Genomic DNA, 57671 nt, shown 5'->3' on the forward strand with positions numbered 1-57671 from the left:
TCTTCAGTGATTCATTCACTGCCATAGGTCTGGGTAAAACGCTGAACGTGTTATGTGCCTATCCATTCGAACTGGCACTGGATGACGATAGACCAGACTTTGGTTGCGGCGCAGTGACGTCAGGACGTGACAGCAGTTCTTGCGCTGCCCAAGGCGTGACCGATGCCGAGAGCTGGTTGACGCATTTTCATCAGCAGGATTTACAAACAGCAAAGCAGTGTTCATTGAGCAGCCTTGACCCGGCACAGTTCAGGGCCAGCCTGCTGGCACATCAGGGCATTGATAACGAATGGTCGGTTCGGTCGATGCAGGTGCAGTTGCGCAACTGGGATGTCAGCGCACCGAAACAACTACCGCTACAAGGCCTGTACTACGACATGACGCAACCCGCCGCGTTACTCGGCGCGCAGAGAGATCAGCGGGCTTACTTCATCGCGACCGGCGACTGGTTGCCCATCATGCGCATGGACCTGATGCAGGGGCCCGATGCCGTGTTCGGTTTCGATCTCAAGGAGCAGGTTTACAGCGGCTATGAAGTGGCGGCGCGACTGAATGCGCGTTACGCCGATACCGCCATGGCATGCCGGGGCAATACCGCCGCTTATAACTGCAACGGCGTGTTGATACGCACCACCGACGCCTCGCCGAACTTTCATGCGTGGAACCCCAGCCCCGGTTCGATTCAGCGCAATGGTGTGTCTTTTTCCTATCTGCGGGCGGATGTGCATTTGCCTGTTCTGGCTTGGGCCAAGAACGAGGGCTTGATCATGAAGGAGCTCGCGGCTCCGACAGGTTATCCACTGACCTTGCGTTGCTCTTTTCCGTTCGACGGTGCGACTTTTTATCGAAGCGACAGCTGCAATGGGCATTCCAATGCCCCCCAAGAAAGCCGGCCGTGTGATGAGCAAGGCATAAGTGATGTGGAGGAGGTGATCACTCATTTTTACGCACAGACCAGCCGATATCACGGTTGCAGTCTCAAAGGTGACCAAGCGCCGTTTGCGGTCAGCGTCGAAGCGCGTGCTCGACTCAACGTCGCTGATCAGCGCGTACACAACGAGGTCATCATCGCTAACTGGCCACAGGACATCCCTGCGCAGCTACCTCTGGAAGCGTTCTTTTACGTCGCGGCCTCGGGGCGTCTGAACGCTCAATTTTTTCAATGGGACTATTTCAACCAGACTGGGCACTTTCTGCCGATTGTACGGGTAGCCTCTAACGCATCGAGAAGTGCATATGTGTTCGATTACGATCCAGCGGATCAATGGTTGGGGGCGGATTCACCGAAATCGAGCAGTGGTAACGTTCAATGAACACAGCTCCTTTGCACTCGGCAACCTTAAACCAGTCATGGCAGCGCCGCTGGATATCCCGGCTAGCTGAATCCCTGCGCAAATCTCAAATACAGCACTGATCCCCTGTGGGAGCGGCGTGATCCCTGAGTTGTTGGGTGGTTTAAACATCGCTGTTTAAGCAACACCCACAGACACTCTTTCAGGCTACGCATCCTTGCGCCTTTGCCTACAGCTACGCCAGAATCCGCCGGCTTGTGCGCTTGTGGTCGGGTCTCTATCGTTTGGTGGTCGCTGAAAACTCAGCGATCGGGTTTAGCGACTCGGACCAAAAAAAGTGCATCAGCGCTCCATGCTTCGTTGCAGGCTATCGTCTGCACTTCGCTATGGCGGCTGTATGCGGGAGACCTTTGGGTCTACCGGGTTGCCTTTTTACCGGTTCGCTAACCTGCATACGGTCGCCACCCATCCTGTTTAGCGACAGGACGTGGTGATCCCGGCTCTAAAAAGGAGATTCACCATGTTCAAAGTCACACCCAACCCGCCCGACATCGACCCCACATCCCCCTACGAATCCATCGACTCCCGAAAACTCCACGAAGCCGCCGACCGCGCCCTCGACCATTACCTCCTTCCACCCGGCTCCACGCCGCCCCCACGCAGAACCCGTGGCATGTATGCCGTGACCGCCGACACCAAAAACAAAGACCTGCTGACCGATGCCAGCGAAACACTCGCCTCGGCCAAAACCATCGCCCAGGATGTCGCCCACCTGTTGCCCGCGCCGCAGCGTCGGGCGTTGTTGGGGATTGCGCAGTTGATCATGCTCGGCGAGCTGGCGGTGAACCGGGTGCTGGATAACCTGGAGTTACCGGGCTAACCCGGACCACTGATCGTTCCCACGCGGAACTTGGGGCGCTCAGAAACCCTGTGGGAGCTGGCTTGCCAGCGATGGCGTCAGCTCAGCCAACAGCGACGTCGCCTGACACTCCGCTATCGCTGGCAAGCCAGCTCCCACAGAGTTCTTCGGCGTTCCCGGCAACCTGGTTGATCGCAAGAACTGAGCACACCCATCCAATTTCCTCCCGACCATCATTGGCATGATTCCAGCCAATGACATTTCAAGGGTCGGGTCATGAATGCCTCAACAGATGAACAGGCACGCGACATCGGTTTGCTGTTCCTGCGGGTCAGTGGCGGGTTGTTTCTGCTGTGGGTCCACGGCTTGCCCAAGCTGCTCGACTTCACCGCGCAACTGCAACTGATCGAAGACCCGTTCCACCTCGGATCTCACCTCACTTTGATCCTGGCGATCTTCGCCGAAGTCCTCTGCCCACTACTGATCGTCGCCGGGTTACTGGCACGATTGGCCTGCGTGCCTATTCTCTTTGTGCTGCTGGTGGCGTTGCTGGTCGTGCATCCGCAATGGAGTGTGGCCGAGGGGCAGTTCGGCTGGTTGCTGCTGATCCTGTTTAGCACTGTGTTGATCGCCGGGCCGGGACGGCTGGCGATTTCTGTTCGTTTGCCCGGAGTGTTGCGTTATGCCTGAAGTCCTCAATCCACAGTCACCGGGGGCCGATGAGACGGTCACGTTGATCATCAAACACCGGGTCAAGGCCGGTTTCGAGTCAGCGTATGAGGCCTGGCTGCGCAATATCGTCCGCGTGGCGGGGCAGCGTGAGGGGCATTTGGGTGTGGACGTGGTGCGCGGCAAGCGCGGCCGCCTCGACTTCTACACCTGTGTGCTGCGTTTCAGCAGCACCGAAGCGATGCAAGGCTGGCTGGAATCGCCGCAGCGTCAGGCACTGGTCGCCGAAGCCGCGCCGATGCTGGCTGATGGCGATCAGACCGAAGTCGCACCGATCAATGAATTCTGGTTTACGCCACTGGCCGATGCCGCTTCGCCGCCGCCGCGCTGGAAGCAAGCGGTGGTCACGCTGCTGGTGATTCTGCCGCACACCTTGCTCGTGCCACTGATCTGGGGGCCGCTGCTGGCGCTGCATCCGCTTCTTTCCAACTATGTGGTCGCTACTTTCCTGATCACCCTGACCATCGTCCTGTCGGTGGTGTACGTGGTGATGCCGCCGGTCACCCGTTTGTTTTCGCCATGGCTCGAAGCCAGCCAGGCCCATGAACACCTCGATTCCCAAGACACCTCGCCGCGTTGAGCGCGCGAGGTTCGCTCCTTTTCACTTTGCTTGAGGAACTGCGATGAGCGCCGATCTGATTTTATTCAATGGCCAGTTTCATACCGTAGACCGCACCAAACCGCTGGCCAGTGCCGTGGCCATCACCGACGGCCGTTTCGTCGTCGTCGGCAACGACAACCAGGCCATGGCCCTGCGCGGGCCGAACACGCAAGTGGTCGATATGCATGGCCGCTGTGTCATCCCGGGTCTCAACGACTCGCACTTGCACCTGATCCGTGGCGGTTTGAACTACAACCTCGAACTGCGCTGGGAAGGCGTGCCGTCGCTGGCCGACGCGCTGCGCATGCTCAAGGATCAGGCTGACCGTACGCCGACCCCGCAATGGGTGCGCGTGGTCGGTGGCTGGAACGAATTCCAGTTCGCTGAAAAGCGCATGCCGACTCTGGAAGAAATCAATCAGGCCGCGCCGGACACCCCGGTGTTCATCCTGCACCTGTATGACCGTGCGCTGCTCAATCGCGCCGCACTGCGCGTCGCCGGCTACACCCGCGACACGCCGAACCCGCCGGGTGGCGAGATTGTCCGCGACAGCAACGGCAACCCGACCGGCATGCTCGTTGCGCGGCCTAACGCGATGATTCTCTACTCGACGCTGGCCAAGGGGCCGAAGCTGCCGCTGGAATATCAGGTCAACTCGACCCGCCAGTTCATGCGCGAACTCAATCGCCTCGGCCTGACCAGTGCGATCGATGCCGGCGGCGGTTTCCAGAACTACCCGGACGATTATCAGGTGATTGAGCAACTGGCCAAAGACGACCAGTTGACCGTGCGCATCGCCTACAACCTGTTCACCCAGAAACCGAAAGAAGAGCTGAGCGATTTCCAGAACTGGACCGGCAGCGTCAAGTTGCATCAGGGCGACGACTTCCTGCGTCACAACGGCGCCGGCGAGATGCTGGTGTTCTCGGCGGCGGACTTCGAGGACTTCCTCGAACCACGCCCGGACCTGCCGCAGACCATGGAAGAAGAGCTGGAGCCGGTGGTGCGCCACCTGGTCGAGCAGCGCTGGCCGTTCCGTTTGCACGCGACCTACAACGAATCGATCAGCCGTATGCTCGACGTGTTCGAGAAGGTTAACCGTGACATTCCGTTCAACGGCTTGCCGTGGTTCTTCGACCACGCCGAAACCATCACCCCGCAAAACATCGAGCGGGTGAAAGCGCTGGGCGGCGGCATCGCGATCCAGGATCGCATGGCGTTCCAGGGTGAGTACTTCGTCGACCGCTACGGCAAACAAGCCGCCGAGGCGACCCCGCCGATCAAACGCATGCTCGCCGAAGGTGTGCCGGTCGGTGCGGGCACCGATGCCACGCGCGTTTCCAGTTACAACCCGTGGACTTCGCTGTACTGGATGGTCAGCGGTCGCACGGTCGGCGGTCTGGCCTTGTACGAAGAAGGTCTGCCGCGCACCACCGCGCTGGAACTGTTCACCCACGGCAGCGCCTGGTTCTCCTCGGAGCAGGGCAAGAAAGGCCAGATCAAGGTCGGGCAACTGGCGGATCTGGCGGCGCTGAGTGCGGACTTCTTCCATGTCGAGGAAGAAGCGATCAAGTGGATCGAATCGGTCATGACCGTGGTCGGCGGCAAGATTGTTTACGCCGCCGGCGACTTCGAAGACCTCGGCCCGCGCTCGATTCCGGTGTTGCCGGACTGGTCGCCGGTGGTGAAAGTCCCGGGCCACTGGCGGCCGAATTCGCCGTTGCAGGCGCAGGTTCACCAGTGCAGCGGCCCGTGCGCGGTGCACACCCACAGCCATGAAAAGGCGCGGATGTCGAACGCACCGGTCAGCGACTTCGCCGGTTTCTGGGGCGCGTTCGGCTGCTCCTGCTTCGCTTTCTGATTTCCCCTGAAGCGCCGGTCATCCGGTCGGCGCTCAACGCTTCATCCATCCGTCCATCAGGAGTTTTCCCATGAGCGTTCCTTACACACGTCTGAACAAAGATGATGCGGTCGTACTGCTGGTCGATCACCAGACCGGTCTGATCTCGCTGGTCCAGGATTTCACCCCGAACGAATTCAAGAACAACGTGCTGGCGCTGGGCGACATCGCCAAGTTCTTCAAGCTGCCGACCATTCTGACCACCAGTTTCGACGCAGGTCCCAACGGCCCGATCGTCCCTGAGTTGCGCGAGCAGTTCCCGGATGCACCGTTCATTCAGCGCCCGGGCCAGATCAATGCCTGGGACAACGAAGATTTCGTCAAAGCGATCAAGGCAACCGGGCGCAAGCAACTGATCATTGCCGGTGTGGTGACGGATGTTTGCGTAGCGTTCCCGACCCTGTCGGCCATCGCTGAAGGGTACGAAGTGTTTGTGGTGACGGACTCGTCGGGCACCTTCAACACTACCGTGCAGCAAGCGGCGTGGGCGCGGATGTCGGCGGCGGGTGCCCACCTGCTGAACTGGTTCTCGGTGGCGTGCGAGCTGCAGGGCGACTGGCGCAATGATATGGAAGGTCTGGCACATTTGCTGTCGGAGCGTCTGCCTAACTATCGCAACCTGATCAACAGCTATACCAAGTTCACTGCCAAGTAATCGGCTGATCCTGAAAAGCCCCTCATCGGAACGCCGCCCGCCTAACCCTCTCCCGGAGTGAGAGGGGACTGACCGAGGGGTTCTTTCGAGGTACGCCGACCTGCGATACCGAGCCGAACTCAGGTTCTGAATTGCATGCGGTCTGCTCCCTTTCCCCCTCGCCCCCTTTGGGGGAGAGGGCTGGGGTGAGGGGGTAAGCTGTTGATCTTGATCTTGATCTTGATCTTGCCGCTCTAGCGTTTCTGCAGCCAACCGAGAAACCCACCTTTCCTCACCGCCACCGGCTTGGCCATCAACGCGAGGCGACTATTCTGCTGCCGCACCGCCTGCAACTTGTTCAACGCCCGGCCCACCTCCGTGCGCTGTTCCATGCACTCACGAGTGAGATTCTTGTCGAGCCGATAAATGATGCTCGACGTCAACGCCGTGAACGTCGCCTGCGACGGCGTATCCGCCAGAATGCTCTGTTCACCCATGACCTCACTCGGCCCCATTCGCCCGGCCTCGACCTTGCTGTCGCCATCCGCCACAGTCGCACTGACGACGCCGGTGGCAATCACGAACAGACTGTCCGGCACTTCATCCAGATCCAGCACCACCTGGCCTGCGGTGTATTGCTGCGCAACCATCGATTCCGCCAGGCGATCACGCTCCTCACTGCTCAGCGAGCGGAAGATTTTCACTTCATCGAGCAACGCGCGGGCGCGGGTCGACGGTTCGATCACGCCGTCCGGATGCCGCGAAATGCCGGCTGCTTCGAGATGCCGGTGGGCGAGGTCGAACAGTTGGTTGCGCACTTCGCTTTTCTTGCCGAGCTCGGCGATGAAGCCGCTGGCGACGTATTCCGACATGGTTTCACCGGCCTCTTTCAACACGGCTTTCGGCGCCGGGCTGAGGAGCAAACTGCTGCTGCCTTGCAAGGTGCGATCAAGCGCATCCAGAACACGACGCGGGCGGATGTGATTCGGTACCTGAATGCTGATCGACACGCCGTGCATGTTGTTCGGGCGGCTGAGGTTGACGATCTTCGCCTTGGCCGCGACCGAGTTCGGCACCACGGCCATGGTCCCGGCGCTGGTCAGCAGGTGGGTGGCGCGCCAGTCGATGTCGAAGACTTTGCCTTCAACGCCGTCGATCACCACGAAATCATCCACCTGATACGGCTTGGTGGTGTTGAGCACGATCCCGGAAAACACGTCAGCCAGGGTGCTTTGCAGCGCCAGACCGACAACGATGGCCACCACCCCCGAAGTCGCCAGCAAGCCTTTCACGGGCAGTTCCAGCACGTAACCGGCGGCCGCAACGATGGCCACCAGAAACACCAGTGCACCAATGACGTCCTGCAGCAAACGACCGCTGTGGCCGATACGGCGCATCAGCGCCAGCCCGATGACTTCGGTCAGCACCCGCGCCGCGTACAGCCACCAGAGAATCCCCAACGCCGTCGCACCCAACTGCGCCACGCGGTCATCGGCAAATTGTGCTGCTTGCAACGGACTGACGCCGGCGTTGATCACCAGCGCGGTGAACGCAAGAAACAGCACCAGCCGCACAGCGACTCTCGGGGCACGATGGCTGAAGGGCGAGAAGTGCCAGAGCACGGCGTCGAGCAACAGCAGGGCGGCGCTCCAGGACAGCAGGTGGGTGTAGAAAAATGTCATGACCTTGGCTCCGTGGTGTCTGCAAGTGAAAAGATCGCAGCCTGCGGCGGCTCCTACAGGAGAACGTATTCCAATGTAGGAGCTGCCGAAGGCTGCGATCTTCTGCCGTTAAGGCTGCAAGTGGGTTTTCAGCTCAGCTGCCGCCTGACGCACCGCCGCTTTCACCTCAGGAATCTGACTCAGCGGATTGAGCAAACCGAAGTCATGAATCATCCCGTTGTAGCGCACCGAGGTCACCGCTACACCGGCCGCATCAAGGTGCCGCGCATAACCTTCGCCTTCGTCACGCAGCACGTCGAATTCGGCGGTCTGCACCAGGGCGGCGGGCAAGCCTTTGAGCTGTTCGGCGCTGGCATTCAGCGGCGAGGCATGGATCTGCGCACGTTCGGCCGGGTTGGTGGTGTAGTTGTCCCAGAACCACTGCATCATGCCTTTGGTGAGGAAATGGCCCTCGGCGAATTGCTGGTACGAACCGTCGTCGAACTGCGCGTTGGTCACCGGCCACATCAGCAACTGGAAGCGCAGCGCCGGGGCTTTCTGTTCCTTGGCCATCAACGCCACGACCGCTGCCATGTTGCCGCCGACGCTGTTGCCCGCTACTGCCAGGCGCTTGCCGTCGACACCGATATCTTTGCCGTGCTCGGCCACCCATTTGGTTGCGGCGTAAGCCTGGTTGATCGCGGTCGGGTACTGCGCTTCCGGCGACGGCGTGTAATCGACGTACACCGCGACGGCGCCAGAGCCCACCACCAAGTCGCGAATCAGCCGTTGGTGGGTCGGGAAATCACCGAGCACCCAGCCGCCACCGTGGAAGAACATGAACACCGGCAACTCGCCCTTGACCTGGGCCGGACGCACCACTTTCAGGTTGATCGTCTGGCCATCGACCTTGATCGCCTTGTCGCTGACTTCAACGCCGGACAGGTCCACTTTTACCGAAGCCTGCGCACCGGTCAGCACCGCACGAGCGTCTTTCGGGCTCAGTTGCTCCAGCGGTTTGCCACCACCGGCGGCGAGGGCGTCGAGGAAGGCTTGGGTGTTGTGTTCGACACCGCTGTTTTCGGCGGCGAAGGCGTTACCGATGGACAGGGCGAGGAGGGACGCGGTGAGGGTTTTCTTGACGATGTTCATGGTAGAAATCCTTTTGAATGTTTTTGAATTTTTATGCCTGGGTTGCGGGCTGCTGTGGCGCTGGGCTTCAGGCCTCAGCAACACCGTGAGCACAGATTAATGAGCTGCTCGAAAGTGAAAAAGCGGCTATAAAGCGTTTAACTGTCCACCAGAGAGTGACAATGAACCCGTTCGAAGACATGCGTATTTTTTGCCAGGTCATGGACTCCGGCAGCTTCACCTCAGCGGCCGATCAATTGGGCCTGTCCAAGCAGTTCGTCAGTCGGCGCTTGATGCAACTGGAAGAGCGCCTCGGCGTGCGCTTGTTGAACCGCTCGACGCGGCGCCTCGACGTCACACCGCTGGGGCAGAGTTATTACGAATCGGCGTTGCGCCTGTTGGGCGAAGTCGAACAGGTCGAGCAGGGCATCGCCGGGCAAACCGCCGAGCCACGCGGGACAATTCGCCTGAGTGCGCCGCTGTCGTTTGCCGTGGCGCATCTGGGGTGTCTGCTGCCGATGTTTTTGCAGCGCTATCGCGAGGTCACGGTCGAGGTGGATTTGAGTGACCGCCCGGTGGATTTGCTCGGTGAGGGCTACGATCTGGCGCTGCGCATTGGCGTACTGGAAGACTCGACGCTAATTGCCCGGCGTATCGCGTCGATCGAGCGGGTGTACTGCGCCAGCCCGGCGTACCTCGCCGAGCGCGGCACGCCGCAGCAACCCGAAGACCTGCACAGCCATGACTGCCTGCCGTATGGGCATGGGCGTTCGGTGCAGTGGCGGTTCAATGCGGGGCAGGGCAAGCCTGTGTTGGTCAACGTCACCGGGCGTATGCGCGTGAACAACGGCGAGTTGCTCAGGGATGCGGCGGTGCAGGGGATGGGCATTACTTATCTGCCGACGTTCATTGTCGGCGCGGCGTTGAAGGATGGCCGGTTGGTGCCGGTGCTGGATGATTTGCGGCCGGAACCGCTGACACTTTCAGCCGTTTACCCACAGCATCGCCAGGCCTCGAGACCGGTGCAGGCGTTGGTCGAGTTTTTGCGTGAACGCCTGAACGAGAGCCACGTCGCCCTCTGAGCCGTACGCAAATCAAACTGTAGGAGTGAGCCTGCTCGCGATAGCATTCTGTCTGTCACAGCTTCAGTGTCAGAATGACCGCTATCGCGAGCAGGCTCACTCCGACATTGGGATTATGGTTGTCTGCGGAATATGTAAACGCCACAAAACCCTGTGGGAGCTGGCTTGCCAGCGATGGCGGTGTGTCAGGCAATACAATTTTGCCTGACCCGGCCTCATCGCTGGCAAGCCAGCTCCCACAGGGGGTGTGGTGTTTTCAGGATGGATCAGTTGGCGCGCTTGTCATCGCCCGGCTCGCCGCCGACATGTACGCCACGATCATCGCCGACTTCGCCTGCAGCATGCACGCCACGATCATCACCGACTTCGCCCGCGCGGTGGACCCCGTGGTCATCGCCGACTTCACCAGCGCGGTGGACGCCATGGTCATCTCCCGCTTCGGCGTGCGTGCCGCTGCGACCGGATGAGCCGCTGTCGCCCGAGTGTCCCGAGCCGTGGTCGCTGCCGCTGTGGCCACTGTTGCCACCGCCACTACCACTGTTGCCGCCCCCGCCGTGACTGCCTCCGCCGCCACTTCCGCCCCCACCATTTCCACCGCTGCCACCACCGCTGCCACCGTGACCGCCACTTCCTCCGCCTCCACTTCCGCCGCCGCCCCCTCCGCTACCGCCCCCACTGCCTCCACCACCACTCCCACCATCCTTGGCCTGAGCACTGGACACCCCGGACACACTGTCCGGAATGAGGACCGTAGACGCCGACAGAACTGCGCCGATGGCCATTGCGAGCACGAGCTTTTTAATGTGCATATCGTTCTCCGTCTTTGTGGTTTTGTTGGGAACGTAAAAGTGCGTTTTTGCAGGGATCGGACCCGTTCCCGGAGTCAGTGAATACTCGAAGCCAGTTCGAAAATCGGGATGTACATCAGGATCACGATGACCCCGATGAGCAGGCCGATGAAGGTCATCAGCAGCGGTTCGAACAACTTCACGAACCACTCCAGCCAGCGACTGATTTCCTCGTCGTAGAAATCGGCGCTGCGTTCCATCATTTGCCCGAGATTGCCGGACTGTTCACCGGCCCGGAGCAGTCGTAGCGAGACCGGCGTCACCAGGTGATTGAGCTCCAGCGCGGTAGACAGCGACTGTCCCTCGCGCACCCGCTCGCAGGCCTGATCCAGCCGCGTCCGCGAAGCGACGGTGAGCAAACCGCGCACCATGGCCATGGCGGTCACCAGCGGAATCCCGCCTTGCAGCAGAATCCCCAATGAGCGGTAAAACCGCGCCAGCTCATACATGAAAATCCGTTGATGCACGGCCGGCAGTTTTTCCACCAGTCGATCCAGCCCACGGCGAAACGTCGGTTGCTTTTGCAGCACGGCAAGGGCGATGACCAGCGCTGCCAATGCACCGAAAAATTCAGCCTGATGCGCATGCAGAAACATCCCGCTGCTCATCAACACCTGCGACAGCCACGGCAGGTTATTGCCCAGCCCTTCAAACACCAGACTGAAACGCGGCACCACATAACCCATCAAGAACAACACCACGCCACCACCGACGATCAGCAACAGCATCGGGTAAATCGAGGCGCTGATGATCTTCTGCCGCACCTCGTCCATGCGCTGGCGATAACTGACGTAGCGCCCCAGCGCATCGCCGACCGCGCCGGTCTTCTCGCTGGACTGTACCAACGCCACGTACAGCGGCGGGAACACCGCCGACAACTGGCCCAACGCCTGCGAGAAGGATTTACCCTCGTAGAGCAGGCGCACCAGCTCACTCAAGGTTTTCCGGGCCGCGGGGGCGGTTTCTTTTTCGGCGAGGCTTTCCAGCGCGTCGATCAGCGGCAGACCGGCATTGAGCAGCGTGGTCAGTTCCTGGCTGAATAAAACCAGGTTGAAGGTCTCGCGCTGGCGCAGTTTCAGCGAGCGCCAATGCTTGTCGGCATGCGAGCTGAGCACCCGCAAACCTTGATCCTCGGCGATCCGCCGTGCTTCGCTGTCGCCGGGTGCTTCGACGCTCAAGGACACCACCCCAGCCTTGCCGACCGCTTTCAAATGAAATCGCATGGGCCGCGCTCCGCTTACTGCCAGTTGGTCACTTCAGCGTTTTCACCTTCGCCACCGGGCTGGCCGTCCTTGCCCATCGACAGCAGGTCGTACTCGCTGTTTTCGCCGGGATAGCGGTAGGCGTAATTACGTCCCCACGGATCCTGCGGCAGCTTTTTCTGCAAGTACGGCCCGGTCCATTTCGCCTCGTCACTCGGTGCGGTGACCAAGGCTTGCAAGCCCTGTTCGGTGGACGGGTAGTGACCGACTTCCAGTCGATAGATATCCAGCGCTTTGCTCAGTCCTTCGATCTGTGCCTTGGCCACCTTCACTTCGGAGCGACCGAGTTGGGCGAAGTATTTCGGCGCGACGATCCCGGCCAACAGGCCGAGCACCACCAGCACCACGAGCAATTCGAGCAGGGTAAAACCGCGTTGGCCACGCGGACGAAATTGCAGCTTCATGATGACCTCCCGTGAGTGGCAGCCGTGTCGCCTGAAGGGCTTATGCAATTGCCATGCTCAGGCCCCACTGTAAACCCGCTTGTACGCTGAAACCCTTGAAATACGCGCCTCTCAAGAGTCGGCACAGTGCTTGCGTATGGCTCAAACGTGATCGGCCATTGGGGCATTTCCCCCAATTTATCGGGGTCGATCCGGGGAGGCCCGACATGAAATTCCTTGCCAGCGGATTGCTCGGTTGTGTGCTGCTCAGCGGCGCCGCGCAGGCCGATGTGTTCATCTCGGTGGACGCCAAGGGCAGCTATGTGCTGTCCAACGTTCACCGGCCCGGACGTACCTACGAGCGGGTGATCCACGAGGCTGAAATGCCTGTGGCAAGTCTCGATCAACAGCCGCAAATGATCGCCAACCAGCCCTACGCGGAACTGGTCTCGGCGGCAGCCAAGGTCAATCAATTACCCGAAGCGCTGTTGCATGCAGTAATCAACGCCGAGTCGCATTACAACCCCGGCGCCACGTCCCCCAAAGGTGCCGGCGGGCTGATGCAGTTGATGCCCGACACCGCGCGCGAGCTGGGTGTGACCGACGTCTACGACCCCAAGGCCAACATCCAGGGCGGGGCCAAATACCTCAAGCGCCTGATGACCCTGTTCGACAACGACATCGCCCTTGCCGTGGCGGCTTACAACGCCGGGCCCGACGCGGTGCTCAGCCGTGGCCGGGTGATTCCGCCGTTCGCCGAAACCCAGCGCTACGTGCCGAACGTGTTGCGTCAGTACCGGCGTCTGCAAGGCCTGGCGATGGATGCGCCGTTGTGACCCCAACCCGGTTTCCCCACTTTCGGGGCAAACCGGATACACCCGAAAAGTGGGGAAAAGGGGTGGGGAATATTCCCCGGATTCTCAAGTGGTCGCGGTAACTGATTGAACACTAATGCAATTTTTTGTGGCACGCGGATTGCTCCGAGGCATTTGTCGAGAAGTGTTCCCACGAGCACCCACTACGAGGTTCCTGATCATGGCTGGCTTTCCTCATGCTCCGTCCCTGATTAACTGGCTGCTGATTCTGGCCTCGATGCTCAGCGTCGAGCTGGCCGGCGCGGCCGTACGTTGCGAGCGCAACCTGGTGGCTAACGTCGTCGCCTTCGATCAACCGCTGATGTTCAACCGCCTCGGCGCGCAGAACATCAACGGCATGATGTTCGCCCTGCGCCGCGATGTCGTTGATGAACATGAGCAGTCGCTGGCTTACGGCGGCGCCGCAGTGCCGGGCAAAGTCTCGCTGCGTCCGGACAAGCGTCCACGGCCATTGGTGTTGCGCGTGGCCGCCGGCGATTGCCTGACGATCAATTTGCAGAACCTGCTCGACTATCAGGCCAACCCGAACAAGCACTTTGAAAACGAGGGCGAAGAAGAGGGCGTGGAAAACGCCAACGGCGCTGAAGACTTCAAAGTCGACGAGCAGGTCGCCGACCGTCACGTCGGCTTTCAAGTCAACGGCCTGCAAGCGGTAAACAGCATCGATGACATTTCTTCTTTCACCGGGCGCAACGCCAACACTCTGGTGCCACCCGGCGCGAGCCGCTCCTACACCTTGTTCGCCGAACGTGAAGGCGCGTTTGCCGTGAGCAGCCGTGGCGCAACGTTTGGCGGCGAGGGCGCGGCCGGCAACGTTGCCAACGGACTGTTCGGCCAGGTCGTCGTCCTGCCCAAGGGCGGTCGCACCTATCGCAATACCCTCACCGAAGAAGAAATGCGCCTGGCCACCACGGGTCGCGCACCCACCGGCCAACCCATCGTTGACTACCAGGCGCGCTATCCACAGCGTGAACCGTGGTTGCGCGAAGGCAAGGCCGGTACGCCGATCATCGGCATGGTCGACGGCAATGAAATCATTTCCAGCGAAAGCGACGCGATTGTCATGGGCAGTAACGCCGACGGCAGCTTCCCGTCCAGCACCTACCCGTTGGAGTCGGTGGGAAAACGCAACCCGGCAATTCCCAACCGCCTCGAAGCGTTCCGCGATTTCGCTTCGCAATTTCAGGATGAAACCGCCGCCACCCAAGCGTTCCCAGCGTACTGGGCCGACCCGGTGATGGCCCATGTGCTGGAGCCGACCCGCGACTCGTTCATGATCAACTACGGCTCCGGCGGCATGGGCGCCGAAGTGGTCGCCAACCGTTTGGGCGTGGGGCCGATGCACGACTGCCTGTCGTGTGCCTATGAAGAATTCTTCCTCAGCTCGCACACCGTCGGCGATGTGGCGATGCTGGTGGATGTGCCGGCCAACACCGGGCTTGAGAACATCGCCCCGGGCCAGACACCGCGCGCCGATCAGATCGGTGTGAAAGCGACCATGGCCCTTTATCCGTCGGAACCGTCGAACGTCAACCACAGCTACATCGGTGACTTCGTCAAATTCCGCAATACCCACAATGGCCACGAGCAGCACATCTTCCACTTGCACGGCCATCAGTGGCTGTTCAACCCTAACGACGACAACTCCGACTACGTCGACGCGCAAGGCATTGGCCCGGGCGCCGGTTACACCTATGAAATCGCCAACGGTGGTTCGGGCAACCGCAACCGCGTGGCCGGCGATGCGATCTATCACTGCCATTTCTATCCGCACTTTGCCCAAGGCATGTGGGCCATGTGGCGGGTGCACGATGTCTTCGAAGAGGGCACTCGACTTGATGTTTCGCAACAGGGCGCCGACGGCTATCACAGCGAACCGTTTGCCTTGCGCAGCGGCAAACCGGCGGCGGGTGCACGGGCCTTGCCCGATGGTGAAATCGTCGCCGGTACGCCGATTCCGGCCATCGTGCCGCTGCCCGGCAAAGCCATGGCACCGATGCCGGGCAAAGTCGTGGTGGTGCCGAAAATCGGCGAAACCCTGGTCGCCGGCAATAATGACGACGATGAAGAAGAGGGCGATGACGACGGCGAGCACCATGGCGGCAACGCCGGCGGTCAAGCCATCGGCTCGCTGGCGCTGGTCGATCGCAGCGAAGCCAACCGCAACGCCGACGGCAGCCTGAAAAACCCTGGCTATCCGTTCTGGATCGGTGGCATGGAAAGTTCGGTAGGCCAACGTCCACCAACGCCGCCGCTGGACATGCTCGACGCCGCCACCGCGCAATCGCTCAAGGCCAGCGGCAAAGCGCTGTGGGCCAACCTCGACCCGGCGCAGTCCGGCGGCTGGGATGGCGGCTTGCAACGGCACGCACTGGATGGCGTTGCGGCGGGTGGCGAAGCGCACACCGTGACCACCTCGCTGGATTTCTCCAAGGAAGTCACTCGCGCCAAACCGATTTACCTGCCGGAAGAAGGCACCGAAGTCGAACAAGCCGCGATGGCTTTCCACGCGAAAAAAGATCACCCAAGCTACGCCTTGCTGCCCGGCAATCAAGTGGTGGCCAAGGCGTTCCGCACCAACGGTGCCTTGCCGATGGCGGGTGCGCCGTACTACGAACCGTGCATGGATGACCGGCAAAAACGCCTGACCGCCAGCGCCGGTAGTGGTGAATTCGCCAGCGGTGAACGCATCGACGGCATGTCCTTCGTCGGCGCCTCGAGCTTCACCGCCGACCGCCCACGGATCTACAAAGCCGCCAACATCCAGTTCGACGCGGTGTACAACAAGGTCGGTTATCACTTTCCGCAGGCGCGCATTCTGGCGTTGTGGGAAGACGCCTGGCCGGTGATCACCAAGCAGCGTCCGCCTGAGCCGCTGGTGATGCGCATGAACACTTTCGATTGCGTGCAATACCAGCAAACCAACCTGGTGCCGGCCACCTATGAGATGGACGACTATCAGGTGCGCACGCCGACCGATGTGATCGGCCAGCACATCCACTTGCCGAAATGGGATTTGACCTCGGCGGACGGCTCGTCCAACGGCTGGAACTACGAGGACGGCGTGCTCTCGCCCGGCGCCGTGCAGGAGCGCATTCATGCGATTCGCGAGTTCAACCAGTGCGCCGGCACCGATCCGCGTGACGGCACTCAGGCTTGCCCGAAAGCCAAGAACCATCCGTTCTTCGGTCAGTACGGCCGCGCCGATTGGCTCGGTGCGCGCACGGCGATGCAGCGCTGGTTCGTCGATCCGGTGGTCAACGCCAAAGGCGTCGATCGCGGCCTCGGCACCATCTTCACCCACGACCACTTAGGCCCATCGACGCACCAGCAGATTGGTCTGTACGCGACTGTGCTGGCGGAACCGGCCGGTTCCACCTGGTTCCACGCCGAAACCGGCGAGCCTCTGTACAGCGGCGCGCGCCAGGACGGCGGCCCGACGTCGTGGCAAGCGGTGATCAACACCGGCGACCTCGACGGCGATGGCAAGAACGACAGCTTCCGCGAGTTCTTCCTCGAATACAGCGACTTCCAGCACGCCTATGAAGCCGGCGTCTACGTCGGTGCCGGCCCTAACGGTGTGCCGAATGCGCAAGCGTTCCCGGCCACCGCCGACAGCTTCCGCTACGCAATCAACCCGCCAGTGCGCAACAACGCCAGCAACTTGCTTGAAGGGGTGCTGGAAGTGCAGGGCGGTCAGGTACCGGGCTGCCCGAGCCGGCCATGTCCGCAGGCGATTTCGGTGGATGATCCGGGCATGTTCGTCGTCAACTATCGCAACGAACCGCTGGCTCTGCGCGTGTACGACCCGAACAAGGTCGGTCCGGACGGCAAGCGCGGCATGCAGGCCGACGGCCTCGGTGGCGATCTGTCGTTCGCCATGCAAAGCCGTACCGACCGGGCGATCCCGGCGATGAACCTGGCGCCGAATCTGCTCACCTCGGCGACCGGCCCTACCGGCGGCACCACGCTGTTCCCGCCGCACATCAACAAGGGCGGCGCCGAACCGGGCGATCCGTTCACGCCGATGCTGCGCACTTACACTGGCGACAACGTGCGGCTGCGGGTGCATGCCGGCGGCCATGAAGAAGAGCACAACGTCACCCTGCACGGTGTGAAATGGCTGCAGAGCGGTTCCGGTTTCGGCAACAGCTCCAACTCCGGCTGGCGCGCGTCGCAAATGATCGGCATCTCCGAGCAGATGGGCTTCATTGCGCCGGTGTCGATGCTGTCCAGTTCGGCGGCGACCACGGGCGACTATCTGTACTCGATGGACGCTTCGATCGAAGGCTACTGGAGCGGTATCTGGGGCGTGATGCGCAACTACACCGCCAAACGCGCCGACCTGTTCGCCATCCCGAACAACCCGAGCCCGGCGGGCATGCGCAACACCGTGGCGTTCGAGGGCAGTTGCCCGCGCTATGGCGCCAACCCTAACGGCATTGGCACCCGGCCCACTGTGCAGCGCAACTATGAAGTGGTCGCGGCGCTGGCCAACGACATCCTCGGCAATACGCTGGGCCTGACCATCGGTGATCCCGAAGGGCTTGGTCAACATGTCGGCGGGCCGCTGAATCCGGCGGGCGGCACCCTGGTGCTGAACTCGCGCACGGTGAGCATTCCACAAGTCACCGTGACCGATCCGGAGGATGGCGAAACCATCACCATTGGCGGGCAGAGCGGGCCGCTGCATGATCCGACCGCGATCCTCTATGTGCGTAAATCCGATCTCGATCCGGTCAGTGGCAAGCTGAAACCCGGCATTCCGGTCGAGCCGCTGGTGCTGCGTGCAGCGGCGGGGGACTGCATCAACATCACCCTGGAAAACCGTCTGCCGAGCGTGATGCCTGACCTGACGCAAACCGCGGTGATGCAAGGCATGGTCAAGCGTGATCGCAACAGCGGTCTGGGCTCGACCACCTTCAGCAACAACCTGATGCGGCCGTCCAGCCACGTCGGCCTGCACGCGCAATTGCTGGCGTATGACATCACTAAGTCCGACGGTGCCAACGTCGGCGCCAACCCGATCCAGACCGTGCCACCGCGTGTCGGCAGCAGCGGCGCGTACCCGACCCGTACCTATCAGTACTACGCCGGGCATCTGGAGCGTGAAGGTAAACCGGTGACGCAACTGGGCCGCAGCGTTGACAACATCAACGCCACGGCGGTGGAGTTCGGCGGCTTGAATTTCACCCCGGCGGACGTGATCAAGCAACCACAAAAAGGCCTTGGCGGAGCGATGAGCATTCTGCCGATCGGCGCGACCTGGGTTGACGATGCACGCAAGGTCAACGCCACGGTGACGGCGCCAGGGCAAACCAGCTACCGCGACTTCGCGATGGTCTGGCACAAGGCGTTGAACACCCGTTGGGCCAATGGCCGGCCGGTGGAAGGGATTGCCGCCGAAGGCTTCGGCGTGCCGACCGATCCGCAGGACAACTCGAGCATGGCGATCAACTACAAGACCGAACCGCTGTGGTATCGCTTCGGCCTCGCTCCGGATGCACCGTTCGGGCATGCCGACGGCGCGGGTTACGGCGACATGACCAATGCGCACATGGCTTACAGCAATGCGCTGGTCGGCGGTGATCCGCAGACGCCGGTGCTGTATGCCAAACCGGGGCAGCCGTTGCGCACGCATATTTTGATGCCGAGCGGTGGCAGTCGCGGCACCACGTTCCAGCTCGACGGGCATGTCTGGTCGGTGAATCCGTTCCAGGCCGAGAAGAGCGATGTCGGTGGTTATCCGATGGGCTCGCCGGGCGTGGGCTCGGTGCGCTTCGGCTACAACCCGATGTCGATGTACATCGGCGCCCACGAAAGCATCCTGCCGGCCGCGCACTTCAGCTTCATGATCCCCAGCGCCGGCGGTAGCAATGCGATCCCGGGGGACTACCTGTTCCGCGACTACGGCGCCTACGGCAACACCTCCGGGTTATGGGGATTGCTGCGGGTGACCAACGAACCGGAACCGGCGCCGCAGGGGCAGTAGAAGCAGGTGCAACGACAACATGCCTGTGGATGCAAATCCTTGTGGGAGCTGGGGGGCCAGTGAGTTTGACGGGCTGGATAAAAAACCTGTGGGAGCTGGCTTGCCAGCGATGACGGCGGCGCAGGCGCAATTGATGTGACAGGAAGGACGCCATCGCTGGCAAGCCAGCTCCCACAAGGGGCCAGGTGTGGCAATGAGATTGCGGCATGAATGCAAAACCTGTGGGAGCTGGCTCTCCAGCGATGACGGCGGCACAGGCGCAATTGATGTGACAGGAAGGACGCCATCGCTGGCAAGCCAGCTCCCACAAGGGGCCAGGGGGGCCAGTGAGATTGACGGGATGGATACAAAACCTGTGGGAGCTGGCTTGCCAGCGATGACGGCGGCACAGGCGCCATTGATGTGACGGAAAGGACGCCATCGCTGGCAAGCCAGCTCCCACAGGGTCTGCGGTGGGCAGTGAGGTTGGCGGGATGAATGCAAATCCCATGTAGGCCTTCGCCTGCTCGCGATCGGGACAACTCGGTTTCGGATGGTGAGGCGGATGACGCCATCGCGAGCAGGCTCACTCCTACAGAGGGGTGAGGGTAGGCAGTGAGGGCGGCAGTGGTTGGAAGTGAATGTTACAGGGGAGGGTGGTATGAACAGGATCATCAACATCATCGGTATTTGCACCCTGGCCATGGCCGGGTCGTTGCTGACGCTGAGTGAAATTGCGCTGGCGCAGACCGGGGCCGGTCAGACGCTGAACCGTGACGGCGTGGCGGTGGATTTCGACCTCAAGCCGCTGGCCGCCGACGGCAAGCTGCGCGAAGGCGAATTCGCCGATGTGCAGTTCCGCGTCACCGACAGCGCTTCCGGCCAGCCGTTGTCCGGGGTGGCGCCGGGCGCCTGGGTCGATCCGCAAACCCTCGCCGCCGATCAAGCCCAGGGCCGCGACAAGAGCTGCAAAGCCCGGGTCGGGGTGTTCCTCAAATCCAACATCGGCGCGCGGCCGTTGCTCGACCTCAACAGCTATTTCCTGCTGGTGATGAACCGCGACGCCAGCATCGCCGTGGTCGATCCGTCGGTGTCAGTGGGCGGCATCACCAGCACCCTCGCGCGGATCGAACTCAAGCAACCACCGATGGATTGGGTCACGCCCAAAGACAACAAACGCGTGTTCGTCTCGATGCCAACGGCGGGCGAAGTGGCCGTCATCGACAGCGAGCAATTCAAAGTCCTCGACTCGATCGCCGCCGGCAGCCAACCGGTGCGCGTGGCACTGCAACCGGATGAACGCCTGCTCTGGGTCGGCAACAACGCCAGCAAAGCCGAAGACTCCGGCGTGACGGTGATCGACAGCCAAAGCCTCAAACCTCTCAAACACTTGCAGACCGGGCGCGGCCACCACGAAATCAGCTTCAGCAAGGACAGCCGTTTTGCCTTCGTCAGCAACCGCGACGACGGCACCGTCAGCGTTATCGACATCGCCAGCCTGAACATCGTCCAGCAGATCAAGACCGGCTCGCATCCGCTGTCAGTCGCCTATTCGGCGCTGTCCGGCGCGGTCTACGTGGCCGATGGTAAAGACGGCACCGTCACCGTGATCGACGCCAGCAGCCACGCCATCCGCCGGGTGATCAAACTGCAACAAGGCCTCGGCCCGATGGGCTTCAGCGCCGACGGCCGCTTCGGTCTTGTGCTCAACACCTTGGAAAACCGCGCCACGGTTATCGACGCCTCCACCAACAGCGCGATCCACAATCTCGACGTCAGCGCCGAACCTTACCAAGTGGTGTTCACCCAGGCCTACGCTTACATTCGCGGACTCGCGTCACCGAAAGTCACCATGATCAACCTGTCCTCCCTCGGCGAAGGTCGCCAGCCGATCAGCCAGGGTTTCGAGGCCGGCCCGCAAGCGCCGCGCCTGGCCGGGGATTTGCCGCTGGCCTCAAGCCTGGCGGTGTCGCGTGATGACAACGCGGTGTTCGTGGTCAATCCGGTCGACAACACCACCTATTTCTACGCCGAAGGCATGAACGCGCCGATGTCCGGCTACCCCAACCGTGGCCAGATCGCCCGCGCCGCCATGGTCATCGACCGCAGCCTGCGCGAAGTCTCGCCGGGCCTCTACAGCGCGCGGGTGAAGCTGCCGGCAGCGGGGCGTTTCGACGTCGCGTTCCTGCTCAACCAACCGAACATCATTCACTGCTTTACCGCGCAGATTGACCCTGACGGCAAACCGCAAAAACACCTCGGCCAGCCGAAAGTCGAGTTCCTTCTCGACAAGACTGCCGTGGCACTCAACGACCCTTACGTCGTGCGTTTCCGCATCGTGCAAGGCAAAGACAAAAGCCAGCGCAGCGGCGTGAAAGACGTGCAACTGCGCTACTACCTCGCGCCCACTTCTCACCCGCGTGAAGTGGCGGCGCTGGAAGTCGCCGACGGCGTGTACGAGGCGCCAATCACCCTCGACCGCAGCGGCGCCTGGTACCTGCATGTGCGTGCGGCCTCGCTGGGCGCCGGTTTCGATGACAAGACTTTTGCCAGTGTTCGGGTCACCCCCGGCCAGGCCCGTTGAAGAGGAGTTTCGACATGAACCGATTTGCATCCAGTGGCCTGCTGACCCTGTGCCTGTTGAGCCTCGGCGTTCAACACGCCAATGCCCATTCGGCAGACGAACACGCCGGGCACAAAGCCCCGGCCAGCAACACCCAAGAGCATGCCCAAGTGAAATTCGCCAACGTGCCGCTGCTCGACCAGAACGGTAAAACCGTGCGCCTCGAACAAGACCTGGTGCAGGGCAAAATCGTCGTTATGAGCTTTATCTACACCAGTTGCACCACGGTGTGCCCGGTGGTTTCGTCGATCATGGGCAAGGTGCAGAAGCAGCTTGGCGCGCGGGTCGGCGAAGAAGTGCAGTTGGTCTCAATCAGCATCGACCCGCAGCGCGACGACCCGAAACGCCTGCAGGATTATGCCCGTACCTTCCAGCGCGGGCCGGGCTGGAGCTGGCTGACCGGCTCGCCACAGTCGATCAATGAAACCCTCAAGGGCCTCGGCAGTTTCAGCGGCGACCTGAAGAGTCATCAACCGCTGATCCTCGTCGGCGACGGCGACAGCCGCCACTGGATGCGCTACTACGGCTTCACTGATCCGGCGCTGCTGGCCAAGGAAGTGGAAAAACTCAGCGGCCTGCGCACCCACGCCAAACACACCGCCATCGCCATGGAGCAACAGCCATGAGACTGCTCGACTGGATCTCCCTGACCGTGTGCTTCTGGATTCTCGGTAACGTCGCGTTCGCTCACGAAGGCCATGTCTCTGAGCCGCCAGCCGCTGTGGCTGCCGCGCCGGCCAAAGGCACCCACGACGCGAAAACCTGGTTCACCGACACGCCGTTGCAGGATCAGAACGGCGAGACGTTGCGCTTCTACAGCGATGCGCTGCAAAACCGCATAGTCCTGCTCAACGTGATCTTCACCAGTTGCAACGATGCCTGCCCGCTGATCACGCAAAAGCTCAAAGAAGTCCGCGAGCTGCTGGGTGACAAGGCGCAGGACATCACCTTTATTTCCCTTACCAGTGACCCGCTGCGCGACACGCCAGCGGTGCTCAAGGCTTACACCTTGAAGCAGGGTTCCGATGACCCTCATTGGCTTTTTCTTACTGGCGACAAAGCGCAGATGGACCTGGTATTGAGCCGCATCGGCCAGATCGTGCCGACGCCCGAGCAGCATTCCACGCAGTTGATCGTCGGCGATGTCGCTAATAAACGCTGGAGCAAGATCCGTCCCGACGCCCCGGCCGCCGCCATTGCCCAGCGCTTGCAGTTGCTGACAATGCCCGTGGCTGGCCGCTGAGTTCGCGCCATGAGCCTGAGCCGCGTCCTCGCCCTGATCCTGTTCGCTGGCGTCAGCCTTGGCGCGGGCGCTGCGCCGCTGAGCCCGGAAGAGGCGGCGGGCAAGCGCCTGTACCGCCTGGGTCTGTCGGCCAGTGGCGAGGCGATCATGGCGCGGGTCGGTGCGGCAGATGTGTTGCTGCCGGCAACCAGCCTGCCGTGCGCCAATTGCCATGGCGCCGATGGCCTCGGTCGACCGGAAGGCGGGGTGCGTCCGCCGCCGCTGAACTGGGCGCGACTGACCAGCACGTATGGCCAGCAACAGGTCAATGGGCGCAGCTATCCGGCCTACACCGAGAGCAGTCTGGCGACCGTCATCGAGCAGGGCCGCGACCCCGGCCACAATCGCCTCGACCCGAGCATGCCGCGCTTTCTGTTGTCGATGAAGGATCAGCGCAACCTCACCGCCTATCTCAAACGCCTCGCCGATGAACGCGACCCCGGCCTCGATGCCGAGACTTTGCATCTGGGCACCTTGCTGCCCAGCCAAGGCCCTTTGGCCGAGGAGGGCGCGACAGTGGCAGCGGTGCTCAACGGCAGTGTCGCGCGGATCAACCAGGCCGGTGGCATACACGGCCGGCAGTTGCGCTTGACGGTGATCGACCCCGGCCCGGATCGCGCCAGTGCCGAACAAGCCCTGCGACAGTTGATCGAGCAGGAACAGGTGTTCGCCCTGATCGCGCCGCTGGCGCCGGCCCTCGACAGCGAACTGGCGAGTCGACTGGAGCAGTCTGGCGTACCGCTGATTGGCGCCTTGTCATTGCTCGGATCAATGCAGGCCAGTCCGCAGATTTTCGAACCGTTGCCCGGCCTGCGCGAGCAACTGATCGCCCTGGCCGACTACGCCACGGCGAGTTTGCGCGTGCTGCAAGGGCCGACGCTGATTGCCTATCCCGATGATCCTGCACAAACGCTGGCCGCGCAAAACCTCGGCCAGTATTTACAGGATCACGGCTGGCAAAAAGTCCAACTGCAAGCCTACGACCCGACGGCGGATGCGCTACCGCTGGGTTCGCGCTCGGTGTTTTATCTGGGTACTGGCGGCGGTTTCAGTCGTTTGGCGACGCGGCTGCAAAGCGCCGGGCAGGTGCCGTATCTGTTCGCCGCCTCCAGCCAGGTGGCCGGCGATCTGCTGCAAGTCCCCGACGGCTTTACTCGGCGGGTGTTTCTCGCCTATCCGTTCGTGCCCAGCGACTGGACCCAGACCGGGCGCATGGCCCTGACGCTGCTGCGCGAAGGCCAGGGCCTCGGCGCCCAGCATGCGGTGCTGCAAGTCGGCGCCTACGCCTCGATGTTGCTGCTCAGCGAAGGCATGAAACAGGCCGGCCGCGACGCCAGCCGCGAAAAACTGGTGACGGCGCTGGAAGGCCTGCACGACTTCGACACCGGCCTGACCCCGCGCCTGAGTTTCGGCCCCGGACGACGCCTGGGTCTGAGCGGCGCCCATGTGGTCACCGTGGACTTGCCGGATCAGCGCTTTTATCTGGTCGCACCCTATAAACCGATTGTTGCCAGCCCCTGAATGGAGGGCCCGATCATGAAGCTCACAACGCTGATAATGCTGCTGACCTGCTGGCTGCCACTGGCGTGGGCCAATAACGAGCCGGCCGTGGCGCGAGTCAACGGCGAGGAGATTTCCGGGTTTCGCTTTGAGCGCTTCTTCGCCGAATACCTGGAAGATCAGGGTCGCGCCGTGGCGAGCATTCGTAATCCCAAAGCCTATAAACAGCTGCGCCAGGCAGCACTGCAAGCGCTGATCGACAAAGAGCTGCTGTGGCAGGAAGCGCAAAAGCGCGGGGTGCAGATCGACGATCAAGTGGTGCTTCAGCAAGTCGAGCAGACCCGCAGTGCCATCGGCGGCACGGATAAATTCGTCCGGCGCTTGCAGGACGCCGGTTTCGACGAAGCGTCCTTCACCGAGTACACCCGCCGGGAAATGGCGGCGCAGCAGATGTTTGCCGAGCTGATCCGCGCCAATACCTTGCAACCCCGCCACCTGCTGATCCGCGTGCCCGCGCAAGCGGATGCAGCCACAGTGGCCGCAGCGCGTCTACGCTTGATGCAGATGCGCGCGCCGATTGCCGAGGCCGCGACGTTTGCCAGCCAACCGGTGCGCTCACCGTTCGGCTGGCATGTGATTTATTTGCCGAACCACCTGGAGGCCGCCGATGTCCCAGATTTGCAGGGGCTGGATACAGTCAGGGCAGAGCTCGCCCGACAGCAACAGACCCAGGCTCGTCGTCAGGTGCTCGCGCAATTACGGGTGCAGAACAGGATCGAACGAATTGACGACGACTGAAGGTTCCCCCCCAATAGTGGGGAATGGCTTCGATGCCCATTCAGGTGCTTCCCCGTTTCTGGGGAACGGGGTACCGGGACGAGCGGGCATTGTCATTAAATTCAAGGACATGAAGAGATAAAATTACCGGCGCTCAGCCTGGCATGAAGTGTGCGTTACCCCTGGTAAGGCGCACTCTCAGGGCGGGGTCATCGGACCTGCTGTTTCAAGGAGTCGACCTTGGTTAACAAAGTACTGGTTGTCGAAGACGAACAGCTGCTTGCACAGAACCTTCAGGATTATCTGTCGGCGCAGGGGCTGGACGTCCGGATTGCACATGACGGAGCGACGGGTATCGGTTTGGCCGAAACGTTTGCCCCCGACGTGCTGGTGTTCGATTACCGCTTGCCCGATATGGAAGGCTTTGAGGTGCTCGACGCGGTCCGCCAGAACAGGACGTGTAATTTTGTGCTGATAACAGGTCACCCCACCGCTGAGGTCTGTGAGCGGGCGCGGCAACTGCAAGTCAGCCACATCCTGTTCAAACCGTTTCCATTGGCGGAACTGGCCCGAGCTGTCTGCGACCTTCTGGGCATCAAGCGCGAAGCGAAACCCGGTGCGAGCCCTTCCGAGGGCTTCGTCGAACGACGCCAGAGCAGGACCGAGAGCTTCCCGTTGCAGTTGTACGATGGCAGTTGGGTGTTGGCGGATCGGCGACGGCAGTCGCAATCCATGGCGCCGGACGACGATCAAATGCTCACCGGGGAGTAATGGCGCGATCAGACGTTCCGGCACTTGCCGCCAAGGTTTGCCGCGCCGACAGGGCACTAAGCCCCGGTTGGAGAGCAAGCCATGGAACGTCTGTCCGTTGTCGTCGAACCTCTGCTGGCCGAAAGCGCGCCAGAACGCTTTTCCAGTGAACAGCTTGCCCAGGCCCGGGCGCGGGCCGCCACCTCCGGCGAACGCGTGCTTGAAGCCCTTGGCGTACTCTGTGAACTGGCGCCGATGCCGTTCATTCACACCCTCGGCGCCACCCTGCATTACCCGGTGCTCGACACCGACAGCCTGTTTGCCGCGACGCCGGTGTTCGACCGCGTCACCCTCGCACAATGCCTGAAACGTGAATTCATCCTGCTGCGCCACAACGACGAAGTCATCGGCGTGTTTGCCGACCCCTTCGACCCGGCGCGGCTGGCCTGGATCGATGACTGCCTGCACGGAGCGCCGCTGCATCTGGTGCACGCCGATGACCTCAAGGCCTATCTGGCCCGTCACGAAGAAAGCTTCCACGCCGTCGAATCGCTGAACGCCCAAGGCGACACGCACCATGAAATCGACACCCTGCAAAGCCTGTCGTTGACCAGCATCAGCGAAGATGCCAGCAGCGTGGTGAAACTGGTCAACTCGACCCTCTACGACGCGCTGAAAATGCACGCCAGCGACATTCACCTCGGCACTACCGGCCACGGTCTGGTGATCAAGTACCGCATCGACGGTGTGCTCAATAACATCAGCAAAGTCCAGGGCAACGAGTTCGCCGAGCAGGTGATCTCGCGGGTCAAGGTCATGGCTGAACTGGACATCGGCGAAAAACGCGTGCCGCAGGACGGTCGTTTCAAGATCGGCATCAGTGGCCGTCAGATTGACTTCCGTGTGTCGATCATGCCGAGCATTTTTGGCGAAGACGCGGTGCTGCGTGTCCTCGACAAACAGGATCTGGCTGACAAGGTCTGCGGCGTGCAATTGCAGGCGCTGGGCTTTGAAGACGAAACCCTGCGTCAGTTGCGCCGGCTCGCCGCCGAACCCTACGGGATGGTCCTTGTGACCGGCCCGACCGGCAGCGGCAAGACCACCACGCTGTACGCGATGATCACCGAGATCAACCACGGCGTGGACAAGATCATCACCATCGAAGACCCGGTCGAGTATCAATTGCCGGGGGTGCTGCAAATCCCGGTCAACGAGAAAAAAGGCCTGACCTTCGCCCGGGGTTTGCGCTCGATCCTGCGCCACGACCCGGACAAGATCATGGTCGGCGAAATCCGTGACCCGGACACCGCGCAGATCGCCGTGCAGTCGGCGCTCACCGGCCACCTGGTGTTCACCACCATCCACGCCAACAACGTTTTCGACGTGATCGGCCGCTTCACCCAAATGGAAATCGACCCGTACAGCCTGGTCTCGGCGCTCAACGCGATTCTTGCCCAGCGCCTGATCCGTCTGGTGTGCGCCAGTTGCAGCGCACCGGTCAATCCGAGTGATGAAGAGCTGCGCGCCTCGGGCCTCGATCCGCAGAAAGTCGATCACTACCACTTCGTTCACGGCAAGGGTTGCGGGCATTGCCGGGGCAGCGGCTATCGCGGGCGCACGGCGATTGCCGAGTTGCTGCACCTCGACGACGAGCTGCGCCAGATGATCGTCGAGCGCCAACCGATCAAACAAATCAAAGCCCTGGCCTGTGCCCGTGGTTTGCGCCTGCTGCGCGAATCGGCGCTGGAGCTGGTGGAACAAGGTCGCACCACGCTGGAGGAGATCAATCGTGTCACATTTATCTCGTGAGCGTTTTGTCGCCGTGCTCGGCGCCAGCGGTGTTGGCCTCGGTCAACGGCGCGGTAGCGACACCCTGTGGCTGGGCAGCGTCGGTTACATCGACGAAGGCTTCCAGAGCTATGCGGTGGCGCTGGACACCCTTGATCGCCTGCTCGGTGAACACGCCCGCGCCGGTGCCGAATTGAGCGTGGTCATCTCCGGCCATTTCAGCCGCTTCTGCCTGGTGCCGTGGAGCGCGCAAATCAGCAGTCCTGAAGAGCTGCGCGGCTTTGCCCAACTGTGTTTCGAAGACTTGTTTGGCGCGCCGACTCAGCCGTGGAGTCTGGTGTTATCCGCTGAGCCTGCCGGTTACGACCGCATCGCCAGCGCTTTGCCGCAAGACTTGCTCGAACGTCTGCGGGTGCTGGTCAGCGGTCGCGGTTTGCGCCTGCGCTCGGTGCAGCCGTACCTGATGGCGGCGTTCAATCGCTTCGACAAAAGCCTCGATGCCGGTGACTTCCTCTTTATCGTCGCCGAGCCGCAACGCAGTGTGTTTTTGCTGGCGAGGGAAGGGCGCTGGGCTGGCGTGCGTTCGGTGGGCGGCAGCGACAGCGACGCGGCGCTGAATGCCTTGATCGGTCGCGAACGGCAGCTGCAAGCCTCGACCAGCGAACGTGCCTTCAACGTTTATCTGCATGCCCCGGCGCGCCTCGATGCGCATCCGGACGTGGCGGGTGTGCAACTGCGCACCCTTGAAGACGACTCGATGAACGTGCGTGACGGCTTGTACGTCATGTCCCGGGCGGTGGCCTGACATGCGCGCCCTTAACCTCGATTTTCAGCCACGGCCACGTTCCGGCCCATTGGGTTGGAGTTTGCTCGGTGGCGGTGTGCTGCTGGCGCTGCTGTGCTTCGGCGTGCAACAGCACCTCGACGCGCACACCGAACAGCAACAAGGCCACCTGCAAACCACCCAGCGTCAGCTCACCGGAGACAGCGGCGCCAAGTCCACCCTGAGCCCGGCGGAAACCCGTGAGCAAGCGGCAAACCTCGCCGAAATGCGCAAGGTCTCGCAGCAACTGCGCCGGCCGTGGGAACGCCTGTTCGCCATGCTCGAAGCGATGCCGCGCGATGACGTCGCGCTGCTGACCCTGACCCCGGATGCCCGTAAAGGTCAGGTACGCATCAGCGCCGAAGCGCGAGATCTGCAAGCGATGCTCGATTTTCACAAACGTTTGGAAGCCAGCGACGAGCTGTCGGACGTGTCGCTGCTGAGCCACGAAATCGTCGTCAAATCGCCGGAACAACCGGTGCAATTCAACCTGTCGGCGACTTGGGAGATTGGCGATGCGAATCCCTAGACTGATCGTCCACGAATACCTGCAAGGTCTCGGTGTTCCGGGCCTCGCCGGGCTGGCGCTGCTGCTGATCGCCGTGGCTTGGGCACTCGGCGGTTTGTTGCCGGGCTGGCAATCGTTGCAGCACCTCAGCCAGCAGACTCAGGAAGCCACCGCGTACTTGGCTAAGGTTGAAGACGGCAGCATCGCGCCACCGGTGGTGCCACAGCGTCAGCTCGACGACTTCCGCAACAAACTGCCGGCGCAGCCGCAAGCCACCGTCGCCATCGATCGCATCTACGCCCTTGCAGCCCAGGAGCACATCACCCTGGCGCGCGGTGAATATGCCCTCGGCGTCGACCCGAAAACCCATCTGGCGCGCTATCAGATTCTCCTGCCAGTGCGCGGTAGCTACCCGCAACTGCGCCGCTTTCTGCATGCCTTGCTCGGCCAATTGCCGGCGGTGGTGGTGGAAGACCTCGAGTTGCAACGCAAAAAGATTGGCGACACCGACCTCAATGGCCGGATCCGTATGACCCTTTACCTGTCGAGGTCGTGATGAATACCAAACGCGTGACAGGGTGGCTGGCGTTCTTCGGCGTAGCGGCCGCGCTGGCGTGGTTGCCGGAGTACTTCTCGCCGAGCGAAGACGTCGATTCCAACGAAGTGGCTGTCGCCACGCCGGGGAAAACCCGTGGCGCGCTGCCGGCCAGCACCGCCAAGGCCAAAGACGCCCCGATCAAGGATTTGAGCCCGGCCGGCGACCTGTTTGCCGCCAAATCCTGGAAGGCCGCGCCGACTCTGGCCACGGTCACCGAAATGGCCATCAATCCAGCAACAGTGGTGCAAGCCCCGAGCCTGCCACCGGTGCCGTTTCAGTTCGTCGGCAGGCTGCATGACCGCAGCGACCTGCAAGTGTTTTTGCAGAACGGCGAAAAGATCTACGTCGTGCGCAATGGGGATGTGATCGACGACACCTGGAAGATCACCGGCATTTCCGATCTGGAACTGAGTCTGGTCTACCTGCCTTTGCATTTGTCGCAGACCCTGTCTGTGGGGAGTACGCAATGAACCGTTCCCGTTTGCTGATGAGCCTGGGCCTGTGTGCCGGGCTGGCCGCGTGCAGTTCTGCACAAGTGGCCAACAAGGAAGCCGCCGACCTGATTGAACAGGGTCAGTACGAAGCGGGGCTGGCCCGTGTCGAGGAAGGTCTGCGCGAAAACCCACGGGACACCGAGCTGCACTTGCTGCTCAACAGCGGTCGGGCCAAGGCCATCACGGCGTTGCTGACGACCGGCGACACCGACCGTTCGCGCCGCGATTTCGCCTCGGCGCGGGTGGCCTACAACCGCGCGCTGACCATCGAGCCGAACAACCGCCGCGCTCAGGATGCCCTGAAGCAGATGGACTACCTGCGCAGCATGGACGAGAAACTCGAACTGGCCCGTGGCGACCTGCGTCGCGGTGACATCTACGGCGCTGATCGGCAGGTCAAACAGATCCTCGAACTCGACCCCAACAACGAAGGCGCGCTGGCGCTGCAAGGAAACATTCGTCTGGTGCAGAGCCGCAACGTGATTGCTTATCCGCAACTGCGCACCAAGCTTGATCGGCCGGTGACTCTGGAGTTTCGCGACGCCAACCTGAAGACCATTTTCGAAGTGCTGTCGCAGGTCGCCGGACTGAACTTCATCTTCGACAAAGACCTGCGCCCGGACATGAAAGCGACGATCTTCGTGCGTGACGTGCGCATCGAAGACGCCGTGACCCTGCTGCTGCAACAGAACCAGTTGCACCAGAAAGTGGTGAACGAAAACACCTTGCTCATCTACCCGGACTCGCCACAGAAAGTGAAGGATTACCAGGAACTGGTGATGCGCACGTTCTACCTGACCAGCATCGACGCCAACACCGCGCTGAACATGGTCAAAACCATGCTCAAGACCCGCGACGTGTTCGTTGATGAGCGCCTCAACACGCTGACCATGCGCGACACCGAAGACGCTGTGCGCATGGCCGAGAAACTCCTGCAATCGCAAGACCAGTCCAACCCGGAAGTGGTGCTGGAGGTGGAAGTGATGGAAGTCGCCACCCAGCGCATTCTCGACCTAGGGCTGCAATGGCCGAACACCTTCGGCGTGGTCAACAGCGACGGTTCGGCGGTGACCCTGCTTGATCAACTGAAAGGCATCAACTCCAGCCGGATTTCGATCTCGCCGTCGCCGCAAGCCAAGATCAACGCCCAGGACAATGACATCAACACCCTCGCCAGCCCGGTGATTCGTGTGAGCAACCGTGAGCAGGCGCGGATCCACATCGGTCAGCGCGTGCCGATCATCAGCGCGACTTCTGTGCCGTCGACGCAAGGCCCGGTGATCACTGAGAGCGTCACTTATCTGGACGTCGGTCTGAAGCTCGAAGTGCAGCCGACCGTGCACCTGAACAACGAAGTGGCGATCAAGATTGCTCTCGAAGTGAGTAACGCCACGCCGCTGGAGCCGACCCGGCAGGGCACGATCCCGGTGCAGGTCGACACCCGTAACGCGCAAACCTCGCTGCGTTTGCATGACGGCGAAACGCAGATCCTCGCTGGCCTGATGCGCAACGACCACGGCGCCACCGGCAACAAGATTCCGGGCCTCGGCGATATCCCAGGGATTGGCCGGCTGTTCGGCAGCAACAAGGACACCGTCGGCAAATCGGAACTGGTGCTGTCGATCACCCCACGGATCGTGCGCAACCTGCCGTACCAGAGCCCGTCGGACATGGAGTTCTCCACCGGCACCGAAACCAGCATGCACATCCAGGCACCGGATCGTTCGCAGAGTTACGTGATGCCATCGCCTGCCGCGCAGCCGCGTGCAGTCGGTGAGTCGGCCGTGGCCACCACTCATGTCACCGTCGAGAAGCCTTGATCATGAACGCCTGCCAACGCGGTTTCAGCCTGATCGAAGTCGTGGTGACGCTGGCCCTGATCGGCCTGTTGGCGAGCATGGCCGCGCCGCTGACCGAGACTTTGGTGCGGCGTGGCAAGGAGCAGGAATTGCGCAACGCGCTGTACCAGATTCGCGATGGCATCGACGCCTACAAGCGTGCCTTCGATGCCGGCTATATCGAGAAGTCGCTGAACAGCAGCGGCTACCCGCCGAACCTGCAAGTACTGGTCGAAGGCGTGCGCGATGTGCGCAGCGCCAAGGGCGCCAAGTTCTACTTTTTACGCCGCATCCCACGCGATCCGCTGGTGCCGGCCAAACGTGATGACGAAGGGGGTTGGGGCGTGCGCGCCTACAACAGTTCGGCTCAGAACCCGCGCGATGGCGAGGACGTGTTCGACGTCTACTCCCACGCCCGGGGCAAGGGCCTCAACGGCATCGCCTACCGCGAGTGGTGAACCTCATGCGCCGGGAAAAAGGTTTTACCTTGCTGGAGCTGATGGTGGTGATGGCGATCATCGCCACGCTGATGACCATCGCGCTGCCGCGCTACTTCAACAGCCTCGAAGCGTCGAAGGAAACCACCCTGCGCCAGAGCCTGTCGGCGATGCGCGAGGCGCTGGATCACTTTTACGGCGACACCGGGCGGTATCCGGATTCCATCGAGCAACTGATCGAACAACGTTACCTGCGCAACGCGCCACTCGATCCGATCACCGAACGCAAAGACCAGTGGGTGCTGATCGCGCCACCGGACGGCGTCGCCGGCGGCGTGGCTGATATCAAAAGCGGTGCTACCGGGAGGGCGCGTGATGGCAGCCAGTATTCCGAGTGGTAACCGCGCGCAGCAGGGTGGCTTCACCTACCTGGGCGTGCTGTTCCTGATTGTGGTGATGGGCATGGGTCTGGCCAGTGCCGGCGAACTGTGGTCGACCGCTTCGCGCCGTGACCGTGAACGCCAGTTGCTCTGGGTCGGCACTCAGTACGCACAGGCGTTGCGCAGTTATTACCGCAGTTCGCCAGGGTTGGCGCAGTACCCGAAAGAACTGGCGGATCTGCTTGAAGATCAGCGTTTTCCCGAGGCCAAGCATCACCTGCGTCAGCTCTATCCAGACCCGATCGGTCAGGGTGAATGGGCACTGCAACGTGGTTTCGATGGACGCATCACCGGCCTCAACAGTCCTTCGACCGAGCTGCCTTTGAAGCAATCGGGCTTCCCGACGCAGTGGTCGGATTTCGACGGCATGCAGCGTTATTCGGACTGGCAGTTCGTCGCCGAAAAGGCCTTCCTCGACGGCACCAATGGCCCGGCCAAAGGCCAGTCGAATCTGCCACAGGCGTTGCAGCCATGACTCGTCAGTGGTGGTGCGCGCTGCTCCTCACCGCTGTGGCGTGCTGCGCCAGCGCCGGTGAAGAAGACGAAATGATGGGCTTTATCGTCGACGACACGATCTCGCACATCGGCCACGACTTTTACTACTCGTTCAGTGAACGCCTGCGCGACACCAGCCCGATGGATTTCAACCTGGTGGTGCGCGAGCGGCCCGACGCGCGCTGGGGCAGCCTGGTGACCGTGGAATATCAGCAACGCCTGGTTTATCGGCGCTTCCTGCCGCCGAACACCGTGGAACTGAAGGACGAGGCCTACGCGGCCGCCGACTGGGTTCGACGCCAGGTTGTCCAGCGCAAGCTGGAGGCTCTGTTGCAGGACACCACCGACCTTGAGAAGGACGAACTATGAACAGCACAACGTTCTCACGGCGCAGCGGATTGTGGATCTCGGGGTTGTTGATCGGGCTCGCCAGCGCTGCCGCTGTCCAGGCCACTGAACTGGTCTACACGCCGGTCAATCCGTCGTTCGGCGGCAATCCGCTGAACGGTACCTGGTTGCTCAACAACGCTCAGGCGCAAAACGATCACGACGATCCGGACATCCAGAGCCGCTCGGCAGTGGCCGGGACGTCGGCGCTGGAGCGCTTCACCAGTCAATTGCAATCGCGGCTGCTAGGGCAGTTGCTGGACAACATCTCCACCGGCAACACGGGGAGCCTGTCCACCGACTCTTTTATCGTCAACGTCATCGACGACTCCGGGGCACTGAGCATTGAAGTGACCGATCGAGCGACCGGTGAGGTTTCGGAAATTCAGGTGAACGGCCTCAACCCATGACGGGCTGACGGTTCCGGGGAGTGACGGACATGAAAAAGATCATCGCGTTAGGGCTGCTGTTGGCGACATTACAAGGGTGCAGTCTGCGTGAGCCGATGTCGGCCGAGCAGGACACCGAAACTCCGACCCTGACTCCAAGGGCCTCGACTTATTACGACTTGCTGAAGATGCCGCGCCCCAAGGGCCGGTTGATGGCGGTGGTGTACGGGTTCCGGGATCAGACCGGGCAGTACAAACCGACGCCGGCGAGTTCGTTTTCCACCAGCGTGACCCAGGGCGCGGCGTCGATGTTGATGGACGCGATGCAGGCCAGTGGTTGGTTTGTGGTGTTGGAGCGGGAAGGGCTGCAGAACCTGTTGACCGAGCGCAAGATTATTCGTGCGTCGCAGAAGAAGCCGAATACGCCGGTGAATATTCAGGGTGAGCTGCCACCGTTGCAGGCGGCGAACATGATGCTCGAGGGTGGGATCATCGCTTATGACACTAACGTGCGTAGCGGTGGGGAAGGGGCGCGGTATCTGGGGATTGATTTGCAGCGTGAGTATCGGGTGGATCAGGTGACTGTGAACTTGCGTGCGGTGGATGTGCGCAGTGGGCAGGTGTTGGCGAATGTGATGACCAGCAAGACGATTTATTCGGTGGCGCGCAGTGCGGGGATTTTCAAGTTTATCGAGTTCAAGAAGTTGCTTGAGGCTGAGGTTGGGTATACGACGAATGAGCCGGCGCAGCTTTGTGTGTTGTCGGCGATTGAGGCGGCGGTGGGGCATATGGTGGCGCAGGGGATTGAGCGGCGGTTGTGGCAGGTGGCGGGGGACGCTTCTGTGCCTGGGCAGGATGATGTGTTGAATCGGTATTTGAGCCAGAACAAGATTGATCCGGATGCCGAGTGAGGTTTTTGCTGTTGAGCTTGGCGGCCTGACAGCCGACCAGGCTCTCTCGGTCGAAACCGGTTCAAACCTGTAGGAGTGAGCCTGCTCGCGATAGCTGTCTATTGGGCATCGACGATATCGCGAATGCACTCAGACCTTGTGGGAGCTGGCTTGCCAGCGATGGCGGCCTTACAGCCGACCAATCTCTGGCAGATGTACCCAGTTCCAACTGTGGGAGCCAGCCTGCTGGCGATGATTTTCTGGCTGGCTGAGTACATATCCATTCCTGCGGTAACGGCTGCTTAGGGTTTCGCCCTGACGGCGACTCACTTTTTTTACAAACGCCTAAAAAAAGTAAGCAAAAAAACGCTTGCTCCTACGTACGGCCCGCTCGCTAAAGCTCGGGGTTCCTTCGCTCCGTGATCGATCCGGGCGCAGCGCCTACGGTTTGCTTCGCTGCACCTCCTCTCGCTGTGTTTGGCTGCGCCAAACGGTCGCTGCGCTCCCACGCCCGGATCAATCCCTCCACTCAGCCTTCCGACGTCGCCCGTGGATCAAGATCAAAAGCTGCAGCCGAGCTAACGCTCATCCTGTGTAGGAGCTGCCGAAGGCTGCGATCTTTTGATCTTGCTTTTGTAGGCGCTGAGCTTGCTCGCGAAGGCGGCCTGACAGCCGCCCAATCTTTTGCTGACAGCACGCGATTCAATTGTAGGAGTGAGCCTGCTCGCGATAGCTATCTCTCAGACACAGTAGCTATTGCGGATGTACCCAAATCCTTGTGGGAGCTGGCTTGCCAGCGATGGCGATCTATGAGCCGACCAATTCCCGCCGGTTGCACACATTCACTGTAGGAGCTGCCGAAGGCTGCGATCTTTTGACTCTGATTTTTTAAGATGAATATCAAGATCAAGATCAAGATCAAGATCGAAAGATCGCAGCCTTCGGCAGCTCCTACACATGCGTATTTCAATCCTGAATGTTTAAAGGATGTTTCGATTTTGCGGAACCTTCCCACAATGTTTTCAGGTTGTCCGTCGGACGTCCGCTCTCTAGCCTATGTTCGTCGCTGCCAATTCAGCGACCGGGCGTGGAAACCCGAGTAACTACAGAGCGCACAAGCGCCATTCATAACGTATCCTTGCGCACCTCACTGTGTGCACTTTGTTATGGCGGCTGTGCGTGGGAGACCTTGTGTCTGCCGGGTTGCCTCTGTCCCGGGTTTCCAACCTGCGTACAGCTGCCACCTATTCGCTTGGAAACCGAATGGGGGGCCAGCTATAACCGTCATACAGGGTAAATAACCATGAAAAAACCAACACCCAACCCCCCAGAATCAGACACCAACACCACATCCCCCTACGCCTCAGTCGACAGCAAAAAACTCCACGAAGCCGCCGACCGCGCCCTCGACTTCTACCTCAACCCCACCGCCCACATCATGTCCAGCGCCAACGAGCCGGAACCCATGTACCTCGCCAATCCCAGGTACAACACCGAATCCCTGCTGGCCAACGCCAGCGAAACTCTCGGTTCAGCCAGCGAAATGCTCATCAACTTCGCCGCCTCGCTGGAAACCTCACACCGCAAGACTGCACTGGGCATCGCACAAGTCGTCATGCTGGGCGAACTGGCGGTGAATCAAGCCCTCGATCACGTCGAGCTGAAGGATGGCTGATTGATCATTCCCACGCTCTGCGTGGGAATGCAGCCTTTGACGCTCTGCGTCAAATTCGCGAGTTGGAACGCGGAGCGTCCCGAGAGGCATTCCCACGCAGAGCGTGGGAACGATCAAGAACAGAGACAGGATTTTACCCTCGGTCCGGAGGCACCATGGATCCACTGTTTTCCACAACCGTTCAAGATTTCGAAAGCGAAGAACAGGCCGCCAGCTAGGACCGTTGGCTCCGTGCCAAAGTCCGGAAGTCGCTCGAAGATCCCCGCCCCAGCATTCCGAATGAGCAGGTAATGGCACAGATGAAGGGCGGAACGACGAATCAGGCATGAGGTTCAAGAGGCGTTGCGCGAAGAAGACTCGAGGCCTGTGGGTAGATCAATCCCACCCGGATAGAGGGAGTCGCCGGTACACTGCAAGAGTTAGATGTTCGTTGATTCACTAGCCACACTCGAAGGGAATACCGAGGCGAAAATGATAGGGAAATTTTTTACAAACGGGCGAGTCAGTCTGTGGCTGGCGGCAGTTCTATCTGTGAATGGGGTGTTGTTGGCTTCAATCGTAATTGACGGTCATTCAAATCGAAACGATATGAAAATGATCAAAACTAAAGAACCGTTGCTTATCGAAGGTCCAAATGGCGACGATAATTTCTATGTCCTGCCTCTGGGCACTACGCTCTACCACGATAAAAGCTTTCCTGAAGGTCACGATCGTTATGTGGTGTATCTGAATCATAAAGGCGCGATTGCTCACGAAGAAGTGCCCATGAAGCCTGAGTATGGTGGTTCTTTTATTGATCCACTCTGGCTGGCAAATGTGGATGCGGATACTTTGAAAGAAGTTTTCATGCGTTTTCCGCTTTCCAAAAAAGATACCGCTGCCGCCATTAAGGCCAATGAATTAACCAAGGATGATCTGGCCGACATTATTCGTTCAATGCCAGATTGATCGACTATGAGCTGCCGAAGGCTGCGATCTTCTGATCTCCAATAGCAAAATCAAAAGATCGCAGCCTTTGGCAGCTCCTGCATAGGCCAAAAAAAACCGCGACCCCCCTCACCAGAGAATCGCGGCCCATCAACACCCAACCCCTACTGCTGCAAAACCGTCGCCTGGTTAGCCGACCCGAACTGCTGAATATTCGCCGTCTGCGTGACCCCGCTCTGATCGACATTGGCAATGTTCCCCGTGCCGCCCTGGGTCACATACGCCACGTTCATCGTATCCGCTTGTTTCACGGTGATCATGTTGTCACTGCCATACAGCTGCGCGGTATACGCCTGGTTGCCAGTCCCGGATTGATCGAACTCAGCACTGTTGCCGGTGCCATTCGACGAACCCTGCACCAGGTTCCCTGTCCCGCGCTGATCCGATATCAAAATGTTGTCGCTACCATTCTGATCAAAATACAGCTCGTTATACGACTCAGCCTGACTGACCGTGGTCTTGTTACCCGTGCCAGTCTGATGCGTGGTCATGACTTGCCCGACGCCATCCTGAGTGAAGCTGGCGATGTTGCCATTCCCCGCCTGAGTCACAGTCGCACGCTGGCCGCTGCCGAACTGGCCGCCGGATTGCGGGCCTTTCCAGTTGCTGGCGTAGACCTTGTTGTCGTTGCCCACGGAGGTGGCGTTGAGCACGTGGCTGTCGCCGTTCTGGTAGGTGAAGTGCACGTTGCCGTTACCGACCTGATACAGCGCCAGTGTCGAGTTGACCGATTCGAACTGGTCGGCGTAGATCGCGTTGCTGTTGCCGACCTGGGTGACGGCGGCGCTGTTGTTTTCGCCGAAGCTTTGATCGACCACGGTTTCGTTGCTGTCACCGTACTGGTTGACGGTGGCCTGGCTGGCCAGTTGCGCGTCCTGCCAGATTTCAGTGCCGTTGAGGTTGCCGAACTGGTTGATGGTGATGTTGCCGCCAGTGCCATTGCGCTGGTCGCCGTAGGCGTAGTTGCCTTCGCCGGCCTGGTTGATGCCGATCTGGCCGCCGTTGTGCAGCACTTGTTCGGCGGTGCCGTAGTTGGCGGTGCCGTACTGGGTGATCACTGAACTGTTGCCGGTGCCTTCATAGAGTTGCTCGATGTTGGCTTCGTTGCTGTCGCCGAACTGGAAGGTTTTGCCTTCGCTGCCGTTTTGCGAATCCTGATAGATGAACGAGAAGTTGCCAGTGCCTTGCTGCTGTTGCAGGGCGCTGTTCGGTGCGCCGAAGCCTAGCGACTGGCTGGCGTGGGCGGTGTTGAAGGCGCCGACCTGTTGTTGGGTGATGGTGGCGTTGTCTTCGTAAAGCTGTTCGGCGTAAGCGGCGTTGTAGTCGCCGACCGCGTCCTGGGTGATCACGCTGCTGGCGTGGTCTTGCACGGCGGCGGCGTCGTTGCCCTGGCCCAGTTGGGTCTGGGTGGCGGTGCTGAATGGAGCTTGGGTCTGTTTCACATCCGCGATGTTGGCGGTACCGACCTGGCTCTGGTTGGACAGGCTGTCGTCGGCCATGGCCTGGGCACTGATCATGACCAGGATGGCGGCGGTGAGGGGCGTCAGTTTGAACATGATGAACTCTCCGATGATTGCAGTGCTTAGCGATATTGCTTGACCGAAACGCTCATGCCGTTGCCCGACTGGGTCACGGCGCTTTGCAGCCCCGCGCCGGCCTGCTCGATGCTGGCGTCGTTGTTGTTGCCGTTTTGCGAAATCTGCGCGCGGTTGTGGCTGCCGTTCTGAGTGATCGAGGCGGCGTTGCCGGAACCGTTCTGGTTGATCAGCGCCATCAGGTCGCTGCCCTGTTGCAGGATGTACGCCTCCTGATTGCTGCCCGACTGCACGATCTGCCCGAGCAGCGACTGACCGTTCTGTTGCAGCAGGGCGACGTTGGCCTGGCCGAGCTGGTCGATCAGGGCTTGCTGACCCACCGGTGGGGGCAGTTCGCCGAGGTCGCTGCTGGTCGGGGCCAGGTCGTCGTTTTCCATCAGGTCGTCGGCGCGCACGCCTGCACTGCTGCACAGCAGGAGCAGGCAAAGCAGGGCGGCGGTCGACGTGTTCATGGTGAAAATCCTGTGTGGCGTTATCCGGTTGCGAAGCACGCCCCAGCCACCCGCAAGTGGCTGGGGCGCAGGCCTAGAGCGTGGTCACCGAGACCGTGCGCACGGTGCCTTGGGACGAGCGGATCGTCGCGGTCGGGTTGGCCGATGGCACCACGAGCGTGTTGTTCAGCGTCAGCCGCCAGCGTCCGGTCAACGGCACCGTGGTGGTGCCAAGGGTGACCAGCCCGGAAGGGGTGGTGACCTGCACGGTGATGGTGTTGCCGGTGGTCACTGACGAGGTGCCGGTGAAGTCCCAGTTGAAGCGCCCGCCAGAGCGTGCCTGCACCGTTGAAGCGGTGACGGCGAACGTTTCCGCTGCTGGCCGTGGCGACACTTGCACCGTGACTGTGGCCGGCGTCGACAGGGCACCGAAGGCGTCCCGGGCGATGTAGGTGAAGGTCGTGGTGAACGCCGTGGTCACGGTGGCCGGTGGGGTGTAGGTGATCACCGTGCCGTTGCTGCTAACCGTGCCTCGGCCGGCGGCCGGTTGGGTCAGGCTGTTGACGGCCAGTGGCACGTTACCTTCCGGATCGGTGTCGTTGGCCAGCACATTGATCGGGATTGCCACACCGAGCGTGGCGACAGCGTCCGCGACGGCGGTCGGTGCCTGGTTCGGTGCGACGGTGATGGTTACGGTGGCTGGATTGGCCGAGGCCAGGCCTTTGGCGTCCTGCGCTTTGTAGGTGAAGGTGGTGGTCAGTGGCGCGTTGACTACCGCTGGCGGCGTGTAGACCACCGATGTGGTGCCGTTGAGCGCGACGGTGCCTTGGCCGGCGGCCGGTTGAGTCAACGCGGTGATGCCCAGCGGATTGTCACCATCAGGATCGCTGTCGTTGGTCAACAGACTGAGGGTGATCGGCACGCCGAAGCTGGTGCTGCCGCTGTCGGCGTTGGTGATTGGCGCCTGGTTTTCACCGGTGTCTGGCGCGTTGCCGACCACGACGACTGCTTCGGTGTCTCCACCGCCAGCGGCAGATTTCACTGTCACGGTGGCCGGTGGCTGGGTCAGGTCGGCGACGGTGATGCGCTGCAGGGTGCCGGTTTTCGACAGACGCCCGTAGCCCTGGGCAACCATGTCGGGGATCGCCACTTCATCGCTTGAGGTGGCCTCGATCAGCAGGCTGTGGTTGGCCCAGTTGTAGCGCGCGGTCTGCACTTTCACCACGTCGGTGAGCTTGGCTGATACGGCCGTCGGACGCGTGGTGCCGGCGGGGTTGGTGGCGGTCACGACGACTACCGGAGGTACCGCGCCAGTGCCCAAGCGGTGGCCGAAGAACAGACCATTGTTGTCACCCAACAGACTGGTCTGGCACGGCGTTGGCGGTGGGCCGGGCAGCAGCGCCACGGTTTCACGGAAGCACAGGGTCGAGCTGTTACTGGCCTTGGCAAACACTTCGGCACGCACGCCAGCGGCGGTGCGGCGATAGGTGGCGCGGTCGATTTCAACCTGGGTTTGCTGACGGTTGTCGAGCACTTTGCCGGACAGGCTGAACACGTTCGACTGGATCGTTCCGGCAGGCCCGGTGATGCGCAGGAAGTTGGTGTTGAACGGGCTGCCGGTCACCGCTTCGTTGAGGTTCGGGTCACCGACGAAAGTTTCCGTGGCGCCGGTGTCCGGGTTCACTTCGGTGTAAGGGCCGTTGACGCTGCGCAGAAACGGTCCGATGGCGCCATTGACGGCACCGGTGAAATTGCCCGGTGCGCCGATGCCGATGTCGCGGGTGATGTTGATCGCGCGGCGTCCGGGTGCGGTGACATTGACCGTCTCGACGCCATACGGGTGCGTGATGGTGTAGGTGCCGGCAACGGGTACGTTTACCCGGATGCGAATCCGCGCAAAGCTTTGCTGATCACCGTCCGCCGGATTTTCCGAGGCGAATGCCGCTTCGATCCCGGCGACATAAGCGTCCACACCATAACCGGCAGCGTTGTCGGCAATCGTGGTTTCGGCCAGGAACCAGAAGGCTTCCGGCGGCCAGTTGTCTGGGAAAATCATCGGCTGGGCATCGTCGTAGATGCCTGGCTCGGCCAAGAGAATGCACATGTAGGCCGGCGGTGTGGTCGCGGCAACGCGCGAACTGGCGGCGCGCGACTGGCACAGTTCCATCGACAGCAGATTGTTGTCCTGATACCACATCGGGAATTTCCCGGTGGCGAAGGTATAAGGGCCGGGGTCGACGGCGGCGAGTTGCGCATAGGCACTGCCGGTCAGCGAGAGAGCGAGCCCGAGCGCGTTGAGCGCAAAGCGTGGCCACTTGTTCATGATGCCTCCTGATGCGGATCTGGGCATGTGAGCGTTCATTGCACGATGACCACTTCTTCGGTATCGCTGCCGCCGTTGGACGACGTCACCCGAACCTTGGCCGGCGGTATCGGCGAGATCCCGGTGGCCAGGGTTTTCACCGCGCCGTCGCCACCGAGCGCGCCGATGGCGGCGCCGCTGCCGGAGGTGGCGGTGAGTACCGGCGGCGAGGTTTCGTCACTGGTCGAGGCGACCACGGTCAGTTGTCCGGAGCTCAGGCTGTATTGCGCGCTCTGGATCACCACCAGGTCGGTCAGGGTCATGGGCAGAGTGGTCGGCGTGCTGCTGGCGATGGCCAGGTGGTTGTCGGCGGTCACTTGCAAGGTGGTTGGCAAGGTCGGGTTGACCGAGGACTGCGCGTACCAGCTGCCGGTGCTGTTGGCTTCGGTCATGTTCAGCACCGGGGTGCTGCTGGTAACGGCGACGGTGCCCGGCGCTGGCGGCGCGAGGACGAACACATCCTGCTGGGCGACCGGCGCACTGGTTCCCGCAGTACGCGAGTAAGTGCTGCGCTGGGTGATCATTGGTGTAGGCCGGACCACCGTCGACAACTTGCCCGAAACGGCGAACACGTTCGTCCGCAGATCGAGGCCGTTAGGGCCTTCGATGCGTACGTAGTTAGTGTTGAACGGGCTGCCGGTGACTGCCTCGTTGAGGTTCGGGTCGCCGACGAATTGTTCGGCGGCACCCGTCAGCGGGTTGGTCTCGGTGTAGGGACCGTTGACGCTGCGCAGGAACGGTCCGATGTCACCCTTGAGCGCGCCGTCATAGGTTTTCGGCGTGCCGATACCAATGTCGCGAGTCATGTTGATCGCGCGCCGCCCGGGGGTGTCGATGTTGAACACGTCGACCCCATACGGGTGGGTGATGACATAGGTGCCGGCGGTCGGTACATCGACGCGAATACGGATACGGGCGAAGCTGACTTGATCGCCTTCAACCGGTTCCTCGGCAGCGAACGCGGCTTCGATGGCGCTGACGTAGCCCAAATCAATTCCCCGTGCGGCGTCGACGAGGGCCGTTTCGCCGGTGAACCAGAACGCTTCGTCGGGAAAGTTTGTCGGGAAGACAATCGGTTGCGCGTCATCGAACACGCCGGGGGTCGGCAGCAGCGAGCACATGTACGACGGCGCGCCGGGGGCGCTGGGTACTCGGGAGCTGAGCGCTTTGGACAGGCACAGATCCAGGGTGCGACCGTGTGAGTCCTGATACCAACTGGCGAAACCGCCGTTGGCCGGCGTGTACGGACCCGGATCAACAGCAAACAAAGCGGCCTGGGCGATGCCCTGGGCCAATGCGCTCACGACCAGGACAGTCGCGGTTTTGGACAGTAAAGGGTGCATGAGTTAATCCCTCTATCAAAGTACCTGCCCCTTGGGGATGGGTCAGTTGCACAGGGCCTGTACACCTTCCATGCCAAGGTGTAGTGGATGGGCGGGAGAGGGCCGGGGTAGAGGGCTTGACGCGCAGAAGGGTCAGGTTTTTGGCCAGCGGGAAAAGGGCGTCATTCCCCAGAATCGGGGACGGTGGGGATGCTCTTAGTGGCCCGTCGTACGCAGAACCCCTGTAGGAGCTGCCGCAGGCTGCGATCTTTTGATCTTGATTCACAAAAGCAGGATCAAAAGATCGCAGCCTCGTTGCACTCGACAGCTCCTACACAGATCTGAGGTGGGTTTGGGAGGTGTAGATCGGGTTGATATCCCCGCAACCGGGCAAACCCCCACCCGTGGGCTATAACCCTATAGGGATGTATCGGGAAGTCGCCGCCATGAACATGCAGTCGAAATCGCTTCCGGTCGAGGAGGGCAATCTGCGCTTGGGCTCGCGCAAGCAGTCGTTCAACCTGCTGCGCTGGTTTTCGCTGATCAGCATGGCGGTGATCGGTACCGTGGCCATCGCGCTTGGCGCGGTGTCGACGCGGTTCGTGATCGATGAAAGCGTGCAGCGCGATGCCTTGCTCACCGCCCAGTTCATACAGGCCATCGCTTCGGCCGAGGTACGTCACGTTTCCATTCCCAATATCCGCACGATGGGTGAATTGCTCGACCCGCGTCAGGACGCGAACTTTCCCGACGTCAGTCCGCAAGCCCGGGCCGATGCTCGGGGCGAGTTTCTCGATCACATCGAACACCTGCCAGACGTGATTCTCGCCAACATCTACGCGCCCGACCGGCAGGTGATCTGGTCAACCAATCCCGCGCTGATCGGTACCAACATTCATGCCGATGAAGACCTCGATCGCGCCTTTAACGAAAAGATTCCGGTATCCGCCAGCTACCACGACGTCGACAAGGCCCGCGAAGAACAGAAATTCATCACGCCACCGGACTACATCTTCATCGAGAACTACATTCCGCTGTTTGACGCCGAGGGCAAGAACGTCACTGCAATGGTCGAAATCTACAAGGAGCCCAAGGATCTGATCGCACGCATGGAGCGCGGATTGGTTCTGATCTGGCTGGCGACTGCACTGGGTGGCGGGCTGATTTATCTGGGCCTGTACTGGATCGTACGGCGCGCGGCGATTCTGCTCGCGGCCCAGCAAAAACAACTTATCGCCAATGAAACCTTTGTCGCCTTGGGCGAGATGTCGTCCGCCGTGGCGCACAGTTTGCGCAATCCGTTGGCGACCATTCGTTCCAGCGCTGAACTGGCGCTGGAGTTCGACGCCGGCCCGGCGCAGAAGAACATCAACGACATCATCGGCCAGGTCGATCGCATGTCGAAATGGGTACGCGAACTGCTGCAATCGCTGCGTCCGCTCAACGATGATCCGGAACCGGTGAATCTGGTGGCAGCGCTGCACGAAAGTCTTGTCGCGTTTGAACAGCAGATCGCCAGAGCCGGCGTGCAGGTGGTGTTTCATCCGCAGCACACGCCCATGGTGCTCAGCCAACCGGTGCAACTGACACAGATCCTCAACAGCCTGCTGGCCAATGCACTGGAGGCGATGGACAAGGGCGGCACGCTGACCGTCAGCCTGGAACCGAGCGAAGACCGTGGCGTGTGCGTGGTGCTCAGCGACACGGGTAAAGGCATGAACGAAGAGCAACGGACCATGGCGTTCCGGCCGTTTTTCACCACCAAGTCTGGCGGCCTCGGAGTCGGTCTGGTCCTGGTCAAGCGCATCATGGAGCGCTTCGGCGGTGGCGTGACCCTCGACAGCCGCGAAGGCGAGGGCACCACCGTTCGTCTGGCCTTTCAACTGGTCCCCTGATTCGTCCATTCCTGCCGAAGCCTGCGATCTATTGACTGATCGTTCCCACGCAGAGCGTGGGAACGATCAATCTCAAAGATCGCAGCCTTCGGCAGCTCCTACATGAGGTTTGCATTACCTCAAAAGATTTATGAACTTCCCCCATCACTGGGTGTCAAGCCCCGGTCACCGGGGAGTGGGGGAACCCACAGACTTTCCAAGTCCCTGTTACAACTAGAAATAATTTCTTGGCGCAGTAGTTGCAAAACACCATCACCCCTTCCTTGATGAGGCGGCTGGTGATGGACAGAGCAACGCGTGACCCAAGCAACACTTTCCTGCTGACGCCTCTGAGCGTCTTTCTGATGTTGACCCTCGGCAGCATGGCCGGCGTTCGCGCCAGTCCCATTGATGACGAGCGACAGCCAGAAGTCTCCGATCCCTCGGCGTACTACGACGAACCGACCGACCGCGCCGGCGCGCTCAATAACATCCTGACCCTGCCCGAGGCCAACGAAGATTCCTTCGACTTGCCCGACGGCGTCAAAGGCAGCCGCGACTCGACCCGCACGGAAAACATTCTGCCGCCGACGGTGCAGACGAGTTTCAACTACCCCACCAACGGCAAGCCGAGCCCGCTCTATGGCGCGCAACCGTTCACCCAGCAGTTGACCCTGTTCGAAGAGTTTGGCCCGGAAAAGCTCGACCCGACCACCCCGGCCGCGCCGTTGCCATTTCCGCCGGCCGCGATTGGCCCGGCACCGGCTCAGGACCCGAACAACGTCGCCCGCAGCGCGCCACCCGGCAGCGCCCTCGACGCGTTCCTGCGTCAACCGGGGCTGACGCCATTCCCCAGCCAGTTCGCCAATGTCGTCGACCGTAACCCGTGGCAGGCGCAGATCGAAGTGTTCCTCAACCGCCACATCGGCTCGTCCGCCGAAGGTCGGCCACCCGGAAAAGGCTGGGCGCACCAGCGCTGGAACGAGTTCTACCCGCAAGTCGCTTACAAAACCGTACAGACCGGCGCGCGCCTCAACGGTGGCCTGCGTGACAGCGTGCAAATGCACCATTACGCGGTGGGCGAATTCGGCCCCGGCGGTCTGTACCACAACGTCGCCGGTGTACCGCTGACCGACGGCACCTCGAAGGGCGTCGACCCGCGTTTCCACCCGGCGATGCCGGCGCAAAACCACAACTCGGTGTGGACCTTCGACGGCACGTTGCCGCCGAAACTGTTGATGGTGCGCTACGGCCAACCGGTGATGATGCGCCACTACAACGGCTTGCCGATCGATCCGTCGGCCAACCGTGGTTTTGGCCTGCACACCATCAGCACCCACGAGCACAACGGTCACGCGCCAGCGGAAAGCGACGGCTATGCCAACGCGTTCTTCTTTCCGGGGCAGTTTTACGACTATCGCTGGCCGATCCAGCTCGCCGGTTACGACAGCATCAACACCAAGGCTGAAGACCCGCGCGCAGCGTTCCCCTGCGCCCCCGGCGAAACCCTGTGGGTCAACGATCTCGCACCGGCGAAGAAAGCCTGTGACAACGGCACCATCAAGATCCGTGGCGACTGGCGCGAAACCATGAGCACCCACTGGTTCCACGACCACATGCTCGATTTCACCGCGCAGAACGTCTACAAGGGCAACGCGGCGATGATGAACTACTACAGCGCGTTGGATCGCGGTAACGAGTCGGTGAACGACGGCGTCAACCTGCGTCTGCCCAGCGGCAGCGCTTTGCCGTGGGGCAACCGCGACTATGACGTCAATCTGGTGCTCGCCGACAAGGCCTGGGATCAACAAGGCCAATTGTGGTTCAACCCCTTCAACACCGATGGCTTCATCGGCGATCAGGTGCTGGTCAACTGGCAGTGGAAACCGACCCTTGACGTGCGTGCGCGCAGTTATCGCTTCCGCATTCTCAACGGCTCGGTGTCGCGCTACTTCAAACTGGCCTTGGTGCGGGAAATCAAAGGCAGTGGCGGCGAGTTTCAGGGGCCGAAAAACTCGGGTGTGACGTACAGCCGCGTGCCGTTCCACATGATCGCCAACGACGGCAACATCATGGAACACAGCGTGCCGTTCGACGGTTCGATGGACCTCGACGCCGATGGCGATAAACAGAACCACAACGCGATCCTGCCGACGCAAGGCATCGCCGAGCGCTTCGACATCATCGTCAATTTCTCGAAAAACGGTATCAAGCCCGGTGACAAGCTGTTCTTCCTCAACCTGCAGGCGCAGGACGACGGCAAAGGCCCGAAAGAAATGATTCCGCTGGCTGACGTACTTTCGGAGAAATACCTGCCAGTGATCAAGCAGACCAGCAATGGCCCGCAGTGGGACCGGGGAGATCCGGCGGTGGGCAAGGTCTTGCAGCTCAACGTCAAGGCCTACACCGGTCAGGATCTGGCGATGAACCCAGCGGCGTACGAGCCGGCCAAACCGGGCAAGGCTGAAGGGCTGGTGATGATCCCGCTGAAACTCCATCGCGACAACGCCGCCGATAAAGTCGTGCTGGCCAAGGCCCGCCACCGCACTTTCACCTTCGGCCGCTCCGACGGCACCGATGAGGCGCCGTGGACGGTCAAGACCGATGGCGGTTTCGGCTTCCACATGGACCCGCGTCGCCTGAATGCTTCGACGCAATTGTCGAGCGGCCCGACCGATGCCGGTGTTACCGGGTTCGGCACCCTCGAAGTGTGGAACATCAAGGCCGGCGGCAAGGGCTGGAGCCATCCGGTACACGTGCACTTCGAAGAGGGGATCATCCTCAGTCGCGGCGGCAAGGCACCGCCAGAGTGGGAAAAATGGGCACGCAAAGACGTCTATCGCATCGGCTCCGAAGCCGATGGTCTGGACAGTGTGGAAATGGCGATCAACTTCCGCGAGTTCGCCGGGACCTACATGGAGCACTGCCACAACACTCAGCATGAGGATAACTCGATGCTGCTGCGTTGGGACCTTGAGAAACCCGGGCAACTGCAGTTGATGCCAACCCCACTGCCAAGCTGGGACGGTGTGCGTTACGTCAACTCCGCCGCGCTGCCAACTTTCCGCAGCGGCGACGGTATGGGCCCACAAGTGGTGGTCAAGCCATGAACCGCCGCCACGGTGACAGCCAACCCGTGCATACCCCGCGCTCCCGGGCGCTGGGCATGCATCTGGTGTTGCTACTGGTCGCCTGTGTGCTCGGCAGCCGCTTGCTGCCGGCACATCAGGCCAGTGTCAGCGAGCCGTCAGCGGCCAGTGAATCCGCCACCCCGTGGGGTGGCGACTATTTCCCCAACACCTTGCTGACCGATCAGGACGGTCGGCAGGTGCATTTCTTCGATGACCTGATCAAAGACAAAGTGGTGGTGATCAACTTCATCTTCACTTCGTGCAGCGATTCCTGCCCACTGGAAACCGCGCGCTTGCGCCAGGTGCAGAAACTGCTGGGGGATCGGGTAGGGCAAGACATTTTCTTTTACTCGATCAGCATCGACCCGATCAGCGACACGCCCGAAGTGCTCAAGGCCTATGCGCAGCGCTTCAAGGTCGGCCCCGGCTGGAGGTTTTTGACGGGCGAATTCGAAGAGGTCACCGACCTGCGCAAGAAGCTCGGGCTGTTTATCGAAGGCGTCGACAATGGCCGCAGCAAGGATCACAACCTCAGCCTGATCGTCGGCAACCAGAGTACCGGGCGCTGGATGAAAGCCTCACCGTTCGAAAACCCGTGGATCCTCGCCGATCAACTGGCCAACACCCTGCAGAACTGGAAACAGCCGAGCATCGAGGAAAGTTACGCCAACGCTCCGGACATTCGCCCGCCGAGCAATGGCGAAGAATTGTTCCGCACCCGTTGCGCCTCGTGTCACAGTCTCGGCCCGCAGGATGGCCAGGGCCTTGGCATGCGCAGCATCGGCCCTGACCTGATCGGCGTAACCCGCCACCGCGATCCCGAGTGGTTGAATCGCTGGATCCGCGAACCGGATCGCTTGCTCGCGGAAAAAGACCCGATTGCCCTGCAACTCTACGAACAATTCGAGCGAATCCCGATGCCCAATCTGCGCCTCGATGAGCAATCCGCGCAGTCGATCATCGACTTTCTCAGCGATGAAACAGAGCGTCAGCAACCGTCCACTGCGGCCATGACCGACGGTGCTTTGACGCCAGTAAAACCGGGCGATCCAGCCGCGACGGTGAGTCAGATGCGGTAGCGGCGAAATAGCATCATTGAACCGTGTGTCGCGGTCAGAGCCACCTACACTGATGGCTGTAAGCAGCGCGATATAAAACTCCAGGGCCACTCCCATGCAGCGACTGGAAGCACAAAAAACCTCTGCACCGAACGCATCGGTCGCATGCAAGGGCTGGCGCGAGCAGTTCAATTTGCTGCGCTGGTTCTCGCTCGCGAGTTTTTTCATCATCGCCGCCGTGGCGTTGGGGCTGGGTTATATCTCCACACGCTTCGTGGTCACCGAAAGTGTCGAGCGCGATGCGCTGCTGACCGCGCAATTCGTTGAGGCCATTGGCGCGGCGGAAATGCGTCACGCCAAAATCAATCCGAACCGGACGATGGGCGAAATGCTCGACCCGCGCCAAGACAACCAGTACCCCGATGTTGACCCGGCGTTACAGGCTTCGGCACGCACCGAGTTTCTCGATCACGTCGAACACTTGCCGGATATTTTGCTCGCGACCGTTTATGCGCTGGATCGCACGGTGATCTGGTCGACCAACGCTGAGCTTATCGGTGTGCACATCAAGGATGACGATGAGCTCGACGAATCATTCGAGATGAAAGTGCCGGTGTCTTCCAGCTACCACAAGATCGACGATGAGAAACCCGAGCAGCAAATGTTGCGCGAACCGAAATACCTGTTCATCGAGAACTACATCCCGATGTTCAACGCCGACAAAAGCAAAGTCGTCGCCATGGTTGAGGTCTACAAGGAACCGGCGGATCTGGTCGACCGCATCGACCGTGGTTTCGCCTCGATCTGGGCGGCGACCTGTTTTGGAGGCGCGGCGATATTTCTGGCGTTGTTCTGGATCGTCCGCCGCGCGGCGAAACTGCTGCAGAGCCAGCAGCAACAGTTGATCAGCAACGAAACCTTTGTTGCCCTCGGCGAGATGTCCTCGGCGGTGGCGCACAGCCTGCGCAATCCATTGGCGACCATTCGCTCCAGCGCCGAACTGGCCCAGGAAGTCGCCAGCCCCGGTGCGCAACGCAATATTGGCGACATCATCAGCCAGGTCGATCGCATGTCACGCTGGGTGCGCGAGTTGCTGGTGTCGCTGCGGCCGATGAATGACGACGGCGAGGCGGTGGATCTGGTCATGGCGGTCGAAGACACCGTTGGCGCCTTCGAAGCATTGATCAAACGCTGCAACGTCGAAGTGCGCTTCACACCGCAGAATTGCGCGCCGGTCGTCAGTCAAAAGGTGCTGCTGACGCAAATACTCAATAGCCTGTTTGCCAACGCCCTCGAAGCCATGCCCAAGGGCGGTGTGCTCACCGTCGAGTTTGAATCGCCGCAGTCCGACAGCGTGCGTCTGACCGTGAGCGACACCGGCAAGGGCATGAGCGCGCAGCAGCAACTGTTGGTGTTCAAACCGTTTTTTACCACCAAGCAGGGCGGCCTCGGGGTTGGCCTGGCGTTGGTCAAAAGAATCATGGAGCGTTTTCAGGGCTCGGTCGTTTTGACCAGCAAAGAGCAGGAGGGAACCCGCGTCAGTCTCAACTTCAAAGTGGCATCGGGAGGGGAATATGGAACACAGCATTCTGCTGGTCGAGGATGACGAACTGTTGGCCGAAAATATTCAGACCTACCTGGAGCGCAAAGACTTCGAGGTGACGGTCTGCCATTCGGCCGAAGACGCGTTAGGGCAACTGGAAACCTTCATGCCCGACATTGTGCTGACCGACAACTCGCTGCCGGGCATGAGTGGTCACGACCTGATCCAGAAGCTGCGCATCAGCGCGCCGGATCTGAAAGTGATCATGATGACCGGTTACGGCAACGTTGAAGATGCCGTGGTGGCGATGAAGGAGGGCGCCTTTCATTACGTCACCAAACCGGTCGCGCTGACGGAGCTCAAACTGCTGCTCGACAAGGCCCTGGCCACCGAAAGGATGGAGCGCACGCTGTCGTTCTATCAGGAGCGCGAGGCGCAGAAATCCGGGGTGCAGGCGCTGATCGGCGACTCGGCGCCGATGCAGTATTTGAAGAACACTATCGGCCAGTTGCTCGATGCCGAGCGACGCATGGCCAACACCGATCTGCCCCCGGTTTTGGTGGAAGGCGAGACCGGCACCGGCAAAGAGTTGGTGGCCCGCGCGTTGCACTTCGACGGCCCGCGCAGCAAAGGTCCGTTCATTGAATTCAACTGTGCGTCGATCCCGTCGAATCTGGTCGAGTCGGAGTTGTTCGGCCATGAGAAGGGTGCGTTCACCGATGCCAAGGATCGCCGGGTCGGACTGGTGGAGGCGGCGGATGGCGGCACGCTGTTTCTCGATGAGATTGGCGAGATGGATCTGCTGTTGCAGGCAAAGATTCTGAAGTTGCTGGAGGACCGCACCATTCGCCGGGTCGGTTCGGTGAAGGAGCGCAAGGTCAATCTGCGGGTGATCAGCGCGACCAATTGCAACCTGGAGCAGATGGTGCAGCAGGGCAAATTCCGCCGCGATCTGTTTTTCCGCTTGCGGATCATTTCGATCAAGGTGCCGCGCCTGTACGCGCGGGGCGACGATATTCTGCTGCTGGCCCGGCACTTCCTTGCCAGTCATGGCAAACGATACGGCAAACCGAATCTGCATTTCAGTCAGCAGGCTGAGGAGTTGCTGCTCAGTTACACCTGGCCGGGCAATGTGCGCGAGTTGCGCAATATGCTCGAACAGACCGTGCTGCTGGCGCCAAGCGACACGATCGCCGCGCATCAACTGAATGTGTGCATGAGTCTGTGCGACGAGCTGCCGCCGCAGCATCAGCATCAGCATCAACATTACGAGGCTGCGCCGCACTATGAACCGCGTCCGGCGAGCAATATGGAGTCGATGAACCTGCCGGAAGTCGAACGCGACATGGTGCGCAAGATGCTCGACAAGACCGACTGGAACGTCACCAAGTCCGCGCGCCTGCTGGGCCTGAGCCGCGACATGCTGCGCTACCGCATCGAAAAACTCGGCCTCGCCCGCCCTGACAAACGCCAGTGGTAGCGGCCGTACACAATAAATGTAGGAGCTGCCGCAGGCTGCGATCTTTTGATCTTGTTTTAAGATCAAGATCAAAAGATCGCAGCCTGCGGCAGCTCCTACAGTAGGCGTTCGGTATTCAGTGTTGTTGCCGGCTCAAACACTCCAGCAAGCAGCTCGGATCCAGCACCTCGTCATTCACATAAATCCCACGCTCGGCATCGTAGGTGCGGATAAACACCCGCACCGTCGCATCCGCCACCGTCGGCAGTTGTGAATCGTAGAATTCATGGTCACCCGGAAGCACCACAAAATCCTGCGGCGCCGTATCGTCGTAAGGCTTGGGCGGCGTGGAACCCAGCGAATACGGAGCAGGGTGGGCGAAGGGCTGGTTGGGCCCGTAATAATTGAAATTGCTGTCCAGCGCTTGCGCCTGAGTGGCAGCGAGCAGACAGCCGGTCAACAACAGCCGATCGAGCATATGCATGGCGGCACCTGCGAGTGCGGTTTTCCCCAAGGCTATTAACTATAGCTGCCCGATATTCAAACAACCGGGTGATTGATCACGTGCTCCGGTTGTGCGCAGGCCTTGAGCACATAGCCGATTGCGCGAAGAAACTCTTCTTTATCCCCATCTGCAAGAACCTGGGACAGGTATTCGCTGATGGCTTCGTCACTGTCCAGCAGTGCTATCACGTCGAAATTCGTCAAAGTCTGGCTCATGGTTAAGCCTCCTTAGCCATTTTTGTGCGCGTCGGATGACTGCGCTTTGTGAGGGTATCCACGTGAGCAGAGTTGAATAGTCAGCCGTGTCCTTTATCTGTTTTGATAATTCGCCGACATTTGTAGGCCAGAACACCCTGATATGTAGGAGCTGCCGCAGGAATTGGCTTACAAGTTTGCAACAACCGCAATTGCCGGGCTGATCTAGACTCGGATCCGCTCAATCACCAGCATCGTCCGGAGTGCGCTATGGAAGTGCCCAACAATAAAACCGCCATCGAGAGCAATCGACAGGCGTGGAACGATTCCGCTCGCCATCACCAGGATTCGCCTGGCTGGCAGGCTTTGCTCGGCGAGGTCGCGCAGGCGGATTTCTCTTGCCTTGATGAGACGTTGAGCGGGTTGCTGGAGGTTGACGGCAAAGAGGTGATTCAACTGGGCTGCAACAATGGCCGCGAGAGTCTCTCGCTGTTTGCGCTGGGTGCCAGAAGCGTGGTCGGTGTCGATCAGTCGGCGGCATTTCTCGAGCAGGCGCGTGAGCTGAACAAGCGTTCACCGCACAATGCCGAGTTCATCGAAACCGATATCCATCATTTGCCAGCGTCATTGCAGAACCGCTTCGATGTGGCGCTGATCACCATCGGTGTTCTCAACTGGATGCCGGACATCGGCGAGTTCTTCCGCCATGTCGCTTCAACGCTGAAACCGGGTGGCCAACTGGTGATCTATGAAACCCATCCGTTTCTGGAAATGGTCGATCCGGAGGCGGAAGATCCGTATCGCCTCGCCAGTTCGTACTTTCGCGCCGAGCCGTTTGTCCAGGAAGAGCCAATTGTCTATGGCGGTAAGGTTGAGCAGCAGTCGGCGAAGTCGTATTGGTTTGTGCATAACCTTGGCGCCATCTTCAGCGCTGCCATTGCGGCGGGGCTGAATATTGCGCACTTCAAGGAGTATGCGCATTCGAACCGGGAAGAGGTTTATGACCGGTATTTGAATCAAGAGGCGCAGATGCCGATGTGCTTTACCCTCGTCGCCACCAAGGCGTGATTGATCGGTGCGGCAACCGGCCTCATCGCGAGCAGGCTCACTCCTACATTTGAAATGCATACCCCTGTAGGAGTGAGCCTGCTCGCGATGGCGGCATCAAAGCCGCCACAAATATCCAGACTGAATCAAGCCTGCGCCGCCGCCGTCACTACCGGTCTTTCCGGCTTGCGCAGCGCCTCCAGTCTCGAGTTGCTGTAGTTCGATTCGCGGAAGAAACGCCAGTGCCCGAACAGGTCGTAAACATGGGTGATATGCCCTTGTTCCTGATAGCCCAGGCGAATATGCATCTTCAGCGCCTGTACATTGGCGTTGTCGCAGATATCCACGACTTTTTTGAAGCCTCGGGCAGACATGACTTGCCAAAGTGCGGTCTGTGCATCGACGGTCAAGCTACTGCCGAAATAGTGCCGGGTAATTTCGGCACCGAACTGAAAGTATTCACCGGGCTTGACCGGGAACGTGCAGCGGTAGAAGTGGCGGTCGTAATAGTCTTGAGTGCTGGCCCAGACGAACCCGACGGTGTGACCGTCCTGGTCCAGGTACATATGCCCGGTATGTCCTTCAGCGGCCAATTCGGCCATGGTCTCCACGCGGTCACCAAAGTACTTGCCGAATGCCTTGGCGTTGTCCTCGGTGATGTCGACTCTGCGCAAACCTTCGCAGGGGCGCAGTTTGTTCGGGGCAATCGGCGTGACCAGGTCGCGCTCCATCCACAGCAGTTCACGATGAGCGAACACGTAACGTTTCCACAGCGCGCCAAGGGTGCGGCGCAGGCCTTTTTGTTTGATGCGCAGAAGCAGATTTTCGATGACGCTCATGATGCCCTCCGAGGCGCTAGCCCAGGTGTGTTGGATGGTGTTGCCGGTTGAATTTCGGATGTGTTCGCCGCCGTCGAGTTGCCGGCACGCTGTGCGCGCCATTTTTGCAGGGCCGGTTTGACGTGGTGCCAAAGGCGTAGCCCCAGGCCCAGTAGCAGACCGCTCGGGCGCCACGAGTAGAAACTCCAGCGCCAGTGTTCCAGTTGCCCGGTCATGCGTTCGTGCAGTTGATGGCTGGAGTTTTCCAGGCTGACCCGCGACGCATCGATCCAGCGCCAGTGCTCTTCCAGCCCCCAACGAATCCATTCCTCCAGCAACACCCGCCCGCTACCGAGGTCGGCGTACTGCGGCAAAAACGCCAGGTTGTAATCGTAGAGGCGGCCCTGTTCGAGCAGGCCGAGGCGATAGCTGATGCAGCGGCCGTTCAGCTCCAGCGTCACGACCCGCACCAGTCCTTGAGCGGCGAGGGCGGTGAAAGCGCTTTGCATCCACTGACGACTGCGTTCGGTGGCGAAAATCCCCACGCCTTCATCGCCTTTCCAACTGACCGACTCGACTTCCTGCAGCGCTTCTAAAATCGTAGGCATCGACAGCGCATCGGGGGTGATTCGCCGCACTTGCGCACCGCATGCGGCAATCCGTTTGTGTGCCCGACGCAGCTTGTAGCGTGGGTCGCCGGAGATCTCCTGATGATCGGCGTCGCTGATCAGATGCACCGGCACCCGGCAACTCAGGCGTCGTTCAGCCGTGGAACTGCGCGCCATCCATTCGGTGAGCGCACTTTCTTCACCGGCAGGTTCCGACAGTTCGTTGAGTTGCAGCAGCGCGTGGGGCAGATGCTTGCGGATCAGCACCAGCGCCTTGTGCATGTCTTCGCGGCCGAGCAACGACAGCAGGGCCAGGCGGTCGGCCATTGGATAACCCAAGTGATGCAAAACGCGAAACGGTACGCCAGCGAAGCGTTCGCGGCTGGCCACCAGTGGCAGGCACAGCAGCAATTGCTCTGCTTCCCAGCCGAGCAGAATGTGCAGGCGCTGATCCTCGCCCATGGCCTGCTCTGCCGCGCACAACCAGCCAAGGTTGTTGAACGGTGTGTGGTCAGCCACGCGCAGGCGCAGTGCCTCGTAGGCTGTTGCCGGGAAGTCGGCAGCGCACAGCGATGTGCGCCATTCGAATCGCATCACCATGGGTTCAGGCCGCCGTTGCTTTGACAGGTGGACGGGAAGTTTTACCCAGCGCCGCCAGACGCGAGCCGCTGTAGCGGGTTTCGCGATAGAAGCGCCAGCGGCCGAACAGCGTGTAGATATTCATGATCCGCTGTTGTTCGGTATAGCCCATGCGCAGGTGCAGCTTGAGCGCCGGGACGTTGCTCGAGTCGCAGACATCGACCACTTTGCGGCAGCCTTGGGCGGCCATGGCTTTCCACAGACGCAGTTGCAGATCTACCGACAATTCGGTGCCCCAGTAGGCACGGGTCAGTTCGCCGCCGAACTCGAAAAACTCGCCGGGTTTAACCGGAAACCGGCAGCGGTAGTAATGCCGATCGAAATAGTCGCGCGGCGTGCCCCAGATAAACGCCACGGCATCGCCTTTGTCGTCGACATGCATATGCCCCGTGTGACCGTCACTGGCCAAATCGGCCATGACACCGACGCGGTTGCCGAAGTAGCGGGCAAAGGCGCTGACGTTGTTTACGGTGATCTTCAGCATGCGCAGTGGCGGGTAGGGTTTGAGGCTGTGCGGCGGCACGGGGCTGACCAGATCGCGCTCCATCCACAGCAGTTCCTGATGGGCAAAAATGTACATTCTGCGGATCTTCGCCAAGGTCGCTCGCAGGCCTTTACGACGGATATGTCCGCTGAGTCTTCGCAAAACATCCATGGTCTCTTCTCCTGTTGAGGATCCCACGCACAGCAAGAGGCTCGCGGGGCAGAACATCGAAGGGCAGTTCATGAAGCGCTCCAGTTCAGGGCAAACAGGGTTTGCCCCGGCAATTCGAAACGCACCCGCCCGTTTTCACAGGAAAACGATGCGTCGCTGCTACGATTGTCAGCGCCGAAGAAACGCAGGGCGCTTTGGTTCAGCGGGCACCGGGCACCGCTCAGATCAACCCGTTGCAGGCGCGTGCCTTTGTTCACCCCGAGCAGGGCGCGCTGCTTGTCGCCGGCCATCGCCAGGACATCCACCTCAAAAGCGTCGTTATCCAGTTGCAGCACTTGCGGCAGCCAATGCCGGGCGATGAATTGTTGGGCAAGGCCCACCGGTTTCAGCTCGAAGCGACCATCGTCATGTATGCGCACCATGCCTTTGCCGTAGGGCGGTTCGTCGGCGGCCTGAAACCAGTTGAGCATGCTCAGCAGGCCATCCTGAGAGGCGTTGATGACCACCGAGGCCCACCACAG

The 57671-nt window shown here is 60.9% G+C and carries 49 protein-coding genes and 2 pseudogenes (2 of these 51 running past the window's edge); 36 read left to right on the top strand and 15 right to left on the bottom strand.

The genetic code is table 11. The features are described from left to right. From ACM6IN_RS03915 to ycaC, 6 genes are all read left to right on the top strand, one after another. A protein-coding gene (locus ACM6IN_RS03915; protein ID WP_414915437.1) for a hypothetical protein crosses the window boundary here: on the top strand, positions 1-1313 show its 3' portion. It extends 289 nt beyond the left edge of the window; 1313 of the gene's 1602 nt are visible here — the last part of the coding sequence; its start codon lies off the left edge, out of view; the stop codon is at positions 1311-1313. A gap of 499 nt (positions 1314-1812) precedes the next feature. Continuing rightward, the gene (locus ACM6IN_RS03920) at positions 1813-2172 is read left to right on the top strand and encodes a DUF6124 family protein (RefSeq protein WP_414915438.1); all 360 of its coding nucleotides are present in this window, start codon (positions 1813-1815) and stop codon (positions 2170-2172) included. A 255-nt stretch (positions 2173-2427) separates the two neighbouring features. Beyond that, entirely contained in the window at positions 2428-2841 is a 414-nt protein-coding gene (locus ACM6IN_RS03925) for a DoxX family protein (protein WP_007913538.1), read from the top strand. Beyond that, positions 2834-3460: an antibiotic biosynthesis monooxygenase gene (locus ACM6IN_RS03930; protein ID WP_123374833.1), complete on the top strand. Its 627-nt coding sequence runs from the start codon at positions 2834-2836 to the stop codon at positions 3458-3460. The genes ACM6IN_RS03925 and ACM6IN_RS03930 overlap by 8 nt, the downstream gene beginning before the upstream one ends. A gap of 43 nt (positions 3461-3503) precedes the next feature. Continuing rightward, complete coding sequence (locus tag ACM6IN_RS03935) at positions 3504-5342, top strand: amidohydrolase (RefSeq protein ID WP_016987824.1); 1839 nt, start codon at positions 3504-3506, stop codon at positions 5340-5342. Between the two features lie 70 nt (positions 5343-5412). Beyond that, positions 5413-6036, top strand: coding sequence for an isochorismate family cysteine hydrolase YcaC (gene ycaC / locus ACM6IN_RS03940; RefSeq protein ID WP_007913541.1), 624 nt, complete (start codon positions 5413-5415; stop codon positions 6034-6036). A gap of 233 nt (positions 6037-6269) precedes the next feature. Here ycaC and ACM6IN_RS03945 read toward each other — a convergent pair whose 3' ends face one another. Together ACM6IN_RS03945 and ACM6IN_RS03950 are read right to left on the bottom strand one after the other, a co-directional pair. Then, on the bottom strand, positions 6270-7697 hold the full coding sequence (locus ACM6IN_RS03945) for a mechanosensitive ion channel domain-containing protein (RefSeq protein ID WP_414894126.1): 1428 nt from the start codon (positions 7695-7697) through the stop codon (positions 6270-6272). Between the two features lie 108 nt (positions 7698-7805). Then, entirely contained in the window at positions 7806-8828 is a 1023-nt protein-coding gene (locus ACM6IN_RS03950) for an alpha/beta hydrolase (RefSeq protein WP_414915439.1), read from the bottom strand. Between the two features lie 161 nt (positions 8829-8989). Here ACM6IN_RS03950 and ACM6IN_RS03955 point away from each other — a divergent pair, with 161 nt between their 5' ends. Then, positions 8990-9889: a LysR family transcriptional regulator gene (locus ACM6IN_RS03955; RefSeq protein ID WP_007913544.1), complete on the top strand. Its 900-nt coding sequence runs from the start codon at positions 8990-8992 to the stop codon at positions 9887-9889. A gap of 266 nt (positions 9890-10155) precedes the next feature. Here the strand turns inward: ACM6IN_RS03955 and ACM6IN_RS03960 are convergent, their stop codons facing one another. The 3 genes from ACM6IN_RS03960 to gspG all read right to left on the bottom strand — a co-directional run bounded on the left by ACM6IN_RS03960 (position 10156) and on the right by gspG (position 12403). Further along, positions 10156-10698 (bottom strand): hypothetical protein, encoded by a 543-nt coding sequence (locus ACM6IN_RS03960; protein WP_414915440.1) that lies wholly within the window; start codon positions 10696-10698, stop codon positions 10156-10158. Between the two features lie 74 nt (positions 10699-10772). Beyond that, complete coding sequence (locus ACM6IN_RS03965; protein ID WP_414915441.1) at positions 10773-11960, bottom strand: type II secretion system F family protein; 1188 nt, start codon at positions 11958-11960, stop codon at positions 10773-10775. A gap of 14 nt (positions 11961-11974) precedes the next feature. Continuing rightward, positions 11975-12403: a type II secretion system major pseudopilin GspG gene (gene gspG, locus ACM6IN_RS03970; protein WP_007913548.1), complete on the bottom strand. Its 429-nt coding sequence runs from the start codon at positions 12401-12403 to the stop codon at positions 11975-11977. 206 nt (positions 12404-12609) lie between these two features. Here gspG and ACM6IN_RS03975 point away from each other — a divergent pair, with 206 nt between their 5' ends. The 23 genes and pseudogenes from ACM6IN_RS03975 to ACM6IN_RS04085 all read left to right on the top strand — a co-directional run bounded on the left by ACM6IN_RS03975 (position 12610) and on the right by ACM6IN_RS04085 (position 37870). Beyond that, the gene (locus tag ACM6IN_RS03975; protein WP_053119059.1) at positions 12610-13218 is read left to right on the top strand and encodes a lytic transglycosylase domain-containing protein; all 609 of its coding nucleotides are present in this window, start codon (positions 12610-12612) and stop codon (positions 13216-13218) included. 199 nt (positions 13219-13417) lie between these two features. After that, complete coding sequence (gene mnxG / locus ACM6IN_RS03980) at positions 13418-19249, top strand: manganese-oxidizing multicopper oxidase MnxG (RefSeq protein WP_414915442.1); 5832 nt, start codon at positions 13418-13420, stop codon at positions 19247-19249. 640 nt (positions 19250-19889) lie between these two features. Beyond that, entirely contained in the window at positions 19890-21812 is a 1923-nt protein-coding gene (locus ACM6IN_RS03985) for a YncE family protein (RefSeq protein ID WP_414915443.1), read from the top strand. Between the two features lie 14 nt (positions 21813-21826). Next, complete coding sequence (locus ACM6IN_RS03990) at positions 21827-22477, top strand: SCO family protein (RefSeq protein ID WP_414915444.1); 651 nt, start codon at positions 21827-21829, stop codon at positions 22475-22477. Continuing rightward, complete coding sequence (locus ACM6IN_RS03995) at positions 22474-23094, top strand: SCO family protein (RefSeq protein ID WP_007919362.1); 621 nt, start codon at positions 22474-22476, stop codon at positions 23092-23094. The genes ACM6IN_RS03990 and ACM6IN_RS03995 overlap by 4 nt, the downstream gene beginning before the upstream one ends. Positions 23095-23103: 9 nt before the next feature. After that, positions 23104-24654, top strand: a complete 1551-nt coding sequence (locus ACM6IN_RS04000) for an ABC transporter substrate-binding protein (RefSeq protein WP_414915445.1) — start codon at positions 23104-23106, stop codon at positions 24652-24654. 15 nt (positions 24655-24669) lie between these two features. Continuing rightward, a complete protein-coding gene (locus ACM6IN_RS04005) occupies positions 24670-25431 on the top strand; it encodes a SurA N-terminal domain-containing protein (protein ID WP_007919377.1) in 762 nt (253 codons plus the stop codon). Between the two features lie 219 nt (positions 25432-25650). Next, entirely contained in the window at positions 25651-26181 is a 531-nt protein-coding gene (locus tag ACM6IN_RS04010) for a response regulator (protein WP_007919379.1), read from the top strand. An 81-nt stretch (positions 26182-26262) separates the two neighbouring features. Beyond that, positions 26263-27969: a GspE/PulE family protein gene (locus ACM6IN_RS04015; RefSeq protein WP_414915446.1), complete on the top strand. Its 1707-nt coding sequence runs from the start codon at positions 26263-26265 to the stop codon at positions 27967-27969. Further along, complete coding sequence (locus ACM6IN_RS04020; RefSeq protein ID WP_414915447.1) at positions 27950-28753, top strand: hypothetical protein; 804 nt, start codon at positions 27950-27952, stop codon at positions 28751-28753. The genes ACM6IN_RS04015 and ACM6IN_RS04020 overlap by 20 nt, the downstream gene beginning before the upstream one ends. 1 nt (position 28754) lies before the next feature. Beyond that, positions 28755-29300, top strand: a complete 546-nt coding sequence (locus ACM6IN_RS04025) for a PilN domain-containing protein (RefSeq protein ID WP_095120166.1) — start codon at positions 28755-28757, stop codon at positions 29298-29300. Beyond that, positions 29287-29835, top strand: a complete 549-nt coding sequence (locus ACM6IN_RS04030) for a GspMb/PilO family protein (RefSeq protein WP_414915448.1) — start codon at positions 29287-29289, stop codon at positions 29833-29835. The genes ACM6IN_RS04025 and ACM6IN_RS04030 overlap by 14 nt, the downstream gene beginning before the upstream one ends. Continuing rightward, positions 29835-30347 (top strand): hypothetical protein, encoded by a 513-nt coding sequence (locus tag ACM6IN_RS04035; RefSeq protein ID WP_414915449.1) that lies wholly within the window; start codon positions 29835-29837, stop codon positions 30345-30347. The genes ACM6IN_RS04030 and ACM6IN_RS04035 overlap by 1 nt, the downstream gene beginning before the upstream one ends. After that, entirely contained in the window at positions 30344-32191 is a 1848-nt protein-coding gene (locus ACM6IN_RS04040) for a secretin N-terminal domain-containing protein (RefSeq protein WP_414915450.1), read from the top strand. The genes ACM6IN_RS04035 and ACM6IN_RS04040 overlap by 4 nt, the downstream gene beginning before the upstream one ends. 2 nt (positions 32192-32193) lie before the next feature. Continuing rightward, positions 32194-32667, top strand: a complete 474-nt coding sequence (locus tag ACM6IN_RS04045; RefSeq protein WP_007919393.1) for a type II secretion system protein — start codon at positions 32194-32196, stop codon at positions 32665-32667. 5 nt (positions 32668-32672) lie between these two features. Continuing rightward, positions 32673-33047: a type II secretion system protein gene (locus tag ACM6IN_RS04050; RefSeq protein WP_007919395.1), complete on the top strand. Its 375-nt coding sequence runs from the start codon at positions 32673-32675 to the stop codon at positions 33045-33047. Then, positions 33022-33561: a type II secretion system protein gene (locus ACM6IN_RS04055; protein ID WP_038364888.1), complete on the top strand. Its 540-nt coding sequence runs from the start codon at positions 33022-33024 to the stop codon at positions 33559-33561. Before ACM6IN_RS04050 ends, ACM6IN_RS04055 begins: the two co-directional genes overlap by 26 nt. Continuing rightward, a complete protein-coding gene (csgE, locus tag ACM6IN_RS04060) occupies positions 33558-33950 on the top strand; it encodes a curli production assembly/transport protein CsgE (protein ID WP_414915451.1) in 393 nt (130 codons plus the stop codon). The genes ACM6IN_RS04055 and csgE overlap by 4 nt, the downstream gene beginning before the upstream one ends. Then, positions 33947-34378, top strand: coding sequence for a curli assembly protein CsgF (locus ACM6IN_RS04065; RefSeq protein WP_007919401.1), 432 nt, complete (start codon positions 33947-33949; stop codon positions 34376-34378). Before csgE ends, ACM6IN_RS04065 begins: the two co-directional genes overlap by 4 nt. 29 nt (positions 34379-34407) lie before the next feature. Next, a complete protein-coding gene (locus tag ACM6IN_RS04070; protein ID WP_095111635.1) occupies positions 34408-35268 on the top strand; it encodes a CsgG/HfaB family protein in 861 nt (286 codons plus the stop codon). A 1282-nt stretch (positions 35269-36550) separates the two neighbouring features. Next, a complete protein-coding gene (locus tag ACM6IN_RS04075) occupies positions 36551-36922 on the top strand; it encodes a DUF6124 family protein (protein ID WP_150707381.1) in 372 nt (123 codons plus the stop codon). A gap of 230 nt (positions 36923-37152) precedes the next feature. Further along, positions 37153-37251: pseudogene (locus ACM6IN_RS04080) on the top strand (hypothetical protein); the annotation flags it as partial. Positions 37252-37345: 94 nt separating this feature from the next. Continuing rightward, a complete protein-coding gene (locus ACM6IN_RS04085; RefSeq protein ID WP_238539559.1) occupies positions 37346-37870 on the top strand; it encodes a hypothetical protein in 525 nt (174 codons plus the stop codon). A gap of 143 nt (positions 37871-38013) precedes the next feature. On the opposite strand, the gene ACM6IN_RS04090 is transcribed toward ACM6IN_RS04085, so the two are convergent. The 4 genes from ACM6IN_RS04090 to ACM6IN_RS04105 all read right to left on the bottom strand — a co-directional run bounded on the left by ACM6IN_RS04090 (position 38014) and on the right by ACM6IN_RS04105 (position 43640). Further along, positions 38014-39465: a curlin gene (locus tag ACM6IN_RS04090; protein WP_007919408.1), complete on the bottom strand. Its 1452-nt coding sequence runs from the start codon at positions 39463-39465 to the stop codon at positions 38014-38016. Between the two features lie 26 nt (positions 39466-39491). Beyond that, a complete protein-coding gene (locus ACM6IN_RS04095) occupies positions 39492-39956 on the bottom strand; it encodes a curlin (RefSeq protein ID WP_414915452.1) in 465 nt (154 codons plus the stop codon). A gap of 73 nt (positions 39957-40029) precedes the next feature. Then, on the bottom strand, positions 40030-42258 hold the full coding sequence (locus ACM6IN_RS04100; protein WP_414915453.1) for an Ig-like domain-containing protein: 2229 nt from the start codon (positions 42256-42258) through the stop codon (positions 40030-40032). A gap of 35 nt (positions 42259-42293) precedes the next feature. After that, positions 42294-43640, bottom strand: coding sequence for a hypothetical protein (locus tag ACM6IN_RS04105; RefSeq protein ID WP_038364907.1), 1347 nt, complete (start codon positions 43638-43640; stop codon positions 42294-42296). Positions 43641-44065: 425 nt separating this feature from the next. On the opposite strand from ACM6IN_RS04105, the gene ACM6IN_RS04110 reads away from it, so the two are divergent. From ACM6IN_RS04110 to ACM6IN_RS04130, 5 genes are all read left to right on the top strand, one after another. Beyond that, complete coding sequence (locus ACM6IN_RS04110) at positions 44066-45514, top strand: sensor histidine kinase (protein WP_095111630.1); 1449 nt, start codon at positions 44066-44068, stop codon at positions 45512-45514. Between the two features lie 281 nt (positions 45515-45795). After that, positions 45796-48603 carry a multicopper oxidase domain-containing protein gene (locus ACM6IN_RS04115; protein WP_414915454.1) on the top strand — a complete coding sequence of 936 codons (2808 nt, stop codon included), beginning with the start codon at positions 45796-45798 and terminating at the stop codon, positions 48601-48603. Beyond that, complete coding sequence (locus ACM6IN_RS04120) at positions 48600-49703, top strand: SCO family protein (RefSeq protein ID WP_414915455.1); 1104 nt, start codon at positions 48600-48602, stop codon at positions 49701-49703. Before ACM6IN_RS04115 ends, ACM6IN_RS04120 begins: the two co-directional genes overlap by 4 nt. 94 nt (positions 49704-49797) lie before the next feature. After that, positions 49798-51288, top strand: coding sequence for a sensor histidine kinase (locus ACM6IN_RS04125; protein ID WP_414915456.1), 1491 nt, complete (start codon positions 49798-49800; stop codon positions 51286-51288). Continuing rightward, positions 51257-52705, top strand: coding sequence for a sigma-54-dependent transcriptional regulator (locus tag ACM6IN_RS04130; RefSeq protein WP_007919420.1), 1449 nt, complete (start codon positions 51257-51259; stop codon positions 52703-52705). The genes ACM6IN_RS04125 and ACM6IN_RS04130 overlap by 32 nt, the downstream gene beginning before the upstream one ends. A 115-nt stretch (positions 52706-52820) precedes the next feature. On the opposite strand, the gene ACM6IN_RS04135 is transcribed toward ACM6IN_RS04130, so the two are convergent. Next, positions 52821-53168 carry a hypothetical protein gene (locus tag ACM6IN_RS04135; protein ID WP_414915457.1) on the bottom strand — a complete coding sequence of 116 codons (348 nt, stop codon included), beginning with the start codon at positions 53166-53168 and terminating at the stop codon, positions 52821-52823. A 98-nt stretch (positions 53169-53266) separates the two neighbouring features. Beyond that, positions 53267-53404: pseudogene (locus tag ACM6IN_RS04140) on the bottom strand (DNA-binding protein); the annotation flags it as partial. A gap of 249 nt (positions 53405-53653) precedes the next feature. Between ACM6IN_RS04140 and ACM6IN_RS04145 the strand changes: the two are divergent. Continuing rightward, complete coding sequence (locus ACM6IN_RS04145) at positions 53654-54451, top strand: class I SAM-dependent methyltransferase (RefSeq protein ID WP_414915458.1); 798 nt, start codon at positions 53654-53656, stop codon at positions 54449-54451. Positions 54452-54576: 125 nt separating this feature from the next. Here ACM6IN_RS04145 and ACM6IN_RS04150 read toward each other — a convergent pair whose 3' ends face one another. From ACM6IN_RS04150 to ACM6IN_RS04165, 4 genes are all read right to left on the bottom strand, one after another. Next, positions 54577-55269 carry a hypothetical protein gene (locus ACM6IN_RS04150; RefSeq protein WP_007919427.1) on the bottom strand — a complete coding sequence of 231 codons (693 nt, stop codon included), beginning with the start codon at positions 55267-55269 and terminating at the stop codon, positions 54577-54579. Next, positions 55266-56456, bottom strand: coding sequence for a GNAT family N-acetyltransferase (locus ACM6IN_RS04155; protein WP_414915459.1), 1191 nt, complete (start codon positions 56454-56456; stop codon positions 55266-55268). The genes ACM6IN_RS04150 and ACM6IN_RS04155 overlap by 4 nt, the downstream gene beginning before the upstream one ends. 4 nt (positions 56457-56460) lie before the next feature. Then, complete coding sequence (locus tag ACM6IN_RS04160) at positions 56461-57150, bottom strand: GNAT family N-acetyltransferase (protein ID WP_123374855.1); 690 nt, start codon at positions 57148-57150, stop codon at positions 56461-56463. Positions 57151-57218: 68 nt separating this feature from the next. Next, positions 57219-57671, bottom strand: partial view of a hypothetical protein gene (locus ACM6IN_RS04165; RefSeq protein ID WP_414915460.1) — the 3' portion only. 1467 nt of this gene lie beyond the right edge of the window; the window shows 453 of its 1920 coding nt (coding positions 1468-1920); its start codon lies beyond the right edge, outside the window — the gene reads right to left on this strand; its stop codon occupies positions 57219-57221.

The sequence above is a fragment of the Pseudomonas sp. IT-P395 genome, assembly GCF_949767675.1.
In the GTDB taxonomy this organism is placed as follows: Bacteria; Pseudomonadota; Gammaproteobacteria; order Pseudomonadales; family Pseudomonadaceae; genus Aquipseudomonas.

Excerpts from the sequence above, each read along its gene's own strand:
- ACM6IN_RS03920 (WP_414915438.1), top strand. The coding sequence starts at position 1,813 with ATGTTCAAAGTCACACCCAACCCGCCCGACATCGACCCCACATCCCCC.
- ACM6IN_RS03925 (WP_007913538.1), top strand. The coding sequence starts at position 2,428 with ATGAATGCCTCAACAGATGAACAGGCACGCGACATCGGTTTGCTGTTC.
- ACM6IN_RS03930 (WP_123374833.1), top strand. The coding sequence starts at position 2,834 with ATGCCTGAAGTCCTCAATCCACAGTCACCGGGGGCCGATGAGACGGTC.
- ACM6IN_RS03935 (WP_016987824.1), top strand. The coding sequence starts at position 3,504 with ATGAGCGCCGATCTGATTTTATTCAATGGCCAGTTTCATACCGTAGAC.
- ycaC (WP_007913541.1), top strand. The coding sequence starts at position 5,413 with ATGAGCGTTCCTTACACACGTCTGAACAAAGATGATGCGGTCGTACTG.
- ACM6IN_RS03945 (WP_414894126.1), bottom strand. The coding sequence starts at position 7,697 with ATGACATTTTTCTACACCCACCTGCTGTCCTGGAGCGCCGCCCTGCTG.
- ACM6IN_RS03950 (WP_414915439.1), bottom strand. The coding sequence starts at position 8,828 with ATGAACATCGTCAAGAAAACCCTCACCGCGTCCCTCCTCGCCCTGTCC.
- ACM6IN_RS03955 (WP_007913544.1), top strand. The coding sequence starts at position 8,990 with ATGAACCCGTTCGAAGACATGCGTATTTTTTGCCAGGTCATGGACTCC.
- ACM6IN_RS03960 (WP_414915440.1), bottom strand. The coding sequence starts at position 10,698 with ATGCACATTAAAAAGCTCGTGCTCGCAATGGCCATCGGCGCAGTTCTG.
- ACM6IN_RS03965 (WP_414915441.1), bottom strand. The coding sequence starts at position 11,960 with ATGCGATTTCATTTGAAAGCGGTCGGCAAGGCTGGGGTGGTGTCCTTG.
- gspG (WP_007913548.1), bottom strand. The coding sequence starts at position 12,403 with ATGAAGCTGCAATTTCGTCCGCGTGGCCAACGCGGTTTTACCCTGCTC.
- ACM6IN_RS03975 (WP_053119059.1), top strand. The coding sequence starts at position 12,610 with ATGAAATTCCTTGCCAGCGGATTGCTCGGTTGTGTGCTGCTCAGCGGC.
- mnxG (WP_414915442.1), top strand. The coding sequence starts at position 13,418 with ATGGCTGGCTTTCCTCATGCTCCGTCCCTGATTAACTGGCTGCTGATT.
- ACM6IN_RS03985 (WP_414915443.1), top strand. The coding sequence starts at position 19,890 with ATGAACAGGATCATCAACATCATCGGTATTTGCACCCTGGCCATGGCC.
- ACM6IN_RS03990 (WP_414915444.1), top strand. The coding sequence starts at position 21,827 with ATGAACCGATTTGCATCCAGTGGCCTGCTGACCCTGTGCCTGTTGAGC.
- ACM6IN_RS03995 (WP_007919362.1), top strand. The coding sequence starts at position 22,474 with ATGAGACTGCTCGACTGGATCTCCCTGACCGTGTGCTTCTGGATTCTC.
- ACM6IN_RS04000 (WP_414915445.1), top strand. The coding sequence starts at position 23,104 with ATGAGCCTGAGCCGCGTCCTCGCCCTGATCCTGTTCGCTGGCGTCAGC.
- ACM6IN_RS04005 (WP_007919377.1), top strand. The coding sequence starts at position 24,670 with ATGAAGCTCACAACGCTGATAATGCTGCTGACCTGCTGGCTGCCACTG.
- ACM6IN_RS04015 (WP_414915446.1), top strand. The coding sequence starts at position 26,263 with ATGGAACGTCTGTCCGTTGTCGTCGAACCTCTGCTGGCCGAAAGCGCG.
- ACM6IN_RS04025 (WP_095120166.1), top strand. The coding sequence starts at position 28,755 with ATGCGCGCCCTTAACCTCGATTTTCAGCCACGGCCACGTTCCGGCCCA.
- ACM6IN_RS04030 (WP_414915448.1), top strand. The coding sequence starts at position 29,287 with ATGCGAATCCCTAGACTGATCGTCCACGAATACCTGCAAGGTCTCGGT.
- ACM6IN_RS04035 (WP_414915449.1), top strand. The coding sequence starts at position 29,835 with ATGAATACCAAACGCGTGACAGGGTGGCTGGCGTTCTTCGGCGTAGCG.
- ACM6IN_RS04040 (WP_414915450.1), top strand. The coding sequence starts at position 30,344 with ATGAACCGTTCCCGTTTGCTGATGAGCCTGGGCCTGTGTGCCGGGCTG.
- ACM6IN_RS04045 (WP_007919393.1), top strand. The coding sequence starts at position 32,194 with ATGAACGCCTGCCAACGCGGTTTCAGCCTGATCGAAGTCGTGGTGACG.
- ACM6IN_RS04050 (WP_007919395.1), top strand. The coding sequence starts at position 32,673 with ATGCGCCGGGAAAAAGGTTTTACCTTGCTGGAGCTGATGGTGGTGATG.
- ACM6IN_RS04055 (WP_038364888.1), top strand. The coding sequence starts at position 33,022 with ATGGCAGCCAGTATTCCGAGTGGTAACCGCGCGCAGCAGGGTGGCTTC.
- csgE (WP_414915451.1), top strand. The coding sequence starts at position 33,558 with ATGACTCGTCAGTGGTGGTGCGCGCTGCTCCTCACCGCTGTGGCGTGC.
- ACM6IN_RS04065 (WP_007919401.1), top strand. The coding sequence starts at position 33,947 with ATGAACAGCACAACGTTCTCACGGCGCAGCGGATTGTGGATCTCGGGG.
- ACM6IN_RS04070 (WP_095111635.1), top strand. The coding sequence starts at position 34,408 with ATGAAAAAGATCATCGCGTTAGGGCTGCTGTTGGCGACATTACAAGGG.
- ACM6IN_RS04075 (WP_150707381.1), top strand. The coding sequence starts at position 36,551 with ATGAAAAAACCAACACCCAACCCCCCAGAATCAGACACCAACACCACA.
- ACM6IN_RS04085 (WP_238539559.1), top strand. The coding sequence starts at position 37,346 with ATGTTCGTTGATTCACTAGCCACACTCGAAGGGAATACCGAGGCGAAA.
- ACM6IN_RS04090 (WP_007919408.1), bottom strand. The coding sequence starts at position 39,465 with ATGTTCAAACTGACGCCCCTCACCGCCGCCATCCTGGTCATGATCAGT.
- ACM6IN_RS04095 (WP_414915452.1), bottom strand. The coding sequence starts at position 39,956 with ATGAACACGTCGACCGCCGCCCTGCTTTGCCTGCTCCTGCTGTGCAGC.
- ACM6IN_RS04100 (WP_414915453.1), bottom strand. The coding sequence starts at position 42,258 with ATGAACAAGTGGCCACGCTTTGCGCTCAACGCGCTCGGGCTCGCTCTC.
- ACM6IN_RS04105 (WP_038364907.1), bottom strand. The coding sequence starts at position 43,640 with ATGCACCCTTTACTGTCCAAAACCGCGACTGTCCTGGTCGTGAGCGCA.
- ACM6IN_RS04110 (WP_095111630.1), top strand. The coding sequence starts at position 44,066 with ATGAACATGCAGTCGAAATCGCTTCCGGTCGAGGAGGGCAATCTGCGC.
- ACM6IN_RS04115 (WP_414915454.1), top strand. The coding sequence starts at position 45,796 with ATGGACAGAGCAACGCGTGACCCAAGCAACACTTTCCTGCTGACGCCT.
- ACM6IN_RS04120 (WP_414915455.1), top strand. The coding sequence starts at position 48,600 with ATGAACCGCCGCCACGGTGACAGCCAACCCGTGCATACCCCGCGCTCC.
- ACM6IN_RS04125 (WP_414915456.1), top strand. The coding sequence starts at position 49,798 with ATGCAGCGACTGGAAGCACAAAAAACCTCTGCACCGAACGCATCGGTC.
- ACM6IN_RS04130 (WP_007919420.1), top strand. The coding sequence starts at position 51,257 with ATGGAACACAGCATTCTGCTGGTCGAGGATGACGAACTGTTGGCCGAA.
- ACM6IN_RS04135 (WP_414915457.1), bottom strand. The coding sequence starts at position 53,168 with ATGCATATGCTCGATCGGCTGTTGTTGACCGGCTGTCTGCTCGCTGCC.
- ACM6IN_RS04145 (WP_414915458.1), top strand. The coding sequence starts at position 53,654 with ATGGAAGTGCCCAACAATAAAACCGCCATCGAGAGCAATCGACAGGCG.
- ACM6IN_RS04150 (WP_007919427.1), bottom strand. The coding sequence starts at position 55,269 with ATGAGCGTCATCGAAAATCTGCTTCTGCGCATCAAACAAAAAGGCCTG.
- ACM6IN_RS04155 (WP_414915459.1), bottom strand. The coding sequence starts at position 56,456 with ATGGTGATGCGATTCGAATGGCGCACATCGCTGTGCGCTGCCGACTTC.
- ACM6IN_RS04160 (WP_123374855.1), bottom strand. The coding sequence starts at position 57,150 with ATGGATGTTTTGCGAAGACTCAGCGGACATATCCGTCGTAAAGGCCTG.